We start from the raw sequence: 56,658 nt of genomic DNA on the forward strand, positions 1-56,658 counted from the left end.
TTTAAAATACTGGAATCCAAATCATTTAAAATTAGCTTAACTTTTTCACTGCATTAATAATTCGATTATGTATTTGTGTTATGTTTATGTATAGACAATAACTCCTTACGATGCATGAAGCTTGCTTGTTGTTGATTACATTGAGGTGAATTTACTTGAATACCAATAAAAGAGTATTAATTTTGACTGCAAATTACGGAAATGGACATGTGCAGGTAGCCAAAACACTATATGAACAATGTGTACGGCTCGGCTTTCAGCATGTAACAGTTTCTAATTTGTACCAAGAGTCAAATCCGATTGTTTCAGAGGTAACTCAATACCTTTATTTAAAAAGCTTCTCAATCGGGAAACAGTTTTATCGTTTGTTTTATTACGGAGTTGACAAAATCTATAATAAACGTAAATTCAATATTTACTTTAAAATGGGTAATAAAAGATTGGGCGAACTTGTCGATGAACATCAGCCCGATATTATTATTAATACATTTCCGATGATCGTCGTGCCTGAATACAGACGCCGAACTGGAAGAGTCATTCCTACCTTCAACGTTATGACTGATTTTTGTCTTCATAAAATTTGGGTTCACGAAAACGTGGATAAATATTATGTGGCGACAGATTACGTGAAGGAAAAACTGCTGGAGATCGGCACTCATCCAAGCAACGTAAAAATCACGGGAATTCCAATCAGGCCGCAATTTGAAGAATCCATGCCGGTTGGCCCGATATATAAAAAGTACAATCTTTCACCAAACAAAAAAGTGCTTCTGATCATGGCAGGTGCTCACGGTGTATTAAAGAACGTAAAAGAGCTGTGCGAAAACCTTGTCAAAGATGACCAAGTGCAAGTGGTTGTCGTGTGCGGGAAAAATACGGCTTTAAAAGAATCTTTGAGTGCGCTTGAGGCGGAAAATGGCGACAAATTAAAAGTTCTGGGCTATGTGGAGCGCATTGATGAGCTATTTCGGATCACAGATTGCATGATTACCAAGCCCGGCGGCATTACTTTGACAGAAGCCACAGCCATTGGAGTGCCTGTCATTCTGTACAAACCCGTGCCTGGCCAGGAAAAAGAAAATGCAAACTTCTTTGAAGACCGCGGAGCTGCCATCGTTGTGAACCGTCATGAAGAGATTCTCGAGTCAGTCACTTCCCTTCTTGCAGATGAAGATACCTTGCATCGCATGAAGAAAAACATTAAGGACCTTCATTTAGCAAACTCCTCTGAAGTGATTTTAGAGGATATCCTGAAGGAATCAGAAATGATGACTACCAAACAAAAAGCCAAAGTGCTATCGTAATGGCGTACTTGAGAGCATACGAAAATCGTGTGCTCTTTTTATTTATATTCAGCCATTAATAAAAGCGGTTACATTTTTTTATGAAACTTGCCCTTCTTTTGAAAAATAAGCCGTTTCGAAACTTGACGGGTGCTCCCAGATGGTGTATAGTTGAACCATCATTTAACAATGAATCAAAGTTAGATGATGACAAAATTTTTTTTAGCACATGGGTGCTACAGTACTAGGAGGAATTAAGCAATATGCAAAACGGTAAAGTAAAATGGTTCAACAACGAAAAAGGATTCGGCTTCATTGAAGTTGAAGGCGGAGACGATGTATTTGTTCACTTCACAGCTATCGAAGGAGATGGATACAAATCATTAGAAGAAGGACAAGAAGTTTCTTTTGAAATTGTCGAAGGTAATCGTGGACCTCAAGCTTCTAATGTTGTAAAACTCTAAACTCAATACATGATGATGAGATGACAAATAGAGGAGAGGCATTCGCCTCTCCTATTTGATTTTCATCTGGATTTCAATCGCCAAAATGTTTTGTTTACACCTCTGTTCAATCTCTTCAACATACTTTTCCATTGATGGTTTTCCTTTTTTCGCGATATCCGCCAGTTCTTCTAAATCACTGTATATTTCTATAAATGTTTTGTGAAGGATCAACTTCAAGTCTTTATCATCCATAGCTGCGTTCCCCTTCTCTATCAAGATACCTCAAATAGTAAAACGGTCCTATTTATTCTGGTTCAATAGTTATATCGGCTTATTTTTATTTTCTTTTCTATTTTGGTACATAAATTTCAAAAAAACTCTGCAAAATAATGGCGGAGGTGTTTTTTGTGACTTCAGAATTTCATAATGAGGATCAGACTGGCTTTACGGATAAGCGGCAGCTGGAACTAGCGGTGGAAACAGCGCAGAAAACAACAGGAGCCGCGACGAGAGGCCAAAGCAAAACATTAGTCGACTCTGCATACCAAGCCATTGAGGATGCTAGAGAACTGTCACAATCTGAAGAGCTGGCAGCTCTCGATGATCCTGAATTTGTAAAGCAGCAACAGCAGCTGCTAGATGACAGCGAGCATCAGCTGGATGAATTCAAAGAATAAAAACCGCAGCTTCTGCGGTTTTTATTTTTAGTGATTGGTTAAGACATCTCCGTATTGTTTCAGCTTTTCACCAACCGTACATTTATTGATACAAAATGAATGCGCATAAGTTTTGCCAAATTCTTTGCGAAACTGCTTCTTAATAAAACAGTCCTTGCAATATTCATCGTGCAGTTCTGTCAGTTCTTTAAAGATCATTTTCTTATCCAATATCGTCATCTCCGTTACGGTCTAATTTCGTGTGGCTTTCTACGAATTGATGGGATAGAATTTTTTTAGCGAGGCCGTCAGCTTCCTGATTGTCTTTTCGTTGTATTGTTTCGTAGGTTGGAGTAAGCTTCAGCGATTCAAGGAGTGCTTCTATTTTGTCCAGCCATTCATTATGAGATGGATCATAACAAGGCCAGCTGCCGTCAAGCTGATTCAGCACAACAAGCGAGTCCCCTTTGATTGTAATTGAATTTCTGCTTGCCCCAAGCTCTCTTACTTCTCTTATTGCTTCATAAAGCGCTGCGTATTCAGCTTCATTATTGGTTTTCAGCCGGAAGCTTTTATTTTTTCTCAAGCGATGCCGGGTTCCTCCCAGTGAATAATAGATGACGATCCCGAGACCGGCCAGTTCGCTCTCCTTATCGAAACTGCCGTCAAAATAAACAGTAATGTCATCAGGCTCTTGAGCAAGCTCCTCTGTCAGCTTTTCCAATTCCTTCAGCATCCAGCTGCCGCCTTTCTCGTCTTCGAACTCTAGCTCTTTCATGTATGGAAAACGTCCAAGTTCTCTGGCGAGCATACGTGCCTGCTGTGCTGTCAGCCAGTCTTCGCTAAAAAATGAGACGGATCCTGTTCCTTTTGCTTCTATTTTCAAATGCGGTCTGAGCTTCATTACAATCACCTTACCATTCATTAGTTGTCGGGCTTATGCTATAATCAAACCAATCTTACCCCGGAAAGGAAGCTTTTTCATCTTGTTTAATAATTCGTTTTGGATCTTTTTTGCGATCATTCATTTTATCATTGTTCTTTTATTTTATAAAGGATTTGGCAAAATGGGGCTGTTTGTTTGGATCGGTTTTGCGACAGTCTGCGCCAACCTCCAAGTCGTCAAAACAGTGGAACTGTTTGGCTTAACAGCGACACTCGGGAATGTGATGTATGGCACAATCTTTTTTGCGACAGATGTGCTGAATGAAAAATACGGACCAGCTGAAGCCAGAAAAGCGGTATGGCTCGGATTCTCAACGCTCCTGACGCTGACATTTGTCATGCAGGGCGTGCTGCTTTTCGAACCGGCTTCCAGCGACATATCACAAACAGCGCTAGAAACGATCTTCGGATTCCTTCCGCGAGTTGCGTTAGGAAGTCTGCTTGCCTTTATCTTCAGCCAAACGCTGGATGTTTATGTATATTCGGCAATTAGAAGGATATTTCCTTCTGATCGGCTTTTATGGCTCAGAAACGGCGGCAGTACAGCAGTCAGCCAGCTGTTTGATACATTCATATTCACTTCAGTCGCCTTTCTCGGCATTTATCCGGCAGGCGTGTGGCTTCATATTTTTATTTCTACATATTTGATTAAGTTTACGGTATCTTTGATTTCATTGCCTTATGCTTATGCAGCCAAAAAAATGATACCTAAAGATGAAAGGAGTTCATAATGCCTACAGAAATATACGTAGACGGCGCAAGCGCTGGTAATCCCGGGCCTTCCGGTATCGGCATTTTTATCAAACATGAGGGAATAGCAGAATCCTTCTCTATTCCAATCGGAGTGCATACAAATCAGGAAGCGGAATTTCTTGCATTAATTGAAGGGATGAAGCTATGTGCAACGCGCGGGTATCAATCGGTTTCCTTTCGAACCGATTCAGATATTGTGGAACGCGCCACTGAGCTTGAAATGGTTAAAAATAAAACGTTTCAACCGTTCGTAGAAGAAATCACCCGATTAAAAGCGGCATTCCCTCTTTTTTTCATCAAATGGATACCGGGCAAGCAAAACCAAAAAGCCGATCTTCTGGCAAAAGAAGCGATTCGGCTGAATGAAAAGAATTAAATCTTGATCATTGGTTCATCCTAATGGCGAGGTGAACTAACATGAAAAAGAAAGATAAAGGCCGGCTGACCGGCGGTGTTACTCCGCAAGGCGACCTGGAAGGCAATACACATAATGACCCTAAAACAGAGCTTGAGGAGAGAGCAAAAAAAAGCAATACAAAACGCTAGAGAGGATCTAAACGATCTCTCTAGCGTTCAGCTTTTCAAGCATACGCTCAATTCCTTTAATTTGGTGGCGGCGAAGCATGTCAGCCGCCTGCTCCATTTGCAAAGTAAATAAAGCGTCTTTCAGTGTGCAGGCCAGCGGCACTGAGCAATGGATTTCCGCAAGCTTCCTCGACATCTCCAAATCGCTTAAACCTTGCTGAATTTTTCCCTGCTGTCCTTTTGGAAGAAGAGAAAGATTTTCCAATAAACGGTCAATCGTTTCATATTCACGAATCAGTTTGTAGGCTGTTTTTTCTCCAATGCCTTTGACTCCGGGATAGTTATCACTGGAATCACCCATAAGCGCTTTAATATCAATCAAAGCCTTCGGCATTACGCCTGTTTCTTCATAAAAAGTCTCTTTTGTATAGACTTTATAATTTCCGATTCCTTTTTGAAGCAAAGCAACGCTTACTTTATCCGTTAACAGCTGAAGTAAATCTCTGTCCCCTGTTACGACCGTAATGTCCGCTTCATTCGCAAATAAATCGGCAAGAGTACCGATACAGTCATCCGCTTCATAGCCGGCAAAGCCAATATTCATGATTCCAAGCTCTGCGGCTGCTTCCTTTGCCAAATCAAACTGCGGAATCAGCTCCACAGGCGGCGCGCTGCGGTTGGCCTTATAATCTTGGAACAAGTCATTTCGGTACGTTTTGCTCCCCATGTCCCAGCAGCAGACGACGTGTGTCGGCTGGAATGTTTCCACAGCTGTAATCAAATGCTTTAAAAAGCCGTTGACGCCGTTCGTCGGCACCCCGCTGTCATTTATCATAAAGTTGCGATGTACGGCCGTGGCAAAAAAGGCCCGGAATAAAAGAGCCATGCCGTCAACCAGCAATAGTTTATTATTATTCATCAAATAACTCCCTTTTCTTTCATTCCTTCTATTTTATCATAAAGCAGCCCAAAAATAAAAAACAGTATCTCTTTAATTAGAGATACTGTTTGGATATTTATCAATCGTTGTGTCTTTTGTTGCTGGCGATCAGCTTTTCAGCTTCGCGTCCTGCGTAAGAGTCAAAATGGGTTTGAAATCCGTTTTTCTTTTTGGCATTGTTATTCGCCTGTGCATTTCTGTTTCCGAGCTTTGTTCTGCCCAACATGAATCCCCCCTTACGTCGGATGCATATAGTATATGCTTCCGGCAGGAGGTTCACTCGCGACAGGATCATCCAGCTTACATGCGGCTTACGTATTCTCTGACCATTTCTTTTGATACAAGCCGTCTTGTCGGGACGATGCCTTTTTTAGCGAGCTGATTCATTTGCTCGGTAATTTCATTAATTGCATCTGTAGTATAAGGCTCATCGTTTCTGCATTTAGCAACAGCTTCTTCAATCGCCAATTCACGCATATTTTCAAGACGCATAAATGCTTTGATATGCTCGTGCTGTTTTGATGAATGTGCTGAAATTGCTTTATGTACCTCTGACATTAATCGTTCATCTCGCTTTTTTCTATTTAGTCTATCATGACTTGAAATACAAGCCAACTGAATTTTACATTTTTATTGTATTGTCTGAATTTTTCCAGGAAATGCACGCCTGATACGCCATTTCAATCTCTTTCGCATGTTCCCCTTCCGCATATCCTCTTAAATATGTCTCTTTTTGATCCGTTATTTGCGCGATTGCTTTTTCACCCATATCTTCCTGTAAGCGTCTGAGGTGAGCAGTGTAATGAGATATCAGGCTTTCTTCTTCATTTTTTATCCATGCCTCTGTGATTTTCGTAAGTTTCATCCGTACAGCTTCGATAAAGGCCGCTTTTCCTTTCTGCTCAAAAAACTGCTTCGGTGATTTGATCTCTTTTAGTTCCTGCTCAAAAGCACGTTCTTCTATTTCCGGTTCAACTTCCTTCAACTGTATGCCGTTCGAATGCTGATCACCCGCATAAACGGAAAAATAACCGTCCTCGTTTAATGTTTTTTGAAAATGATCCAGCCATTCTTCATTGATATGCCGTTCGATGAAACCGCTCATGCGAACATCAAGCGTTTTGATTTCCTGAATATATTCAAATTGATATTCATGTATGGCTGTTGTCATCGCTTTACTGACGTTCTTTTTCCAATCCCCGTTTTGCAGCCCGGGATGAAATGCCGATTTTAATAAATCATTTGCAAAATATGATAATCGCTGTGCAATGTGATATAGCTGCTCTCTTGTATCTTTTTTTACTTTTTCAATGATGGTTTTTGAGTTCCGCCGTTTCTCGATATCGGCCGCTGCCTGCTCAAATGACAGCATAAGGCGCTGTTTCTGCGCTTCCTTCTCTTCTCGGGACTGATGCTGGGATTGGTGAAGCTGAAAAACGGTTTCGCATAGTTTGTCTGCCTCCGAACTGAGCTGCGCTGCTGACGCTTTTTTTACGTCCACTTCGATAAACCGGTCTAAGTGTTTTCTTACTTTTGAGAACTGATTGTAAAATGACTCCGGTTTTCCCACCAGTTCCTCCTTACTTGATACGGTAAAGAGCTGCGGCTCATAAACCCCTTCTTTTACAAGCTCTGCGCTGACATAATCGGTCACTGTTTCGAGCTCTGTTTTATCTTTTGCAAGGTCTGCAGCATTAATAATAAAAAACATTTTATCCATGCTGAGCGATTCTTTCACAAGTCCAAGCTTTCGCAAAAATGAACGGTCTCCTTTTGAAAAAGAGTGCTGATAATAAGTCATATAAAAAAATGCATCAGCATCTTTGATATATTGGAATGCCAGTTCTGTATGCCGTTTATTCATGCTGCTCGCGCCGGGTGTATCAACGATCGTAATCCCTTTTTCAGTTAGCGGGCATGTATAGTAGACCGTTACCTCTTTCACAGCACAGGCCGTTGTTTCCTCTGCTACATACGGCTTTAATTCAGAGATCGGAATCGTTAATTTCTTCTGTTCCTGTATATACTGCTGATACTTCTCGTATGCAAGCAGGAAATTGCTGATCAATTTCACGTGTTCTTCCTGCAGCCTGTTTTTTTTGACTGCCTTTTCCCACTTCTCTGTGAAGGAACGGCCTGCCGGTTCCTTTGGTATTCCGGTGAGCTGCAAAATTTCAGCCGTTATGTCATCCTCTGTCTTAAACACTACATCCGCTGTTTTGTTTAAGTTGCCATTGATTGGCTTTGTGATCTTGTTAATTGTCGCTGTGGTTGGCGTTGGTGAGGATGGCAGCACTCTTTCGCCGACAAGCGCATTGGCAAATGATGATTTCCCCGAGCTAAAGCCTCCAAAAAGAGCGAGTGTAAATTTCCGTTCCTCAAGCCTTTTCACCCTTTCACGAAACGCTGAAGTTTGCTTTAACAACATGCTGTATTCGCCTAAAAGGTCAGACAAAGTGTAAAAGCGTTTGATTTGGTCTTGAAGCGGCATTTCTTGTTCCATTTTGATTTCTGATTTCGGCATCGGCTGCGCCGTCAGCTGGCTTCGGCCTTGTTTCTGCTCTGGAGCCGCCACTCTTGTTTTCTTCGATTTAAACCATTCTGTGTCTATATGCATTGGGCATGCGGACTCTTCTTCCCAAATGGCCCACAGGCGATCGGTTTTCTCTCGGGCATTATTCTCTAAACACGCCTGTTCTTGAAGAAATACAAGTTTTTCTGATTCTTGGACGAGCCGGTCGTTAATTGTTTGCACATCTTTGGAAACACGCTCTTTCACCATAGCGGAGAGCACCTTTATGATGTCTGCGGCTTCTCTTTTCGCCTCTTTCCTGATGAGCTCTGCTAAGTCTTTTGTATATTGCAATACATATTCAGAGGAAAAGGCTGCACCATGCTTGACCGCGCGTTCAATGATGCTTATATCAAGCGGTGTGCGATAGGCCTGAATCAGCTTTTCACTTTCAGCGGTATAGACATCAAATACCTTGGCGAGTTTATGAAGCGTGTCTATCATATGCCAATCCGCTTCGGCCTCTGTTCGTTTTGCCACATCAGAGAAAAAAGCATTCCGCCTTTTATCTCTTTCCTGTGCAGTTTTCGCTTTAGAAAAGAAAAAGCCGGTTTTAAAAGAAGGCTCTTGTGATTCTAAAAATGCAGCCGCCAATTCACGCATTTCAAAAGGCGTCAGGTTTGCGTTTTTTAAAATACGATTGATTTCTTCCTGCATCCTCTTCTCTGCCTCAGTCGTTTGTTTTTCGGCCTCATTCAATTGATCACGCAGCGATTGGACCAGTCCAATTTGGATATTAAGCTGTTCAGCGAAACTCGGAGCGCCTGTTTCGTCTTTCTTCAGCATTTCCGTATGTTCCTTTAGCAGATTACGGACTTTTTGTTCCGTTAAAGCCTGCATATTGCTTTTTGATTGCTGTTCTATTCTTCTTAACTCTTCTCTCAGGGCCCCCATCTGATTGAACGGGTGATCCGGTTCTGTTACTGATGTAAAATAGAGCGCTTCCCTTGAAATCCCTTCATTGCAAAGCATCTCCTCTACCTGCGCTTGATAGTCTCCAAATTTCGTCTCCGTCTCATCATGGCGGTCAATTTGATTGACGATAAAATACACATTCTGAATGCTTTCTTTTATTGATCTGAGAAACTTTACATTTTCCTCAGAGTGCACGTGATTATAGTGAACGACGTAAAACAGCGCATCCGCTTGGTGAAGAATAGAAGCAGCCGATAGAAAATGAGCATCATCTGTTGAATCTATCCCTGGAGTATCAATATACGCAACCCCGGAATCGATCTCAGTATACCTGTCAAAAATTTCGACGCTTTCAATCTGTTCCCCGTCTTTACAATATTGCTGCACCTTGTCTTTCTGGTAAGCCCCTTCCAGCTCAGCACACGCTCCGTCTGTTGTATGAAGCCGAACTCGCTTTTCCCCGTTTCTGATCACAACAAGGTTAGCGCTTGTCGGAATCGGGCTTGTCGGCAAAATATTCTCCATTAACAGGCAGTTCAGCAGTGACGATTTTCCCGCTGAATAATGCCCGGTAAACGCGATATAAACCTCTTCATCAGCCGCTTTTTTCATGACCGCAGCCAGTTTAGCAGCCCTTTGTTCATCTTGATTCTCAATAAATTGCTTATAAATTTCCCCAGTTTTATGCAAAAGCTCTTTTCTGTTTTGATCTGTCATAAGTCTGAACCCCTTTGTGCCGTTTCAATTGTGAACCTTTTTCGAAAGATCTGAATTCATTCCCTTTACATTTTACACAAGAATAAACCAAATTTCTTTAGGAGAATAGAAAAAAGCCGCCATTACGGCAGCTTCTATAAAAGAAAATCTGCAACTTTTACAAGTTCCAGATTCATCAAACAGATTTATTAGAGATTCCTTTTAATACAAAACCAATTAATACACTATATGTACAAACCGCTCCAAGCAAAAACAGCATTGTCATTTGCTTCACCATCCTGATTGAGAATCTTTTTCAAATTCATTTTAACATGGTTGAGAATGATTTTCAATCGCTATTTTACGCTGTATTCCTGTAATGCTTTGTCTTCTGCGCGAATTCTGACGCTTAACAACACGGCATTGAAAATGGAAAACAGACACATGGTGACGTATGCTTGATAAAGCAGCGGAATCAGCAAAATTTCGAGTATAACAACGGCATAGTTTGGATGTTTCATCCATTTATATGGACCTTTTTTTACAAGCTCTACGCCTGGAACAACAAGGATTTTCGTATTCCAATATGCTCCTAAGGAACAAAGCGCCCAATACCTTACTATCTGTACGCTTAAAATCACTGCAGCGATACCGAGCCACCAGTTGGACGGCTGTTTATTCATCAGCAGCACCTCGGCAATTAAGGACAGGAAAAAAAGGATATGCATCGTAATGATATACGGATAGTGGCTCTCGCCAAATTCAATTGCTCCTTGCTTCTTTACCTTTTGTTCGTTTTGCCTGGCCACTGCCATTTCTGCTGCTCTTTGAACAATGAGAATGGCGATCAACAACCAAAACATGAGTCAAGCCCCCTTTTCCCAGCTGAATAACAGCAACTCTGATGAGAAACCCGGCCCTAATGCGCCAATCATTCCTCGTTCAGCTTCCTTTTTATGTCCGTTCTGCAGATGGTCTTTGATCACATACAAGATTGTGGCTGAAGACATATTTCCGTGCTTTTGCAAAATGCTTTGCGCAGATGAAAGCTTTTCTGACGATAGCCCGAGACTTTTGATGTATGCATCGATCACTTTTTTTCCGCCTGGATGCGCCAAAAAAACACTGATATCATGGAATGACAGCTTATGTTTGTCCAAAAAAATCTGTACATTTGTTTTGAGCCATTTTTCCACCAAGGTCGGAATGTCTCGTGAGAAAATGACTTTGAATCCTTGATCGGTAAAGTCCCAACCCATGACATCTTCTGATTGTTTCATCAAAACAGATTGGGCGTCCATTATCTTCGGCGCAAGTTGCAGCTTTGACATCCTGCGGTCCGCCTTCTCTCCGCATAATAAAGCTGCGGCAATGCCGTCACCAAAAAGCGAGGTGCCGATCAGATTGCTTTTTGTTTTATCTTCCGGCTGGAATGTCAGGCTGCACAGCTCGGCAGAAATGACAAGCACAAAAGCCTTAGGATACGCTTTGCAGTATTCGGCTGCACGCGCAAGTCCGCTGGCTCCTCCTGCACAGCCAAGCCCCCAAATCGGAATCCGCTTCGTATATGGAGAAAACGGAAGTTCATTCATAAGCCGCGCCTCGATACTCGGTGTGGAAAGGCCTGTACTGGAGACGAAAAAAACAGCTTCCACTTTCTCATAAGGAATGGCTTCTTGAAAAAATTCCGGATGAGAGAGGCACTCACGAACAGCCGCTCTGCTGTGTTTAAGTGTTTCTTCTATGTATATTTGATTTTTTTCTTCAAAGCTGTGCCCCTCTTTATACCATTCAATCGGCTTAACAAACTGTCTCGAATGGATTTGCCCGTTTTTAAAGGAGGATAACAGCCGGTCAATATCCTTAAAAGAATGCTGAAACATATAGCGGGCGAACTCGGCCGCTTTCTCTTGGTTTACATTATACGCAGGAAGACTTGTTCCAATGGATAAAATAAACGCCATGCGATCACCTCTTTGCATACATTGTGCCGCAACAATCTTTTTTATATGCAAAAAAACTCCGCCGCGGCGGAGTTAGACTGCTGTTTTTTGTTCAGCGAGGTCAGCTTCTTGTTCTGATTTTTTAGCTTTAGAAAAAACGTTATATACAATATTTAAGACGACTGCAGTAAAGCTGCCCGCCACAATGCCATTCGTTGTAAGCAGCGTTAAGGCACTCGGAAGCTGTTTGAAAATATCCGGCACAACGGTCACACCGAGCCCCAATCCCACTGAGCAGGCAACAATCAGCAGATTTTCCTGTTTCGCAAAATCAATGCGGCTGAGCATTTTAATTCCGTAAGCAATCACCATTCCAAACATCGCCACCATTGCACCGCCCAAAACAGCGGATGGAATAATGGTCGTGAAAGCAGCGATCTTTGGAAACAGCCCAAATGCCATTAGGATCACACTTGTGACCACAATGACGGTATTTTTTTTGATCCCTGTGAGCTGAACAAGCCCGACATTTTGAGAGAATGCCGTGTAAGGAAAAGCGTTAAAAATACCGCCCAGAAGCACAGCCAGTCCTTCAGCTCGATAGCCTTTAGACAGATCTTTCTCTGTCAAACGGCGGTTTGTCAGGTCACCTAAAGCAAAGTAAACACCAGTTGACTCCACAAGGCTGACAATTGCAACGATGGACATCGTAATGATAGGCGCTGCGTGAAAAGACGGCGCTCCGAAGTAAAATGGCTGAATCATTTGAACAACTGCCGCGTCCGAAACATTATCAAATTGAACTTTTCCCATAAAATATGCGATGAAGGTGCCAATCAAAATACCGATCAAAATCGAGACGGACTTGATAAAGCCTTTTGTAAAACGGTATAGAAGCACAATGATACTCAACACGGTAAAAGCAAGAGCAAGATTGGAGAGATCTCCGAAATCTGCACTTCCTTCTCCGCCGGCCATGTTATTCATGGCAACCGGCATCAGTGTAATACCGATAATCGTAACAACAGAGCCTGTCACGACCGGCGGAAAAAACGATACGAGCTTTCCAAAGAAAAATGAAATAAGAATGACAAGAATGCCTGAAGCGATAATGCTGCCGTAAACAGTTGAAACCCCATATTCAGATCCAATCGCTATCATCGGCGATACAGCTGTAAAGGTACAGCCAAGCACTACCGGAAGCCCGATCCCAAAAAATCGGTTGCTCCACACTTGCAGAAGTGTAGCCACACCGCACATAAAAATATCAATTGATACTAAATAAGTCAGCTGCTCGACGGTCAGTCCCATTGCTTTTCCGACAATCAGAGGAACAACAATGGCGCCGGCATACATGGCAAGAACATGCTGAATCCCTAAAGACAGCGTTTTGCCGAATCCATTTCTCATGAATGAACCTCCTGTACGAAGGACACTTTTCCTTCTTCTAAAGACTGAATTCTTGCCAAAGATTCCACTCGATAGCCCAGTTTCACAAGTTCATCTCTTCCCGGCTGAAATGACTTTTCAATAACAATGCCAATTCCCGCAATAGAAGCTCCCGCTTGCTTCACAATCGACACAAGCCCGTGCGCTGCCTGTCCATTTGCCAAAAAATCATCGATAATCAGCACATGATCCTGATCCGACAGATGGGTCCCAGACACTGCGATTTGGCTTTCTGTTTGCTTCGTAAAGGAATAAACAGACGCTGTCAGCAAGTTGTCGGTGAGTGTTAACGATTGATGCTTTCTCGCGAAGACAACTGGCACACCCAGCTTCAAGCCCGTCATTACAGCGGGAGCGATACCTGATGATTCGATTGTCACAATTTTGGTAATACCGTCTTTTGCAAACCTGGACGCAAATTCGTCACCAATTCTCTGCATAAGCAGCGGATCAATTTGGTGATTCAAAAAAGAATCCACTTTCAATACCTGATCAGATAATACGATGCCTTCTTCCTCTATTTTCCGTTTCAGTGCTTCCATCCTGTCTACCTCCGTTATGAGAATAAAAAAAGCATTGCCCGCTCAAATAAAGAGCAAGCAATGCTGATATCACAAAAAACCGTACACGTGCGGTTCCATTGCTCACCCATAGTCGGACATTTACGGTGCCCGGTAGAAACTTGCGTGCCATATCCACGCGATTATATGAGTGTTCCTATTATATTGTAATAAATTATATCAAGATTCTAATCTCTTGCATAGGCTGAAAATAAAAATTCCCGAACTTTAATTTTGTTTTTTTAGATATCATTCGTATTTCAAGGGGGTTCGATATAAAAGAGCCTGACGACGCGCCGCCAGGCTTTTGATTATGACAGATAGAGATTTGAATATTTGTTTGATAAATAATCAATTAAATAGCGAACATTCAGCTCTTCTCCTGTTGCATCTTTAATAATGTCTAACGGCTTTTTCCGTTTTCCGTGAATGTGCACCTTTTCCGTCAGCCATTGCTTTATCGGATGGAACTCTCCTCTTTCCAAGAGAGCGTCAAATTCAGGGAGATCCTCAAGCATTTTTTGTTTCAGCTGAGCCGCATACATGTAGCCGAGCGCATAGGATGGGAAGTAGCCGAAATCTCCACCTGCCCAATGGACGTCCTGTAAAATCCCCTCTGCGTCGGTCTGCGGTGTAATCCCTAAATAATCCTGGTATTTTTGATTCCAAAGCGACGGCAGATCTTCCACAGACACTTCATTGCTGAAAATCGCTTTTTCAATTTCATAACGGATGATGATATGAAGAGGATACGTCAATTCATCCGCTTCGACCCTGATAAATGAAGGTTTTGATTCATTGATTGCCCGGAGAAAATCATCCAGGGAGATGTCCTTGAACTGTTCAGGTGATGCTTCTTGAATCTTCTGATAGTACGGTGTCCAAAAATGTTTGTTGCGGCCGATAAAATTCTCGTAAAATAATGATTGCGATTCATGAATTCCCATTGATGCGCCGTCTGACAAGTTCGTGCCACTGAGTGCTTCATCAATATTTTGCTCGTATATCGCGTGCCCGCACTCATGAATGGTGCCAAAGATCGCCGTCCGGAAATCTTTTTCATCATATCTCGTCGTGACCCGAACGTCTCCTCGGTTCAGCGTAGTTGCAAACGGATGAACGGTTTCATCAAGTCTTCCGCCATCAAAATCGTAGCCAAGCTCCTGTAAAAAATACAGACTGAGCTCTTTTTGCTTTTCTTTCGGGAACGCTTTTGTAATAAAGCTTGTATCTGGTTTATTTCCGGAAGCTGTCACCTGTTTAACAAGAGGGATAATCGCTTCCTTCAGCTCAGTAAACAGCTGATCAAGCACCTTTACCGTGACGCCGGGCTCAAACAAATCAAGCAATGCATCATAAGGATGCTCTTGATATCCCCAATACGTAATAAAACGTTTATTGAATTCAATCAGCTGTTCTAAATAAGGAGAAAACAAGCTGAAATCAGATTTTCCTTTCGCTTCCTCCCACGCTGTTTCTGCCTTTGAACACAGAATCACGTATTCTTTGTATTCAGCCTCAGGGATTTTCTTATTCTCTTCATACTCTTTTTTCGCCAGTTCCACTGCTTTTTTCGTATCTTCCGACAAGTCATCAAATCGTTCATACAGGACATCGATAAGCTCCTTCATTCGATCTGATGTTTGGATATTGAATATATCTGTTGAAAGCTGGCCGATACTTTCGGCACGATCCTCTGAGCCGTTTTTCGGCGCGCCTGTTCTGGAGTCCCAGTGCATTAACGCAACTGCTTCGCTGTAATGTGAGATTCTTTTTAAAAGATCAAAAAATTCTTTTTCATATGTATGTATCTCCATATCCATTCCCTCCCTATTCTAGCCGTTCCATTACAGGCTAATGGAAGGGGGTATGAAAGTCAAATTGTTTGTATAAAAGGCTGCCGGTATGTTTTGCGGCAGCCTTTTTATTCAGTTGATTGTCATTTGATTTTTTGGCGGAGGTGTTCTCCGCTTTTTCTGCTTGATTTTTTTATCCACCCACACTGTTGCCAGCGGGGTTAAGAGCGAGGTAACAATAACACTTGTCGCGATGATTGCAGTTGCCGATTCAGCAACTGGCGCAAATGAGGCATTCGCTTCCGCTAATGCGTATGGCACAGCTACAGCAGCCCCCGCCGTAGAAGAAGCGGCCACACCCGCGACACCGTCTCCCCGCGCGACAAAACGATCAAGTAAAAACAAGGAACTGCCCGATAAAATGACGACAGAAACTCCGATAAAAATGCCGAGCAGCCCTGATTGGATCAGCATTCCAAAATTCAAGGTATTGCCGAGCGAAAAGGCGAAAAATGGAATGATCGCCGGCACAACCTTGCTGAATAAGTCTCTGAGATCGTGATCCAGATTTCCAAGTATACATCCAAGTAAAAACGGGATGACTGTCGCTGCCAGCGTTTCCCATGGGAATGCGGCAAGTCCCGTCACACCAAACGTCACCATGGTCATAAAAGGACCAGATTCTGTACTGATAAAGGCGAAAGCGCCCGCATCCTCTTTTCTTCCCATGTGATTCATGAGCGCCAAATACAGTCCGCCGTTCGTTTCATTCATTACCGCGACAATTGCTAAAACAGAAAGGCCTGCAAAAAAGCCGGATTGTATGCCATCGTCTGGTATAAATTGCGCTGCGATCACGCCGAGTAGCGCCGCAAATCCGATCTTTCCCAATAATAACGTGATTCCTTTTCTTGCGATATAGCCTGAAGAACGAAAATCAATCGTTGCTCCTACGCAAAAGATAAAAACACCCAGTATCGGCAGCGTTCCGGTAATCAAAGCACCCGTAAACCCTCCAAAGAACTCCGCTGTTCCAGGCGCAAACGTGTTGAGCGCCGCTCCAAGAAATAGCGGAATAATCATCATTCCGCCAGGTACCCGTTCAATTGTCGCCTTGATTTTCATATTGTGGATTCTCCCATCCTCCGGTTATGAAAAAACAATTCCGCTTACACTTGGAAAACAGCCTGCAAATCCTCTTTTGAACAGCTGCCCAGCTGGCTGCCGACTCCAACGGCGCCAGCTCCGGCTCTAAGCCAATCCGGCACTTCAGACGGATGTATCCCGCCTGTCGGAATAAAGGTCACCTGCGGGAAAGGACCCGCTAAATTTTTCATAAACGGGATGCCAAACACACCGCTTGGGAACAGCTTTAATGTCGTAAAACCGAATGTCAGCGCTTCCATAATTTCGCTCGGAGTCAAGACGCCGGGGATATAATGTGTCTTTACAAAAGATAGATGTTCAGCAAGATCAGCTGAAAAACCCGGACTGACAATAAACTGCGCGCCAGCCTCAGCAGCTTCCCCAGCTTGCTGCGCGGTGATGACAGTGCCCGCGCCAATTAAAATATCTTCCCTATTACGGAAGGATTCGATAATATCTGATGCCCCGGGGGTCGTATACGTCACTTCAACTGCACGAATCCCTTTATCTAACAAACTCTCAATCTGCTGACAGGCCTCCTGCGTATCCTTTGAACGAATGACTGCAATCAGCTTTGCTTCTTTCAGACGGTTTTCAACGACTTTGGACTCCATATTAATAATCCCCTTTCTTTTGGTGAACCGTTCTTTGAGCAGATAAAAAAGAAGCTAATTTCTCCCTGGTCGGCAAACCGTCCATATCCCCCGGTGCCTGCACTTGCAAAGCGCCAATCGCATTTCCCCTTTGCACCGCATCCTTGTACGACAAACCGTCTAGGATACCGCTGATTACACCGACTGCAAATCCGTCTCCGGCGCCGACCGTATCAACCACCCGGTCGACCCGGCAGCCTTCTAGAAATCCTTCACTTGTCCCCGTTTTAAAGTAAGCGCCTTCTTTTCCGAGTTTAATAGCGACAAAGCTGGCACCTTTTTTCAAATAATAGTCGGCAATGCCTTCAGGTGTTTTTTCTCCGGTCAATAGCTCTCCCTCTGCGATACCCGGGAAAAACCAGTCTGCAAGCCCAGCTAGATCGTTGATTGTGTGTACCATTGTTGCTTGATCAGGCCAAAGCGAAGGCCTTACATTAGGGTCGAATGAAATGGTTTTCCCTGCGTTTCTCATGTCGTTCATGACATGGTACGTGAAGTCTTTCATCTCGGCTGATAAGGCAGGCGGAATACCTGTCACATGCAAATGGCCTGCGCATTGAAAATAATCTCTCGGATATTCAGCAGAAGTTAATGTGCTTGCAGCTGAGTTTTTCCTATAGTAGGTAACTTGCGGGTCGCCTTCTTTCACTTTTGACTTAAGCAGCAGCCCGGTGGGATTTTCGTCCTGCGAGCGGATCACGCGGGACACATCCACTCCCTCTTTTTTAAGCTCTTGTAAAATAAACGTTCCGAGCTGATCATTGCCGACCTTGCTCATCCATCCCATTCGGAATCCGAGTCTGGCAAGGCCGCAGGCGACATTGCTTTCTGCTCCGGCAAGCCCTTTAGAAAAAGTGGATACTTCATGAAGACCTCCATACTCATTTGCGTAAAACATGGCCATTGATTCCCCGAATGTCACCGCATCAAGCTTCATCTCTTCCCAACCTCCTCTTAGTTGAGGGCACCTAGGATTAAAGTGACTTTCTCATGATGACTTTTGCCTCTAATTCAATGGTTTGAGGCGCTCCTTTGTCACCTTCAATCCTTTTTAATACACGTTCCATCGCCGTCCTGCCCATATCATGTGACGGCTGGGCGATCGTTGTAATGCCTGGACCGATCAGTTTGTACCACTCCGTATCATCGAATCCTGCAATCCCTATATCTTGAGGGATGCGCAGGCCAAGCTCTTCCATACAGCTGATGATTTTCAGCATAATCAAGCCATTCAAAGCCAGAATCGCTTTTTTTTGCTCCGACATTTCCTTGTGAAAAGAACGAAGCGCCGCCTTAAGCTGCTCCTTGTCTTTTACGTCAATTTCATGCAATCTGACAAGCCCGTTCACATTTTGAACCGAAGCCATTTCCTGATACACAGCTGCTCTTTCTGCACGAGGGCTGATAGAGGAAATCGGTTCGGTAAACAGCGCGACATCAGTATACCCTTTGCTGTACACCTTCTGAAGAATCTCTTTTGTGATCCATCTGTTGTCAGTCGTTACGGTATCCAGTTTCAGATCCGGCAGTTTCCGGTCAATTAAGATTGTTGGAATTTGCTGTTCAGCAAAAGCGCGGAGTACATCCTTGTTTTCCCCTGTTGCGTTTAAAATCAAGCCCTCAACCGAATGGGCTTCTAGCTTTAAGAGCATTTCCCGCTCTTTTTCAGGACTGTTATCTGTGTTGCACACCATAATGCTGTATCCATATTGATCACAAACCTCTTCGACTCCCCTAAAAGCAGCGACCGAAAAAGGATTTGTAATGTCAGCTACAACAAATCCGATTAACTTGCTTTTTTTTATTTTCAAACCTTGTGCCATTTTACTCGGCCGATAATTCAATTCTGCGATTGCCTTTTTAATGTTTTTCACTTTTTCAGGAGAAATCGCGTCAATTTTTCCGTTAATATAGCGGGAAACTGTCGATTTCGAAACTCCTGCACATTCAGCTACATCTTTGATGGTTGTATGGCCTGTTGTTTTCTTTTTCATTCAAGTGCTCCTGTATCTCATATATTTGAAACCGATTTCAAAACCGTTACAACAAAAGAATACCATAATTTTAAAATTTGGGAAGAGTTTTTTTAATAATGTGTCAATTCATTATTTTTTCGTTGACTCTTTTCACTATTTATCCTAAAATTTTCTTTGAAACCGTTACCAAAATATTTTCATTCAAGTGATGCTGAAATCCTAACCAAGGAGGAAATATAATGGAAAATCGTTATTCTGTACATCCTGAACAAGTAAAACGCTTTACAACAGAGGAGCTTCGCAGTCATTTCTTAATGGATTCTTTATTTACAGAAAACAAACTTACGATGTATTACTCACATGAAGACCGGGTTGTCATCGGCGGAGCGGCTCCAGGGCAAAGTGAACTGAAGCTTGATGCAGGTGATTTTCTAAAAACAGACTTCTTTTTGGAACGGCGTGAAATCGGGATTATTAATGTCGGCCAGCCTGGCGCTGTCAGGGTTGGCGATGATGAATATGTGCTTCAAACAAAGGATTTTCTCTATATTGGAATGGGCAATCAGGATGTATCGTTTTCAAGCCTGAACGGGGAAAAAGCGAAGTTTTACTTCGTCTCCGCTTGCGCCCACAAAAGCTATCCGACACAAAAAGCCGCCCTACCTGAACTGACACCGGACCGCCTTGGTGATGATGCAGCGTCTAATGTCAGAAGTCTGTACAAAGTCATTCATCAGGATGGCATTAAAAGCTGTCAGCTGATGATGGGAATAACGATGTTAGATCAAAACAACAACTGGAATACCATGCCAGCACACGTTCATGACCGTCGGATGGAGGCTTATCTTTATCTGGATCTTGAAAAGGACTCAAAGGTATTTCATTTCATGGGCCAGCCGGATGAAACACGCCATCTTGTTGTTGGAAATGAGCAGGCTGTCCTTTCTCCCGCCTGGTCTATTCATTCTGGCGCAGGAACATCAAACTATAGCTTTGTGTGGGCGATGGCTGGAGAAAATTACACATTTACGGACATGGATCTCGTTCCGATGGATGGGCTGAAATAAGATGGGTTATCTACATGACGCCTTTTCATTAGAAGGAAAAACAGCGCTGGTGACAGGCCCGGGAACAGGGATCGGTCAAGGAATAGCCAAAGCCCTAGCCGGGGCTGGCGCTGATATTATCGGCACATCACATACAAGCAGTCTGTCTGAAACACAGCAGCTTGTGGAACAGGAAGGCCGGATATTTACATCTTTTACATTGGACATGAGCAAGCCGGAAGCGATAAAGGATTCTGCAGCTGAGCTGTTTGAAAACAGGCAGATCGACATCCTTGTCAATAATGCCGGCATTATTCATCGGGAAAAAGCGGAAGATTTTTCAGAAGAGAACTGGCAGCACGTACTGAATGTCAATCTAAACAGCCTGTTTATTCTGACACAGCTTGCTGGCAGGCATATGCTGAAAAGAGGTCATGGAAAGATTATTAATATTGCCTCTCTCCTGTCTTTTCAAGGCGGCATCCTCGTTCCGGCTTACACCGCGAGCAAACACGCTGTTGCCGGTTTGACAAAATCATTTGCAAATGAGTGGGCAGCGTCAGGCATTCAGGTCAACGCAATCGCCCCAGGCTATATTTCTACTGCGAATACAAAGCCTATTCGGGATGACGAAAAGCGAAATGAGGACATTTTAAAGAGAATTCCTGCCGGCCGCTGGGGCCAAGCGGATGATATCGGGGGGACTGCAGTCTTTTTGGCATCACGTGCTTCAGATTATGTAAATGGACATATTTTAGCAGTTGATGGCGGCTGGCTATCCCGCTGACAAATAAAAAAAGCTGACGAACGATCGTCAGCTTTTTTCCATTACATCATGTGCGGTTCAACAGGCAAGACCTTTTTGACCTCATCAATGATGCGTTCATTTTCTCCGCCAGCGTAAATGTGAATCGAGCCGCTGTCTTGATTCGAGCGAATCAGGCGCCCGATGCCCTGCCGTACACGTAACAACATATATGGCAGATCAACTTCTTCGAACGGATCTTTTTTCGCTCCGTTGCGCTTCGCTGTAAATACAGGATCGTGTGGCGGGAACGGCAATGACCAAATGGTAACATTCTTCAATGCGTCACCGGGAATGTCGAGTCCTTCCCATAAGTGAACTGAACAAAGTACTGTTTCCTCTTCCTCTTGGAATTTCTCTACTAAGCTGCTGATTTCCTCATCACCTTCGAAGAAAATTGGATACGGCAGCTCCCATGCCGCCGACAGCTCTTTAAACTCGTTTAATTCTTCAAAAGAAGGGAAAAGCACCAGCGTTCTTCCTTTGTAACGTTTGATTGTTTCAATCGTTTCAGCCGTTTTTTGTTCAGCGGCCATATCTGTTTTTGCGTATAGATTAATACTCATTTGCTCGTCATAATCATAAGGGGAATCAACAGTTAATGACAAATAATCATGAATCCCAAGACTGTCGGCAATATAATCAAACGAACCGCCTTCTGACAGCGTAGCAGAAGAGAAGATATAAGGAATTTTCTTAGAAAACACTTTTTCGCCAAGTACTTCTGCTACCGTTCTCGGCATCACGACAAAGGTTGATTCTGCTTCCTTTTTCTCCAGCCAGCTGATCGCATCCTTTTGATATAGAGATAATGAATACGCCATTTGTTCAACATATTCTTCCACTACTGACAGTTCGTATTGATCAATCGTATACATTTCAGACTCAAATACAAGTGCCTCACCGATTTTATCAAGTAAACGGCAAAGCTCGTCCGCCGCCTTTTTGACACGCTGGTCATTTTTTATTTCTAAACGGTGTGAACCGGCTACTTCCTTTGATTCTTCAGAAAGAACATAGAAAAATTCGTCGTTTGCGAGAAGCGCATCTTCAATCAATTCTGCAAACTCTTCTCTGATGTCATTTTGCAGCAATCGTTCTAAAAACAATTCAAGAGTAGACTGCTTCACTCTATAGGTTAGCGCTTTTTGCGCAGCAAACTCTAACAAATGCCCCTCATCAAATACAACTGCACTATGATCAGGCAAGAGCGGCAGCTGGCCCTCTCGTTTGCGTGATTCTTCCGTCCACACATGCTCCATATAAAAATCATGGGAACAAATGATTAAGTCCGTTGACTTGCGGTAGTAATCTCTGGAAAGTGTCAGACCGCATCTGTGTCTCATATCACAAGTCAGACAGTCCTGAAACGAGTCGTAGCTTACGTCAGACCACTCTTCATTCGATAGATTTGCGTACTGCTTACGGTCGCCATACGGATAAAAGCGCTGCATTGCCTGTGACTCGTGGACAAATGACGGTAACGACTCATAAAGATCCAGCCATTTATCATCATCAGAACGCTGCATTGTTTTTTCAAGCTTCTTCAAGCATAAATATTGCTCATGCGATTTTGACAGCCTTGTATCAATTTTCAGATCAAGATGCTCAGCCAGCTTAGAAATATCGCCCTCTTTTTTCACCAGCTGTTCAATTAATGTTTCATCTGCACAAGCGATGATGGCGGGTTTGCCGACATATCTTGCATAGCTGATTGCAAAAAGAAGATAAACCAGCGTTTTCCCCGTTCCCACTCCAGCTTCGGCGAACATGACTTTTTTCTCTTTAAACGCCCGCTCCAGCTGAAAAGCCATAAATACTTGCTCATCCCGAAGATCAAACCCTTTTTCGGGAAGGATATCGTAAAACACGTCACCAATCCAATTGTTCAATTCTTCATAAAAATTCTTTGTTTTCGTTAAAGAAAAAGGCAAACGTGATGTTGTCACCTAGTTCCAACCCCCAACTATTCGACATTCAGACCACCAATAATATCATTTTCCGCTGATGAATACAATAAAAAAACTTGGCAATGCCAAGTTTTTTGCAGTTTACTTACGATTGATCACATGCGACGATAAAAAAGGATGGTCTGTTGAATAAATATGTTCTACCGCTTTTTCTAAATCAGTTTGCGCATGCGAAATCACAGACGGAGACGAATCAGTCCCGAGCTCCTTCAGCTCGTTTGCTGTTGCGTCAAGCGCCCTTTGAATAAGATTAAAATGTTCGCTGTTCAGCATGAGATCACCTCTGATGGAAATAATCATCATTGTATGCGAACTTTTCATTTTATATACATGCTTTACCGCATGTTATCACCGAAACATGCACAAACTACACTTGATATTCCGTCTCCGGATTATCCGTCTTATCAACAATATTCTATCAGGGAGTGATGTTGACATGAGTTATAGAAACCGATTAGATCAGCATTCTGAACTGTTTCATCACAATTGGACGCGGCCTAAACGTTCTAAGTCTCAAGTAAACGGTCACACTGAAATGTCCCAAACCAACATTATATTGAGAAGCAACGCGAAAGCTCACCGTTGGTAACGATAGAATAGGGCTGAAAGATGAAAGAAGACGCATGCAGAGCGTCTTCTTTTTATGCGTTTTCTGTTTTCTTTCGCTGCGGTCTTACTTTTGACCAGTATTGATAATAATCCGTTTTAATAAACCCGTTAAAGAGTTTTCGTTTCTTCGTTGCTTTTCTGCCATATGCTTCCTCAAAGTTTTCATTTGATGTCAGCATATACACAGACCAAGTATCAAGCGGCTCGAACGCCTGCCCCATTTCTTTGTACATCTGCTCAACGGCTTTTTTCTCGCCGAGACGCTCTCCATATGGCGGGTTGCCGACAATTACGCCAAATTCCAGATTTGTGGTAAAGTCTTTGACCTGCATCTGCTTGAACTGGATTAAATCTCCCAATCCTGCTTCCTCTGCATTTTCTTTTGCGATTTGAACCATGCGGTGGTCTATGTCGCTAGCGAAAATTGTAAGCGGCTGATCATAATTTGCCTTTTCTTCGACTTCAAGCCGCGCTTTGTTCCACAGATCTTTACCGATCCATTCCCAATCCTCTGATACAAAATCGCGGTTGAATCCCGGGGCGATGTTTTGGCCGATTAGCGCCGCTTCTATCGCGATTGTTCCGGAGCCGCAGAAAGGATCAACAAACGGGCGGTCAGGCGTCCAATTGGTTAATTGCACCAAAGCGGCAGCAAGTGTTTCTTTAATCGGCGCACCGCCCTGATCGACACGGTATCCTCGTTTGTGAAGGCCCGTCCCTGATGAGTCCAGTGTAATCAAAGCCTGATCTTTCAATAAAGATATTTCCACTTTATACTCAGCACCTGTTTCTTCAATCCAATCATTGGCTTTGCCGGACTGCAGCTTGAGCTTTTCGACAATTGCTTTTTTGACGATCCGCTGACAGTCGGGAACGCTTGCAAGTGTTGATTTTACCGATTTTCCGATGACAGGGAATTTCCCGTTTTCAGGTATAAACGAGCGCCAGTTAATCGCTTTCGTTTTTTCAAACAGTTCATCAAATGTTTTCGCTTTAAAAGAAGCAACCTGAACCTTTATGCGGTCGGCTGTTCTAAGCCAAAGGTTCGCACGGCAGATGGCAAGTGCATCACCTTCAAAAATAACTTTCCCGTTATCAACCTTGCATTCGTATCCTAAATCTCGTACTTCCTTTGCGACAACAGCTTCAATGCCCATCGGCGCCGTTGCAATTAGTGTATACTTCTTCATCGTATCACCCTGTCTTTTAAAACTTTTCTCTTTTCAAGATAAAAGCTCTCCTTATACGGGAGAGCTTGTTTTCATCATTTTAAATGTAAGTGGTCTAACGTTCTGTAAGCCATGTTTTGTTCCGTCGTACTGCAAACGGCTCATCACCTCGTACTCAGGCGGCAATCATCTATCTACAGAAAGCATTCTGTCCTTCTCTCCGTTGAATTCCGTTAAGAAGGTTCCCCTACCAAAATTTGGGTTTCTCGCTCGAGGGGTTTACCGCGTTCCACTCTCACCATTTCTAGTGAGACTTCGTCACTGTGGCACTTTCAAGGATACTCAGCCATATCCGAAGACGTAGGCTTTTTTCCTGCCGTCAGCCTCTAAAGACTGCCCTAGCTTATGACTTCGCTAGGCACGAACACTACGGGCATCTCAGCACCGTGCGAGCATGGACTTTCCTCTACAGATTCAAGATCTGCAGCGATTACCCGAACGTTAAGAACATGAATTATTATATAACAACTGATTACAATTTACAAGCGCCATTTTTTTCAAGCGTGATCAATCATAAAGCTTGCTGCCAAAAACGTGTTTTTCTAAGTTAGACAGCCGTTTTAAAATATCAAAGTTTGTTGTGTTAGATTGCACAGGCTGTTTTTTGCTGGCTTCTTCAAGCTGTTTTTTCAGCTGCAGATTTTCCTGCTGCAGTTCTTCAATTTCTTGATGGAAGGTTTCATAATCCTTAATAATCATATCTAAAAATTTGTCAACGTCTTCTTGCTTGTAGCCTCTAACGCCTGTTTTAAATTCTTTTTCCAAAATTTCTTTCGCAGAAAGCTTTACTTTATCAGCAAGCATCTTTTTCACCTCGTATCGTGAATCATCACATATATTTTTTCAGAAATCTGTACGGTTGTCAAATTTCTCTTATTGCTATGAGTAGCTGTCTTCCTCTACTGTCACTCTCAAGTCATCCATTGTAATAAAGTAGATGGGATAGCCATTCTGTTCGCGCCTTTTTTCCGCTGTCCCAAGCATATACTTAGGGGAGCCTTCCTTTTCCGGGTCATATAAAAGCAGAAGCCCGTCGGACTTATCAATGAAGAACTGATTTTTTTGTTTGAATTGAAGCGGGCTTTCATAAGGACGGTGAGTCAGGCTTGCTTCATAGTCTGCCTGAGCCAGAACTGCTTCATACTGTTCCTTATTCGGTTCTTTCCAGTTCTTTTCCTGCTCGTAAAATGGTGTGATGACAGCTACCTTTAAGTCAGGGTATTCTTCCTGCAAATCATATGCGGCTTCTGCCGCCCACAGCTCTGCTCCAAGCTGGCCCGAAATTAAAATCCATTCTAATCCTTCATCCAAAAAAGCAATCAGCCGGTTCTTAATGGCTTTTTTTATGTAATACAGCGCCTTGTCATCCTGCTTAAATATCCCGAGTTCAAACGGTTTATAGCCCGTTATTGCCAATACTTTCATCATTTCACCTGCTTTAAAAAATGGGGCTCCCGTGGGCCCCATTTGTTGTGCTGCATTGTTTACACCATCAAGCTGCACGTTTTCCATACTAGTAGTCGCAGCAAGGTTTTCCTGCTTGAAAATGCTGATGCGTAGCCGGGTCAACATTTGAGAAAGTGTGTGGAAAGTAGTGAACGTGCTGAAAATGCTGGTGGTTTACGTTTGTTGTATGCTGTGGGTGAATGTGCGGCACGATAGTCTTCGAAAACGTATGGTGTTCACAGCAATGAGTAGGATGGACAATTGGCGCCATCATATGCGGTCTGCAGTGATGCATGATAAAATCCCCTTTCCATAAACTTTATTACAATACTAAGTTATGAAAAATAAGGGGTACATGTTCTGATGCAAAGACCTATTTTAAAAGTGTGCAATTAAGCTGTCTTTAAAGTTTGAAAACACAAAAGCAATCAAAAATACCACAACAAAGAACAAGTAAAAAACACCCTTATACATACCAACTCTCCCTTTAAAAATAACTAACGTCATTTTACAGGATTCGCCGCTATTCTACAACAAAATCAATGTGAATTCAGCAAAAAAAATTCATGGCGAAACAAGTCGTCTTTTGCGCTTTCCCGGGGAATATTCAAGAGGAATATTTCCTCTTTAGCCGGGCAATTCTCACATGCAGTTTTTCAGTTTCTTTCTCTGATAAGCATGCCGCATCGCTAAGCAATTGCTCTGCTATTTGCAATGCTTTTCCGAATTCTTTTTTCTTATGCTCAAAATATTTCGCGAGCTCTATTACAGCAGCGTATCTGCACTTCTGGTTTTGCGAGCGGGACAGCTTTTCCCAAAGCGGCACTGCTTCTTCCAAGCGGTTTTGTTTTTTGTACAGGAGCGATAAATCCAGCTGTGCACTGTCCTGGTCCTCAAACGATTTTTCTATAAGCCTTTCCAACTGCTTGATCGCTTGGTCCGTTTCTTTATGAGCCATAAACCATTTCGCCATAGCATAGGCTTCACTGTGTTCTTTTGGCGCATGTGATTCTGAAAGGATTTTTTTAGACATATGGATGTACAATGAAATGAGCGATAACACATCCATTTCATTATGATGCAGGACACCTTTTAAAAGATCCGGCTCTTGCGCCTTTATAAAATGAAAGTAAAGCATTGGCGCCAAGTAGCCCGGTGTGTCTTCTAGTCTGCGGATTCCGAGCTCCTCTTTTTCAACCGTGCCAAGAGATACGCGGTCCATTTTGTGTTTCCACAGGCGTCTAGCTCCATGCAAAAGATCAAAGTGGCCAAATTCCGGAAGCTTCGGAAGTCTGTCACGGATCAAGGTGTGTCTTGTTTTCACCTGCGGCCAATCAAAGGCTTTGCCGTTGTAGGTCACAAGTGATGTAATGTCAACCTCGCTTAAAAAGCTTTGGTACAAGGCGACTTCGTTCCCCGGTTTGGGCAAAAGATGCTGTTTGACTGTCACTCGGTCTTCATATACTCTCGCATGCCCAAGCAAAAAAATGGTATTCCCAGCTCCACCCCCAAGACCGGTTGTTTCTGTATCAAAGAAAAAGAGGTTGTTTTTGTTATACCCTTTTGCTGACAATGTATGCGACAGGCCGCTTTGATTCCACAGTGTGATCACTTCCTCAAGCTCAGAAAAGCTGTATAACCCATGGCGGTGAGAAAGCGGATATTCCACTTCTCTGATAAGGCAGTATTCATCTTCGAAGATGAAAGGCTTCATACCAAAAGCCTCCCACTCTTCTAAAAACGGGATGTCATCAAAGTGGTTTTCTTGTTTGCCTGCTTCTATTTTTTGTTCTCCTTCATCGAGCACCATGTGCTTTTTCATCCGCTCGAGTTTCCCTTTTAATGACATATCCGGCCTCCCTCCTTACGACATTTGATCCAACAGCTGCAAAATTCTTTTCTTTGCTTTTATCCCTTCTATTTCCGTACCTATACAAGACGGACAGCCGTCATGACAAGGACAATGTGTAATCAGTTGTTTCGCCGCTTCATTAATGTCTGAAAAACGTTTAAAGACTTCCTCCGCCAAACCGATACCGCCCGGATAATGATCATATAAAAATATGGTTGGCAATCCGGTATGGGCTGCTTTAATTTGAGAAACAACATGAACATCATTTCGATCACACATGATATACACAGGGACAATATGCTGCAGCACATTCGAGATGCCAAGAAGCAGCTGTTCCAGTGTCTTTTCCCCGATGTCTTCATCCGCTGTTTTGATTTTGAGCCAAGCTGCACTTGTATGCAGTTCTTCTTCCGGCAAATGAATGGGTCCAGACCCAATATTTTCAAAAGTGGTCATTTTTATTTTTTTAAAAATGGTCGGCAGGGCATTGACAGTGACGTCTCCGTAGTGCAATGACGTACGGCTTTTTTCTTTCGTTTTATCGATTTCTAATACCTTCAGCTGAACTGCCAGGTTTGCATCCGTATAATATTCGACATCGACTTTTCTGACATATGCTTTTTTATGGTCCCAATCGAGCTTCTCAACTTGATACTGAACGCCTTCATGCAAATAAATTGCTTCATCATGTAAAAGCGTCATCGCGCTAAAACGGTCCATTTCACCGATAATCCTTACATTTGCAATATCCGACTGATCAACTATAACGACATTTTCCTGGGAGGCGGAACGCAAACTGATGTTTGAAGCAGGAAACGACTCACTTGCCCAATGGTACCGTTCGCCGTTGCGGTGAAGAACAGCCTCTTCCTGAAGATACTCAAGAATATCACTGACTTCCATGGCTCCAAATTCTTCATCAGCTCTAAAAGGAAGCTCATAAGCCGCACACTTTAAGTGGTCTACTAAAATAATCAAATTCTCCGGATTGATTCTTGCAGATTCCGGCGAACGATTAAAGAAATATTCAGGATGCCGCACAATATATTGGTCAATCGGTGTTGAATTGGCTACCATGATAATCAAAGATTCACCGTGTCTTCTGCCAGCTCGTCCCGCCTGCTGCCAAGCACTTGCAACACTTCCGGGATACCCCGTCATTACACACACTTGCAGCTGGCCGATATCAACACCAAGCTCTAAGGCATTCGTACTGACCACTCCTAAAATGTCGCCTTCTCTCAGTCCTCTTTCGATTTCTCTTCGCTCTTTCGGCAGATAGCCTCCCCGATAGCCTCTGATTGATTTTGTTCCAATCTCTTTTTTCACAAGCTCCTGAATATGGCTTAAAATAATTTCCACCCGAACTCTGCTTCTGGCAAAAACAATGGTCTGCACTTTGTTTTTAAGGAACTCTTTCGCCAGTTCATTCACTTCTGCGGTTGCGCTCCTTCTAATATTCAGCGGTTTGTTCACAATTGGCGGATTGTAAAACACAAAATGCTTGCGTCCGCTCGGTGCGCCGTTGTCATCGACCAGCCACATCGGTTTGCCTGTCAGCTGCTCTCCCAATTCCTTTGGGTTGGCAATTGTTGCGGAAGTACAAATAAAAACCGGATCACTTCCATAAAACCGGCAGATCCGCTTCAGCCGCCGGATCACATTTGCCACATGGCTGCCGAACACACCTCGATACGTATGAAGCTCATCGATGACGATATACTTAAGGTTTTCAAACAAACTGACCCATTTCGTATGATGCGGTAGAATGGCAGAATGCAGCATATCGGGGTTTGTAATGACAATATGACCTGCTTTTCTCACCTTTTGTCTGATTGCCGGAGACGTATCCCCGTCATATGTAAAGCTTTTAATATCAATGCCCATTTCATCAATAATTTCATTTAGCTCGCTCTTTTGGTCTTGTGCCAGCGCTTTAGTCGGAAATAAATATAACGCCCGGTTTGTTTCATCTTGGGCGATGGACTGCAGGACTGGGAGGTTGTAGCATAACGTTTTTCCTGATGCTGTTGGCGTTACGGTAACGATGCTTTCTCCTTTTTGCACATATTGAAAAGCGGAATATTGGTGAGTATATAGTTCATCAATGCCCCTTTTCGAAAGGGCCGCTTTGATTCTCTCGTCTATACTTTCGGGCATAGGCCTTGTTTTTGCTTCCCGAGGCTCAATTTCATGCCAATTCACAACGTTTTCATTTCCTTTTAAATCAGAAATGAGTTCAGTCAGTGATTTCTTTTTCATTCTTTACACCTCTTTGTCAAGTACAGTTTACCGAATATTTGTTTGCATGGCTAGGTGCAAATTTTATACAGTTGAATAAAAAAAGCAAGGCATACGCCCTGCTTATTTCGCTTTTATTGTAAGGAGCTTTGATTCGCCTTTACGAGCAGCCTTTTCGCCTGCCGGCACAATTGACCCTACAGCCTCACCATTCATTATAACGATTGGGATGACTGTGCTGCTCGCTTTTTCTTTTATTAATTCCAAATCACATGTAATCAGCGGGTCACCGACCTTCACTTTATCCCCTTCTTTAATGTGGGCAGTAAATCCTTCTCCGTTCATATTGACTGTCTCCAGCCCGACATGAATTAACAGCTCAATTCCCGAGCGAGTCCGAATGCCAACGGCGTGTTTGGTGTGGAAAATCTGAATGACTTCACCTTCAGCGGGAGAAACGATTTCACCGCTAGAAGGTTCCACCGCTATTCCTTCTCCCATCATTTTCTGTGAAAAAACAGGGTCCGGTACATCTGACAGGTCCATTACTGTACCGTCTGCCGGAGAATAAATAACCTCTTCTGTCACCTTTTCCTGAGTTTTGCCCATTCCGAATAATTTTTTCAGCAATGTATTTTCTCCCTTCTCATTCACTTCAACCGTTATCCCTTCATTCACCACTATTTAACCACACTTTCAATTTTGCTTCAATTTATAACAACATCTGGCATAGACGCATAATCTGGTTAAAAAAGGCGGTGGCGAAATTGGAATTCCATGATGACAAAAAGAACGAACTGCAAAAGAAAGAAGAAATCATAACGGAGGCAATCGACACTCTTTTCCAATCCTCAGCGTTCGGCAACCTTATAAACGGATTTCAGAACCTGATCAACTCGAGTTTAAAGGATGTGCAGACGACCATACATGTCAGAGAAAAAGATACTGGGCTGTATATCGATATTACCATTCCGGCGACGTTTCGAGATGGCGAGATCGTCGTTGATGTTAAATCGAGGTATCTCCATGTAACACTCCAAGAAAAACAGAAACACCAAAATGAGGCTACCTTTACAAGCATGACAAGAACGGTTCAGCTGCCTTATGAAGTTCGCCAAGAAGATATGGAAACGTCTTGGAACGAGCAGACAATGACACTTTTCTTTCCAAAAAATAAGCATGAATGAACGATTCATTCATGCTTCTATCATTTAAAAAAGCTGGTAAATCCCTTTATTAAAGATCCGACCTGATTCATTGCACTCATTACTTGACCTGTCGTATCCATCATTTTATTAAAATCAAATTGCCCATTGGCTTTTTTGAACTGCGACATAATGCTTTGAAATTGCGAAGGCTGCTGTTGATTAGGCCTTGGGATAGGATAAGGGTTAGAAAATACAGGCGGCTGCATAGGCATAGGCTGGATCGGAGCATAGGGCTGATAATAATCCTGCTGTCCATAATGCTGCTGAGGCAGTTGTTGCTCTAAATAACCGGGTGCAGCCTGCTGATAATATCCTTGCATTTGCTGAGGATAATAATAGCCCATTTGCCGAGGATAGCTTCGAGAGCTCCTGTTCATTGCGATTCCCCCCTAAACACAACATATTTCTCTTCTATATATGTATGAATGACTTCTATTGTTTGTGTCACAAGTGATGATTAGCATTTGTCAAATTGTGTCGAAAGTTTAAATTTTTTAAAAACAGAAAAAAGTCGAATCATTATGGTACCATATTTTCAATACAGATGAGAGGGGATGCACCATAATGAACGTATCATACTTAAGCAAACGTTTTGCAGAAATGAAGAAATATGAAACAGACTGTATGAATAAACTGATGGACTTTGCCAAGTTCCTCTATATTCAAGGACATCTCAGCATAACTGAGTTTCGTAACAGTATGAAGGTTCTCGAAGCAAATGGAGCAGAAAGCCCGGCATATGAGATGAATTAACGTCCGGCCCCCTATAAAAACGAAAAGAAGACAGCCTTTTACCGGCTGTCTTCTCTTGCAATTTCATCCTTTACTGCGTGCAATGTATAAAGGACTGACTCAGTGATGTCCTTGAATCGTTTTTTATGAATATGATGAACATATGATTGAAGGACCAATTCCAGGAAATTATCTTTTACGGTCTCAATTTGCTCTTTATGCACATATTTTGGCCGGTGGGCTTTTATCAATTCAAGAGCACCCTCTGCCCAGCGGGCCGCCAGTTCATCATTCTCTTCAACTGCAGGCTTTATCGTCTCAAAAAAATCATAAGAATGATTACTGTTTTTTCCTTCCTGATACCGATCAGCGCCTTTTTCAGCAACTTCAATCATTTGCTCGGTCATTTCCAGCAATGTTTGTGATAGCAATACCTTTCACCTCAATGCTTATCGTACCAAATTTCACTCACAAATTCAGCCGATGCGGTATACCTTCTCAAACGCATACCTGTGTTCAGGCGATTGATACAGCTCATTTATACAAATATGAAGATCTATGATTTCTTCTTCAAGCACACTTAGGCGATCGTTTTCCGTTTCCCGCATCTCAGCCTCTAATGCATTTACAGAATGATTCAGGCTTTGCTCAGCTCGCGTTAATTCATCTTCTATATCAGAAAGCATACGGAGAATATCTGTCTTGCATACATAACCGGACATTCGTGTACCTCCCTTTCCTTGTCTCTCCCGGTTAAAATTCTTTGCTCTCAAGGCTCTTTCCTTCCTCATGACAAAACTAGAAGCAAATCGCCAAACAAACAGGTATTCCACGAAAAGCTGAAGTTTTCGACAAAAACACCCGCAAAAATTGTATGATCCTCCTCCTTAATGCAAACGATACTTGTGAGGAGGTGCCGTATGAAAACAAGACCGAAAAAAGCCGGCCAGCAAAAAAAGACTGAATCAAAGGCAATCGATTCTTTAGATAAAAAATTAGGCGGCCCGAACCGCCCTTCTACGTAAGAAGCAAGGAATTTCCTTGCTTCTTTATTTTTTTAGCCACTGCTCCACCGCAAAAAGCGCATGAAGCTGGCGCTTTTTATGTAAATACCAGTCTGTCAATTCAATCTGCTTCGGCAATTCCTCGCGCCTAAAGAACGTTTTCTTTATCTTTCCATGAAACCAATCTGTTTTCGTTCCGTCTAATGAGTGGATTAACTCAGGGTAGCATGTCCTTAGCATAGGAGATGTTCTTTTTGTAATCCCGATCATCTTTTCCATATCAAAACGGGAACCTGTGTGCGGCACTGTGTGCAAAAAGTGATAAAAAGAGGAGAACAATTCTGGCTTGAACAGCAATTGAGACAGCTGCTTTCCCAGCCTTATCCTTTCCTCCGCCTTTGAAAAGCGTTTCACTGAAATGCCGTAAAGAAACCCATTTGAGGAAGGAAAAATAACGGTGTTAAAATGAAACCAGTCACTTAAATAAAAAGGAATCGTGTCAAAAACATTCTTTTTAAACGAAGGATTTTGTATAATAGGTGTTTGGATAGTGTTTTGTTCATTTATAATGAGGGCATACATTAGCCGCTCCGTATTTCGCTCATGCCAAAAACGGGTCCATTCTTCCGACATAAATTGTGAGACGCCAAACACATGCAGAAGATGAAACAGCGGTTTCCCGACTCTTTTTGACCAGTGGTATAGTAGAAGCTGCGGATAGGCATCCGAAAAAATAAGCCAGTTCGCTCTTTCATAGGCTAAAAAGAACCATTTTTGCTGTCTCTCACGGAGTCCAAGCTGAAACAGACTGCCTTTTAAGTCAGTCATTGACCAGCCGGCATTACGAGAAACGAAAGAAGCCAAAAGCGACCATTTGATTTCCGGATGACGGTCGTAAAATGCTTTATAAGCATTTGTTCTTGAAATGTTATCCGCGTTTTTCATTTTTGTCTGCCGCTCAATCCGGCTCAGAAGCTTTCTGATGGTCTGTTGTTCTTGCACGTTCATTCACTTCCGTCATGATTAGTTTAATAAGGAGGATGAGAAAGTGATTCGGTATCCTAACGGAAAAACATTTCAGCCGAAACATTCGGTTTCATCCCAAAACAGTCAGAAAAGGGCCCCGTCTTACAGTAATCGCGGAATGACCCTCGAAGATGACTTAAACGAAACGAATAAGTATTATTTGACAAACCAAATTGCCGTTATACACAAAAAGCCGACACCTGTTCAAATTGTAAATGTCCATTATCCAAAAAGAAGTGCCGCAGTGATTAAAGAAGCTTACTTTAAACAATCATCGACAACAGACTACAATGGGATTTACAAAGGACGGTATATTGATTTTGAGGCGAAAGAAACGAAAAACAAGACCTCTTTCCCCCTGCAGAATTTTCATGACCATCAAATCGAGCATATGAAGCAGGTAAAGGCTCAAGACGGTATTTGTTTTGTTATTATATCCGCTTTCGACCAGGTTTATTTTTTGGAAGCCGATAAGCTGTTTTATTTCTGGGACAGAAAAGAAAAAAACGGCAGAAAATCAATTCGAAAAGATGAGTTGGAAGAAACAGCTTATCCGATTTCTCTTGGATACGCACCCAGAATTGATTATATTAGTATTATTGAACAGCTTTATTTTTCGCCATCATCTGGTGCGAAAGGTTGATTAACGAAAGGTTGAGATGTTATGTCAGATCAATTTAACAGCCGTGAAGCTCGACGAAAAGCGAACAGCAAGTCGAGTCCTTCACCGAAAAAAGGCAAGAAACGAAAAAAGGGCGGATTGTTTAAAAAGACCCTTTTCACTTTACTCATTCTGTTTGTTTTAGGCGTAGTCGGCGGTGCTGTTACATTTGCCGTCATGGTTTCTGATGCGCCGTCCCTTGATGAAAGCAAATTGAAGACGCCTTATTCATCAACGATTTACGATAAAAATGGAAAAGAGATCGCCGAAGTCGGCGCCGAAAAACGGACCTACGTCTCGATAGATGAAATTCCCGATGTTGTAAAAGAAGCCTTTATCGCGACAGAAGACGCTCGTTTTTATGAGCACCACGGGATTGACCCTGTCCGTATCGGCGGTGCTTTAGTTGCCAACTTTAAAGATGGCTTCGGGGCTGAAGGCGGAAGTACGATCACCCAGCAGGTCGTCAAAAACTCCCTTCTTTCACATCAGAAGACGTTGAAACGGAAGGTGCAGGAAGTATGGCTTTCGATTCAGCTGGAGCGCAATTACTCTAAAGATGAAATTTTAGAAATGTATTTAAACCGGATTTATTTTTCTCCTAGAGCATACGGAATCGGAAAAGCGGCGGAAGAATTTTTCGGCGTTACAGATTTAAGCAAATTGACTGTCGAACAGGCTGCCACACTGGCAGGCATGCCGCAGAGCCCAACAGCGTATAACCCGGTTAAAAATCCGGATAAAGCGGAAAAAAGACGGAACATCGTCCTCAGTCTGATGAAAAAACAAGGATTTATTTCTGATTCTCAATACAACAAAGCGAAAAAAGTGGCAGTGAAAGACGAAGGCGTCGTGTCACAGAAAGAATATGAAAAAGCAAGTACAAACAAATACAGCGCATTTGTTGAAGAGGTTATGAAGGAAATTGATGAAAAATCTGATGTCGATCCATCTGCTGACGGATTAAAGATCTATACGACATTAGATACAAAAGCACAAGATAAACTAGATGAATTAATGGACGGAGACACCGTCGGGTTTACTGAAGGCATGCAGGGCGGCGTTACCCTTCTCGATACGAAAACCGGAGAAGTGCGGGCGATTGGCGCCGGAAGAGATTCTACGGTTGGTGGCTATAATTACGCGACCCAAGCCCAGCGACAGCCTGGATCTACCATTAAACCTATTCTCGACTACGGTCCAGTGATTGAAAATAAAAAATGGTCAACTTACGAGCAAATTGATGACTCAGCTTACACTTATTCAGATGGAACACCTATTCGAGACTTTGACCGTTCCTATAAAGGGGTCATGTCTATGCGTGAAGCCCTCGCCCAATCACGTAACATCCCGGCTCTAAAAGCATTCCAAGCAGTCGGAAAAGATGCAGCAGTTGATTTTGCTAATGGACTGGGGCTCGGATTAAATAAAGAAAAAGTGTATGAATCATATTCTATCGGAGGATTCGGAGAAGGTAATCCCGGTGTCTCTACTCTAACTATGGCTGGAGCATACAGTGCATTCGGAAATAACGGAACATATAACGAACCGCATTTTGTGAAATCAATAGAATTTAATGACGGCACGAAGCTTGACTTAACACCGAAATCAAAATCAGCAATGAGCGATTATACAGCCTTCATGATTACAGATATGCTGAAAACAGCTGTTAAGACAGGTACTGGACAGCTCGCCCAAGTTCCGGGAGTGGAAGTTGCAGGTAAAACAGGTACAACAAACTTTGATGAAGCGGATATGCAAAAATACAATATCGCACAAGGCGGTGTACCAGATTCATGGTTTGTAGGATATACACCTCAATATACCGCTGCTGTTTGGACAGGTGTAGATTCTCAAAATAAGATAGGAAAAAAATCTTTAAATAAAACAGAGCAACAGATTGCCAAGCGCATCTTCGCCCAGCTCATTGCCGATGTCGATGACGGAAGCGGATCATTTGAGAAGCCTGACAGCGTAGTGGAAGCCACCGTAGAAAAAGGTTCTAATCCGGCAAAACTGGCAGGGCCAAATACGCCAAGCGATAAGAAGCTCACAGAGTACTTTGTTAAAGGCACAGCTCCTTCTACTGTTTCTAAAACATATGAGAAAGAAGAAAAAGAGGAAACAGCTAAACTGTCTGGTTTAAACGTGAAATACGATAAAGACAATCAATCTTTAACGTTAAGCTGGAATTATGACGGAGATGCGACCTTTGCTGTTAAGCAATCTGTTGACGGCGGCAGCTACTCGGAAATTCAAAACAGCTCTGCAAAAGAGGCAGTCATTTCGGGTGTGCAGCCAGGATCTGTGTACAAATTCGAGGTAACAGCCGTCAGTGATGATGGCAAAAGTACAGCTTCCACATCTTATGAGGTGCCAAAAGCTGAAGACGATGAAGATAAAAAAGACCAGCAACAAACGGATGATGAAAAACAAGATGATGAGAAGACTCAGGATGATACACAAACTGATGATTCTCAAAAAGATGACGGTAAGACGGATCAAGATCAGACAGATGATTCAACAAATGATCAAGACAAAAATCAAGACAACACGAACACCAATCCGTCTGACAACAGTAACCAAGACCAATCTAACAATAGTAATAACAATAACAGTAATAACCAGGATACGTCGGATGGTGATTCGAACTCAGATACGAATGACTCAACAGGTACTGACACGAATAAAAATAAAACAGACACATCTAATAAAACACAAACAAACTCATCATCAATTGAAAAAACAAATTAACCAAAAAAGCCGTCACCTTTGGGGTGATGGCTTTTTTGGTACACAATAAAAAACCTCCCGTTTTAACAGGAGGTTTTATCGATTCATCGCATGATATTTATAAAAATGCTTTTTCATTTCGGTAATCAGCTCATCAAGCTGAATAAAGCAATGGTATTGGGTCGGCTTAAGAAGAATAAATTCCACTCGTTCAGCCCAATTAATCGGCTTTGCGGGATATGATTTCTCCCTCAGTTCTTGCCAATCGAGCGATTTCACCGGCTCACCTGCTGTCCAATGTAACGAAGCCAGCAAACACACAATGCCCTTTAACATTTCGTTTTGGTCACATCTCGATTTTCGTGTTTGAAAGACTGGGAGAAGTGATGCTTTGATGTCATCCCACACTTCAAATAAAAGCGGAACGTATTTCCCGCTGTCCTCCCATGGCAAATCGCCTTGTAATTCCGTGCAGAAATCAAAATACACGGGATTGGTCTGCAAGGTTTTCTTCATATCCGAGGAACTCTTCTGGCCAAGACTGCGCAAGTATTGCTCATAGGAAGCCAACACTTCTTTTGCTTGCGTCATCGTTTCACCAGTCCTTTTTTATCCCTCTTCTGCCCTTCTCTGCACAAAGAAAGCAGCGGACACTCCGCACAGCGCGGAGATTGGGCTTTACAGTGATATCTGCCGAAGAAAATAAGCCGGTGATGCGTAACGGACCAGTCTTCTTTGGGAACCTTGCGCATCAGCGTCTTTTCAACTTCCAGAACCGAGTCCTTCCACCGGCAAATGCCCAATCGTTTGCTGACTCTCTCCACATGGGTATCTACGGCAATGGCCGGCACGCCAAACGCAACGGATACCACTACGTTTGCGGTCTTTCTCCCGACCCCTGGCAGTTTGACAAGCTCATCGCGGTCTCTCGGCACTTCTCCGCCGTAATCTTCAATAATCATTTTACTCAGCTTTTGAATATTTTTCGCTTTATTACGATATAAACCGATTGATTTAATATCCTGCTGAAGCTCTTCCAGCGGAACAGCCAAATAGTCTTCCGGCCGTTTATATTTTTGGAATAATGTTTTGGTCACTCTGTTTACAAGTGCATCTGTACATTGCGCAGATAAAGCTACAGCCACCACTAATTCAAAAGGATTGGAATGAACCAGTTCACACTCCGCATGAGGAAACATGTCACCTATCTTGTCTAAACAGAATTCAATTTGTTTTAGATTTAACACGATTGTCACCTTTTCACTTTATTGTTCAAGCCAATTGTAAAAAGGAACCTGCCTTTTATACTCTTTTTGCGGTTCATTCTGCTTTGCTTGTACACGCCGGAATTTTTGGCTGTGTATTTTTGCTTGCTCCACAGTTTTAAGCCCGTTTTTCTTCCATTCAAACAAAATCCGGTCAATGTAGCGGAAACTGAGTTTTCCTGATAGTACAGCCTCTTTTAACGCGTGTTTGATCAGTTGTGCGTCATGCTGATCCTGGTCCTGCCAGATCGCCAGCGTTTCACACTCCAAAGGCGATAACGGCCTTGCGAACTCTTCCTCAAAAATGGTATAAAGGCTTTTTTGTTCCCCTTCTGCTTTTCTTTCCTGTGTTTGATTCTGTGCAAGCTGAATATACTCGTACAGCTTGCCCCATAAAGGCTGAAGAGAATATTTCTCAAATTTGATGCCGTTTTGATCCTCGCATTCTTCAATAAACAGAAAGCCTTTTTGAATAAACATCCGCAATCTGTTTGTGCATTCTTCAACAGAAATTGACATACCTTCCTGCAGCTGATTCGGTGTAGGAAAATATGATCCTTTTTCTAAATGCATTTTAATTTTTAACAGCAGAATAAGTTCTGTTTCATTAAGCCCAAGCTGTTTATAATGCGTAAGCAGAAGATTGGGGATGGTTGATGTTCCCTGCTCCTGCATATCAATAAATTGCTGTTTTTTCATCGTCACACCTCTTACTGTAAAGGATTGTGATTGCCCCTTTACTGTAAAAAGTCTCCCTTGCAGGAGACTCTTTTTTGTTTCATTTGAATGTATTACGGATACAGACGGTTTAACAGTCTTGGGAACGGAATCGTTTCACGAACGTGAGGCGCTCCGCTGATCCAAGCTACTGTCCGCTCTAATCCAAGGCCGAAGCCGGAATGAGGAACTGATCCATATTTTCTAAGTTCAGCATACCATTTATATGCGTCAGAATCCAGTCCATGTTCTTTAAGACGCGATTCCAAAAGTTCCATATCGTGAATCCGTTCAGACCCGCCGATGATTTCTCCATAGCCTTCCGGCGCAATCAAGTCAGCGCAAAGCACAACGTCCTCACGGTCAGAAGCCGGCTGCATATAGAACGGTTTTAAGGACGTCGGATAGCGAGTGATGAATACCGGTTTGTCATAATGTTCAGCAATCGCTGTTTCATGAGGCGCTCCGAAATCATCTCCCCACTCGATATCGTCAAAGCCTTTTTCTTTCAGAAATTCAATCGCTTCATCATACGTAATTCTTGGGAACGGAGCTTTGATTTGCTCAAGTTTTGACGTGTCTCTTCCCAATGTGTTTAGTTCAATTTTGCAATTTTTAAGAACTGATTGCACGATGAAAGAAACGTAATTTTCCTGTACTTGAAGGTTTTCTTCAAATTCTACAAACGCCATTTCCGGTTCGATCATCCAGAATTCGATTAAGTGACGCTTTGTTTTAGACTTTTCCGCTCTGAATGTCGGTCCGAAAGAGAATACTTTTCCTAAAGCCATTGCCGCAGCTTCCATGTAGAGCTGGCCGCTTTGAGACAGATATGCATCTTCATCAAAGTACTTTGTGGCAAAGAGTTCTGTTGTTCCTTCAGGTGCGCTTCCAGTCAAAATCGGCGGATCCACTTTTACGAAGCCTTCGTTATTAAAGAATTCGTAAGTCGCGCGAATGATTTCATTACGGATTTTCATGATCGCATGCTGGCGCTTTGAACGCAGCCATAAATGTCTGTGATCCATCAAAAATTCCGTTCCGTGTTCTTTTGGTGTAATTGGATAATCGGTCGCTTCGTGAATGACTTCAATATCTGTCACAGCAAGTTCATATCCAAGCGGAGAACGCTCGTCCTCTTTGACAATCCCTTTTATATAGAGCGACGTTTCCTGCGTCACTGATTTAGCTGTTTGGAAAATGCTTTCTTCCACTTCCGCTTTTACTACGACACCCTGAATAAAACCGGTACCGTCCCGAAGCTGTAAAAACGCAATTTTCCCGCTTGAACGCTTATTAGCGACCCAAGCTCCGATCGTTACTTCCTCACCTACGTGCTTGTACACTTGGTTGATTGTTGTTTTCAACATATTTCCCTCCAAAACAAGAAAGACATTCGGAAGCTCATTGCCCCGCGAACTCTTTTATCATCACTTTATTATACCCGCTCTTAACTAACCGGGTCAATGCAGATAAAAAGCGGCTTTTCTGTCAGCCGCTTTTTGATCTGTTAGCTATGTTTTTCTACAAAACGCTTGATTCTTTCAATGGCTTTTTCAAGAAGATCTAACGATGTTGCATAAGAAAGACGGACATTCTCAGGAGAGCCAAATCCGGATCCTGGAACAATCGCAACTTTTTCCTCCTCGAGAAGTACTTTAACAAATTCATCTACATCTTTGAAACCGCAAGATTGAGCTGCCTCTATTGCATTCGGGAACAAGTAAAAAGCACCTTCCGGCTTCACACAGCTGAACCCTGGGATTTCTATGAGCTTTGCATAGATCGTGTTTAATCTATGTTCAAATGCTTCTCTCATTTCTTCCAATGGCTCAGAAGGCCCGTTATAAGCAGCAATCGCTCCGTACTGTGCGATTGATGTCGGGTTTGACGTACTGTGGCTTGCAAGGTTCGTCATCGCTTTAATAATGTCTTCAGAGCCTGCCGCATAACCGATTCTCCAGCCTGTCATGCTGTGGGACTTCGATACGCCGTTTATAATGACCGTTTGTTCTTTCAGTCTGTCTGACAGCTGTGCAATGGAAACATGTTTCTTTCCGCCGTATGTAAGTTTTTCATAAATTTCATCTGACACAATCAAGATATCATGTTCAAGGCACACTTCACCGAGTGCAGATAGTTCTTCTTCCGTATACATGACACCAGTCGGGTTGCTTGGAGAGTTAATAACGATTGCTTTTGTTTTTTCCGTAATTGCATTTTTCAGCTGCTCAGGCGAAATTTTGAAGTGATTTTCCTCAAGCCCTTCTACATAAACAGGCTTTCCGCCAGCGAGTTTCACCTGCTCCGGATAGCTTACCCAGTAAGGCGTTGGAATAATAACTTCATCTTCTTCATCCAAAATCACTTGGAAAAGGGTATACAGAGCATGTTTGGCACCAGTGCAGACAATAATTTGAGACGGTTTGTATTCAATATTCTGGTCGCGTTTAAATTTCTCTGCAATGCTGTTTTTCAGTTCAGCCAAACCACCGGAAGGCGTGTATTTCGTATGGCCCTCGTTCATCGAACGCACAGCGGCATCAATAATATGCTGCGGTGTATTGAAGTCAGGTTCTCCTGCTCCTAAGCCGATGACATCATGGCCTGCGGCTTTCAGTTCTTTCGCTTTCGCTGTGATTGCCAGTGTGGTTGATGGTGTTAATGCGGATACTCTTTTTGCCAGTTTCAACTTGAACTCCCCCTAATTCGTCTTAAGGCGTGATATTTTTGAGAATCTTTCCAGTTGTAAAGTCCACATAACTTAAACTGTATTGCCCTTCTTTGTCTAAGTACGTCACTTCCCAAAGCAGGACGTTTCCTTCTCTTGCCAGATGAACCTCTTTTTGCTTTGAAACCAGCCCTTCATCCTTTATGATTTTCGCCGCTTTGTCTTCAGAGATTCCCTCTTTCGCTTCTTTTGAGAGAATTTTTGCTTTTTTATCAGCAGGAACCCAGACATATAATGCAGTGCCTTTTTTATCCGTTCCCTTTACAACATAATATTTTTCTTTTCCGACAAATGTTTCGACTTGATCAACATTGGCGAGATCGGTTTCTTTTTTAGCTTCAGCAGCTGCTGCTTCGTGCCCCTCTTCCTTTTGTGCCATGGCTGATTTATAAATGCTTGCCGAGACAAGAAGTACTGCTAAAAAAATAATACCAAAAATGACGGTAAATATTAATGCTTTTTTTCTCATCTTCTCACCTACGTACGATAAATGGTAAAAACGGCTTGGTTTTTGTTTTCTTCATCCAGCGCAAGGCCGAACATCAGATTGTCTCTTTTCAGTGTACGATTCAATGTGTCCACAATTTTATACAGATCATCAGAATGCTCTACATTAATTGTTGAAAGAATTTCGATTTTACTTTCCATTTTTTCATCCTCCAGTTTGAACAAATATTGTTAGTCATACTCCATTTCAGGACACGCCATACTAGTATCACAGAGCGGGAAATCCGCTTTTAAATAAAACACCATCCTACTCCCACACCGCAAAAGCCGCTTTATGCGGCTTTTATTCTTTTTCCCCTGCAACATAAGCTTCAAGCTCGCTGTCAGTCATTTCGGATACTGAGGTTGTCGGCAAGGCATCAAGAAACAGCCGGCCGTAACCAGCGGTTTTAATCCGTCTGTCCAATATCATAATCGTTCCCTTGTCTCCCGCAGAACGCAGCAAGCGTCCGATTCCTTGCCTGAAGGTCAGCACAGCTTCCGGTAATGACACTGTTTGAAACGGATTCTTTCCTTTTTTGCGGGCAAGCTCACATTTTGCAGCATGAAGCGGGTGATCAGGGGACCGGAATGGGAGCCTCACGATCATTACTGTCGTCAGCTCATCACCAGGGAAATCAACGCCTTCCCAAAAATGATTTGTTCCGAGCAGGATCGCCTGATTGGATGTTTTAAAAGTCTTCATGAGTTTGCCGGGACTTCCGCCTGTAATCCCTTGTGCCAAGAGCTGAATGCCGGAAGCACTCATGTTATGCTTAAGCTCCTGGTGAACCTTTTTCAGCATATCATGGGATGTAAACAGCACAAGGATTTTAGGCTGTTTTTCCTTTGCCATCAGTTCGATATAACGGGCTGTATCCTGTATAAATTCAGGTTGCCCTGTATCCTGAATTGATTTCATTTCCTTTGGAATCATCACCTGCATACGCTCATCGTAAGAAAAGGGTGACTCAATTCTCATTGTCCGCGGGAAAAAGTCACTCAGTCCCAGTCGTTCAATCATAAATTGAAAAGAACCTTCGACTGTAAGAGTTGCAGATGTCAGCACCACACTATTTTTGCGCGCGAAAAACTGATCAGCCAGAAGTTCACCAGGTTCAAGAGGCTGTGCGTAAATGGCCACTGCATTTTTCGCACCCTTTGCATCTATTTCAATCCAAACCGCTTCATCGTCATCAGACCCAAAGAAGAGCTTCTGCAACGTCTGACAGTAATGCTGCAAGCCTTTCATGCTTCTTTGGTATTCATCGGCTAAAAAGACGGTTTTGCTCTTCATACCCTTCAAATGTTTTTCCATCAGGGATGACTGCGCCTCAAAAAGCTGCTGCAAATGTGTCAGCATGGAACAAAGCCTCTCCGCACCATCCGTTAAGATCGACCAGCTTTTATCCTGGCTTTCTTTGTTCACCTTAAACACTAGACGGTTTAAGTCTTCTTTAGGTTTTCTTCGTTTGACAAAAGAATGTACAGAGCTAAAGAAAGCATCACTTTCTGCTTGAACGTGCTGAAGCCACTCTTCCAATTCGAAAAATGAATCAACCGGCAGGCTGTTTCGCTGGAATAGCTGTCTCATCTTTTTTAGAAGTCCCTGCTCCTTCAGAGTGCCGATTCTGCTCAATTTCGTATGCAATTCTATGTACGTAGCTCTTTTCCCTAAATGTTCGCTTGCCGCACGTTCAAAATGGTGTGCTTCATCAATAATAAATGTGCCGCTTTCGGGAAGCCTTTTTTTCTGGCTGGCTTCATCGGTCAGCAAAAGGGAATGATTGGTGATCACCAAATCGGAGCGCATAGCAATCTGTTTGGCTCGCTCGTAAAACCCGATCACATGCTCACTGCGACTTCTTTTATAGGAGTCATCGTCATAAGCCAATCTGTCCCACAGCAATTTTCCGCCTGAAGGCAAATTCAGTTCCGCTACATCTCCTGTATTTGTCTCTGTCAGCCAAACGAGAAGCTGTGCCTTTGTCAGTACAGCATCATAATTATCATCTTCTTCATGAAGCACCTGCTCAAATTTATACAGGCATAAATAATGCGATTGCCCTTTTAAAATCGCCGCTGTTACCGGAAATGGAAACAGATCTTGGACAATCGGCAAATCCTTTGTGAGAATCTGCTGCTGTAAAAGCGTCGAATACGTGCTGATTATGACCGGCTTTTTTGATTTCTTGGCAAAAAGCGCAGCCGGAATAAGATAGCCAATCGTTTTTCCGATGCCTGGAGGAGCTTCAATCAGCGCATGCTCACGATTGGCAAATGCATCAGCCACCTCTCTCATCATCATCATTTGGCCGTCTCTTTTTTCATACCCAGGCATTAACTCTGACAGCGCTTTTTCATTTCCCGCTTCCCAGCTTTCGATCTCAAATGAGAAGTTCTCGTCCTCATTTATACGAGCATCGATAGCTTCAGGTTCTCTGACAGAAAACGAAGAAAAGCGCGTATAGCCCGGTATCTCGGTATGTCTGTTTTCATTAATGAACATATCCAACAAATGCGTCAGATCACTGATGAAATGCTGCGAAAGCCTTCTTAACTGCTTTAATGTCGGATAAGGAAGCTGCCGCAGCTTTTCAAGGATTTCCAAAAAAATAAGCCCTGTCACTTCAGCATCGCTGTCAGCCCGGTGCGGCTGATCATGCCGCAGCTGAAGCTCCTCGCTTAATTCCGTCAGCTTATACCCTTCAAATCCCGGAAAAACAATGCGTGAGAGCTCGACAGTATCAAGCACTTCACAATCTGGGAGCTGAAAGCCCGCCTTATGTAGCTCATACTTGACAAATCCAAGGTCAAAATGGATATTGTGAGCGACAAAATAAGCGCCGTCAAGCAATTGGAATACTTCTTCAGCAACTGCTTCAAATGGCTGTTCATTTTCTACCATTTGATTAGAGATTCCAGTAAGCTGCTCAATAAAAGCAGGGATTGATTTATTTGGATTAATGTATTTTGAAAACCGCTCAGTAATTTGTCCATTTTCGATTACAACCGCTGCGATTTGTATGATTTTATCGCCTTTCTTCGGCGAATTCCCTGTTGTCTCTACATCTATAACAACGAACCGTTGCTTATTCATTAAAATGGACACCTCAATTCTTGCATACGACAAAAGTGTAACACGTTTTGTACGGAAATGGAGCGGCAAAACCGTTTTACTCTCAAAATCTTAAAAGAAAACCCCCGATAAAGGGGGCTTTTCTTCTACAAAATTGTACGGGCTGGTTCGTTTCCCAGCATTTGTTCAATTTTGTTTTGATCATTCAGAACAGCCACTTTCGGCTCGTGGCTTGCCGCTTCTTGATCAGACATCATTTTGTAGGAAATAATAATGACCTTATCTCCTTCCTGCACAAGGCGTGCGGCTGCACCGTTTAAGCATATGACACCGCTTCCCCGTTTACCAGGAATAATATACGTTTCAAGACGTGCTCCATTATTATTATTCACAATTTGTACTTTTTCATTAGGAAGCATTCCCACAGCATCAATGAGATCTTCATCAATTGTAATGCTTCCCACATAGTTCAGGTTTGCTTCCGTAACAGTTGCCCTGTGAAGCTTGCCGCTCATCATTGTTCGATACATATTATATTCTCTCCATTTCTCGAATATCAATAATGATATTATCTATTAAACGCGCTTTTGAAAAAGCAACTGCAACAGCGAGAATCATCTTTCCAGCAATTTCATTCACAGGCTCGAGTTCCGGATAGGAATAAAGCTCTACATAGTCTATGGTTCCGCTAGTCGTTTCAATGATTTCTTTTGCAGCTTTTATCACCGCTTCAGGATCTCTTTCACCGGCTTGGATCAGTTCCGCACTTGTTTGAAGGGCCCGATACAGCTTAGGCGCTTCTTTTCTTTCCTCAGCTGTTAAGTATACATTGCGAGAGCTTTTGGCTAAGCCGTCTTCCTCTCTGACCGTATCGACAGGAACCAATTTAATATCCATGAAGAAGTCACTGATTAACCCATCAACAACAGCTACCTGCTGCGCATCTTTTAAACCGAAATAGGCACGAGTCGGCTTGACTAGATTGAAAAGCTTCGTCAGTACGATCGCGACCCCGTCAAAATGTCCTTCTCTTGAGCGCCCGCATAACACGTCTGTGCGTCTTTCTACATGAATCGTGACATTCTTTTCACCGGGATACATATCATGAGCATCTGGCGTAAATAAAATATCGACTCCGGCGTTTTCTGCAAGAGCTGCATCCCGCTCAATATCGCGCGGATATGCTTCAAAATCTTCATTAGGGCCGAATTGTGCAGGATTCACAAAAATACTCATAATAACGGCGTCGTTTTCTTGTCTTGCTTTGTCTGCTAAGGTTAAATGCCCCTCATGCAGAAACCCCATCGTCGGAACAAATCCGATTGACTTGCCCTCTGAATGGTATTGTTTTATGGCTTCTTTCAGCTGTGAAATATCAGTAATCTGTCTCATCTTATTTTCCCCCGTACAAGCCGTCAAGCACTGTCTGGTTCATTTGAAAGGAATGCTTTTGTTCAGGGAAAGCACGATGTCTTACATCCTGAACATATCCGCTGATTGCTGTTTCGATGGTTTCATCAATGCGCATATATTGCTTTACAAATTTAGGTGTTCTCTCAACACCGTGGCCGATAATATCATGATAAACGAGAACTTGTCCGTCCGCTTTCACACCAGCCCCGATTCCAATGACCGGTATGCTTAGCGTCTCGGCAATTTTGGCTGTGAGTTCTGCCGGCACACATTCCAGCACAAGCATCATAGCTCCTGCTTCTTCGCATTTTATACTGTCTTCTATTAATTTTTTTGCGCTTTGTTCGTCTTTGCCCTGTACTTTATAGCCGCCCAGTACGCCGACTGACTGCGGTGTCAAACCTAAGTGACTGACTACTGGAATGCCTCCAAGCGTCAATGCGCGAATGGATTCAAACACGCCTTCTCCGCCCTCAAGCTTCAGTGCGTCAGCTCCGCTTTCCTGAACGATAGCCGCTGCATTTTTCAGCGTATCTTCCTTAGACAGGTGATAAGACATAAACGGCATATCTGTCACAATAAAGGTATTCGGCGCACCCCTTTTAACGGCTTTTGTATGATGGATCATGTCCGCAACTGTCACACCGACAGTTGAATCAAGGCCGAGGACGACCATTCCAAGTGAATCACCGACTAAAATCATGTCAACTCCCGCTTGTTCAGCAAGTTTAGCTGCCGGATAATCATAAGCGGTCAGCATGACAATCGGTTCTTCAGACTCCTTCATTTTTAGAAAATCCAGTTTTGTTTTCATGTTTTCTCCTCCTCATGTTTAGAGGAGATGATCTGCCGTTTTCTTCTGCAAGCCAAAAAACCTTCCGTTACAACGAGAAGGATTCTTCACTTTCTAAAGTTCGGCGAGTTTCATCCCTCTGTCCCAGTCCTTTTTTGGATCAAGGCAGACTGCTGCAATGTCTATCTATTTTAATAATAGGTGCAGTTCGCAGGCGATACTGCCCAATGGAAGTATACCAAAATCAACGGGCTTGTACCAACACATTAGCCCAATTCGATATCGGCAGAATAGATTTTTTTAATGCCTTCGTTCGTTTCTAAAAGCAGAACGCCTTCATCATCTATACCTAACGCCTTACCGTAAAAGGTTCCGTTTAACGTTCTGGCTCTCATATTAGTGCCAATACCGAGCGCATAGCTTTCCCATAAAAGCTTAATCGGCGTAAATCCGTGCGTCATATAATCCCGGTACCGTTTCTCAAAGCATAGTAAAATATGCTGAATGACGCCGGCCCGATCAATTTTTTCCCCAGCAGCTTGGCTGAGGCTTGTCGCGATGTCCTTCAATTCATCTGGAAAATCATTAGGCTGCTGGTTAACGTTAATGCCGATCCCAATGATCACTGAACGTACGCGGTCTTCTTCAGCCTGCATTTCCGTTAGGATACCGACTGTTTTTTTTCCGTTAATCAAAATATCATTTGGCCATTTAATATCCGTTTGGATGCCTGCTGCCTCTTCTATTCCCTGCACAACAGCTACTGCAGCAAGCAGAGTCAGCTGCGGTGTTTTTTGGAGCGGAATGTCAGGCCGCAAAATCAGGCTCATCCAAACGCCGTTTCCTTCTTGAGAATGCCAAACCCTAGACATTCGGCCCCTTCCGGCTGTTTGTTTGTCAGCCACCACGAGGGTGCCTTCCGGTGCGTTATTATTCGCGAGCTCATGAGCCGTTTTTTGCGTGCTTGAAAGAACGTCATAGTAAATAAGATGCTGGCCCATCACTTCCGTTTTTAATCCAAAACGAATTTCGCTTTCACTGAGTTTTCCAGGCTTTTTGATGAGCCGATATCCTTTTCTTCTAACGGCTTCTACTTCATAACCCTCTTTCCGAAGCTCTTCAATATGCTTCCACACAGCAGTTCTTGAACAGCCGAGAGCATCACTGATTTTTTGGCCGGAAATAAATTCATTGCCGGCCTGAGAAAATAATTCAATAAGGTCTTTTCTTAATGTTGACCGCATGTCTTCAGCCACTCCTCTATGTGTTTCTTTTGATTGGAGAGCTTCCCTGTCACAACAGCCTGCTCGATCCGCTGTAATTCTTCCGACACCCATTTTCCAGCCGGTCGGTTTCGAAGCGCAAGCAAGTCCTTACCCGTGATATCAAGATCCTTAAGGCTTTTGATCGGCAGGTTTTGATAAGCGTACTGAATGTCCTTCAGTTTCTTTTCATCCAGTTTTTCGTTTTGCCGAAGCTGCGATATTTTGGCCGCAGAGAGCAGTGCTTTTTCCCCAGCTCTGTACATTGTCATTACGTCAAGGCTCTGGCCAAACGTATCAGCAATGTGAATGGCTTCCTTGATCGCTTTTCCCGGGAGCTTCCAGGCTTTCAGGAAAAGGGGCGCGTCTTTCAAGACTATGCCAAGGTTAATTAAAAGAGCAGCCCAAAGCTCCTCACGGGATGTTAAAGAGAAGAATGGAAACTCACTCGTTGAAATCAGGTTTTCTCGTTTATGATAAAAACCAGGAAGCTCTTCATACAATCTCGTTTGAATGAGCGTTTGAAGCGCCTGGCGAGAAGCTCTTCCCTGCAGCAATTTCTCGAACTCTATAGTTTTTCGTTCGACTGAAACATGGGAGAGGAGTGATTTTTCTTTCGCAATGGCTTCTTCTGTTTCCGGTGAAAGCGTAAAGCCAAGCTGGCTCATAAAACGTACGGCTCTCAGCATACGAAGCGCATCCTCTTGAAATCTATCCTCAGGCTTTCCAACGGTTCGAATCACTTTCTGATCAATATCTTTCTTGCCGCCAAAATAATCAAGCACCTTCCCGTCCGCTGTCATGGCCATCGCATTGATCGTTAAATCTCTTCGTTTTAGATCCTCTTCTAATGATGAGATAAATTGCACTTCTGACGGTCTTCTGAAATCAACATAATCAGATTCAGTCCGGAATGTCGTGACTTCATAGGTTTCATCCTCCCAGAGCACAATAATGGTCCCGTGCTCTTTGCCTACATCAACAGTTCGCTGAAACAGCCGTTCTACTTGATCAGGTGCCGCATCTGTTGCGATATCGACATCTCCGATCGTTCGTTTCATATAGCTGTCACGAACTGCGCCCCCGACAAAATAAGCCTGATGGCCCGCTTCGATTAAGATGCGGAGCACGGGAAGTGCTTTGATAAAAACTTTTTCCATGTGATCACTCCGGTTCTGCTAAATCTGCATAAATCTGTTCATACTGGCTGACAATTTTTTGGGAAGAAAATTCATTTTCAAGCATCTCTATTGCCGCCTTTGTAAAACGATTGCTTAGCTGTTCATCTTCTAAAATGCTCATCGCGCGGGCTGTTGCGGCCGCAACATCACCGACATCCACCAAAAATCCGCTCACATTGTTTTTAATAACCTCAGGGATACCGCCAATGTTTGTTCCGATACAAGGCACTCCGCAAGCCATCGCTTCAAGCAGGACAAGACCGAAGCTTTCTTTTTCAGATAGCAGCAGCTTCAAATCGCTAATAGAATAAAGCTCTTCAACACGGTCTTGATTTCCAAGCATTAAGACTTGGTCTTCCAAGCCATATTTTCTGATAAGCTCGCAGGCTGTCGATTTCTCCGGACCGTCTCCGACTAAAAGCAGCTTCGCTTTCGTTTTGCCAGCGATATTGCGGAACACACGGATGACATCCTGCACGCGTTTAACCTTTCTAAAGTTGGACACATGGATGACGACTTTTTCATCTGGTAAAATTCCATGTTTCTCTTTAATCACCGCTGTGTTTTTCTTCAGATACACGCGCTCGTCTATAAAGTTATAAATCGTTTCAATTTTTTTCTCCGGTTTAATTAAATCGTACGTTTCAGCCGCAAGCGCTGAGGAGACTGCAGTCACCCTGTCTGATGACTCAATAGCAAAACGGATCAGATCTTTTAGAGACGGATCATAACCTAACACCGTGATATCCGTGCCATGCAAAGTTGTAACAATGCCGATATTGCGTTTCAGCATTTGTTTTGCAAGATAGGCGCATACGGCATGCGGAAGAGCATAGTGAGCATGGATAATGTCTAAATTCTCCCGTTCCGCCACCTCTGCGATTTTGCTTGCCAATGTCAAATCATACGGAGGATACTTAAAAACAGCATATTGATTAACCTCAACTTCATGAAAATGAATATTGGGATGATATGTATTCAGTCTAAACGGAATGCTTGATGTGATGAAATGGATTTCATGTCCCTTTTCAGCAAGCTGCTTCCCCAGTTCTGTCGCAATGATACCCGAGCCTCCAACGCTCGGATAGCATGTGATTCCTATTTTTAGTTTTCTCATTGTTCGCCCCCAAGCACATCATGATCAAGCATCAGCATCCGTTTGGAAAAGAAACCTTCGGCATACTCCACGCCCGCTTCTTTACCGTAAAGCTTTTCTCTCGCTTCAACGATCTCGATATAACCATTCGTCAGAGGAGTAGAAACTGAATCCTTTGACGGGATAAACTGGCTTTTGTAGGCGTTGAGGCTTTGTTCCTTTGCCTCTATTGTATCCGAGATATCAATGACAAAATCCGGCTGATGAAAACCATTTATCATATAATAGTAAACCTTGCTGACTTTATGCGCCGGAAGGCTTTTTTCATCTTTATATTTATGGATTCCGGCGGAAAAGATCGCTTCTTCCACCAGTGCAGCCGCATTGCCGTGATCCGGATGGCGATCCTTTTTATACGGCATAAAAACCGCTTTTGGGCGGCAGGTTCTGATGACAGTGACAATCGACCGGATTGCCTGATCACTCATTATTAGGCCGCGGTCTGGAAGCGTCAGCTGAATTCTTTTATCTGCGCCTAATATGCGGGCTGCTTCAGCTGCTTCTTCTTTACGTAAACTGACCGTACCGTTAGAAGAGAGTTCCGCTTCTGTCAAGTCGCATATCATTACTTTTTTTCCCTGTTTGACAAACTTCGCTATTGTGCCGCCCATTCCGATCTCGACATCATCACTGTGGGCGCCAAAAGCAAGAACGTCAGCATTATACATTCGGCTCTTCTCCTCGAAGAAGGTCACGGAATTCGAAAACACCTTCATCAAGTGTGCGGACGAGAATTTCCGCAGTACCCATATTTGTGGCGAGCGGAATGGAATACACATCACATAACCGGATTAATGCCGAGACATCCGGTTCATGCGGCTGCGCGGTCAGCGGGTCGCGCAAAAAAATGACAAGATCGAGTGCATTGGCAGCGATCAATGCACCGATTTGCTGGTCTCCCCCTAAAGGGCCGGATTGAAAACGTTCAATTTGAAGACCTGTCGCCTCTTGAATTTTCAACCCTGTGGTTCCGGTTGCGTATAAATCATGATTCTTTAAAATATCCCGATAGGCAGTCGTAAATTGAACCATGTCCTGTTTTTTCTTGTCATGCGCGATCAAAGCAATTTTCATTGTTTATCCCCCCGTCTAATCAATGATATTTTCTAAACCGTACACAAGCTGATCAATCTTCATGACTTGTTCGACTGACAGTTTAACGCCTGACATGAAAGAAGCACGGTTATAAGAATCATGGCGTATCTGAAGCGTTTGGCCATCCATGCCGAACATGACCTCCTGATGCGCGATCAGTCCCGGAAGACGGACGCTGTGCAAGCGAATGCCGTTTTGCTCCGCTCCTCTTGCTCCTGGGAGAATTTCTTTTTCATCCGGATGTCCTTGCTGCTTTTCTTTACGGACTTCTGAAATCATTTCCGCTGTTTTAAGCGCAGTTCCGCTTGGTGCGTCAAGCTTCTGGTCATGATGAAGCTCAATAATCTCAACATCCTCAAAATAGTTGGCAGCCATTTTTGAAAATTTCATCATCAGTATCGCACCGAGCGCAAAATTTGGCGCGATGATGGCTCCGATCCCTTTTTCTTCTGTTAAAGACGTGAGCTCTTTTAAATCAGCTTCTGAGAAACCGGTTGTTCCGACAACTGGACGGACTCCGTGCTCTAATGCAATTTTTGTATGTACTTTTCCGATTTCGGGCGTTGTTAAATCAATCAAGACATCCGGTTGTGTTTCTGTAAAGCAGGCATGGATATCTGTGTAAATTAAAGCATCTGACTCAACAGGCATCACATCAGATAATTTTTGCTGATCGTATGTATGGTCTATGGCCCCGACAAGGTCAAAATGAGGTGTTCGTTCTGCCAATTTAACAGCTTCCTGCCCCATTCTTCCACGCGGTCCCGCAATGACTACTTTAATTGTTTCGTTTGACATCTTGATCTCCTCTACTTTCCTTCTTCTTTTCTGGTCCAGCGATCTTTATCTCTTGTATTAAATTTATGCATGACTCGGTCGTGAGCTTCCTCTAAAGAGATATCAAGAGAGTTGGCTAAACAAACCAATACAAATAGCACATCGCCCATTTCCTCTTCCATGCTTTTATCATCTTCAGTCGCTTTTTTTGGTTTTTCTCCATAACGGTGATTCACTTCTCTGGCAAGCTCGCCCAGTTCTTCAGTCAGCCTCGCCATCATGGCCAGCGGGCTAAAATATCCTTCTTTAAATTGGCCGATGTAACGGTCTACTTCAGCCTGTATGTCTTTCATTGTTTTATCACTCACTGAACGAAACCTCCTATCATCCTCTTACATGTTAGCTAATTCAGATACGTTTGACAAATGTTTAAGCACGTTTGCTGTTTTCTTTTTCATCCACTATAATATAAACGCTATCTAATGGAAGGAAAAGGGGTTTTGTGTGATGCTTGGAGAAATTAGATTAAAAAACATATTTTTTATTTTAATCGGAGCGGCAATTTTTTCATTTGGCTTGGTTCATTTCAATATGCAGAACAATCTGGCTGAGGGCGGTTTTACAGGTATTACACTTTTGCTTTATGCCCTTTTCCACATCAGCCCCTCTATCTCGAACCTGGTGTTGAACATTCCGATTTTTTTTATTGGCTGGCGTTTGCTCGGCAGGACAATGTTTGTTTATACCCTTGTCGGCACTGTAGCCTTGTCTTTGTTCCTCAGCATCTTTCAGCGATATGAAATACATATGCCCCTTCAGCACGACTTAGCGCTCGCCGCTTTATTTGCCGGCGTATTCATCGGAGCCGGACTGGGTATTATTTTTAAGTTCGGCGGTACGACAGGCGGTGTTGATATCATCGCACGTTTAGTGAATAAGTATTTTGGGATCCCGATGGGCAGAACGATGTTTGCTTTCGATGCCTGCGTCATCATTTTGTCTTTGCTTACTTATCTCTCCTATAAAGAAGCGATGTATACGCTGGTAGCTGTATTTGTAGCGGCAAGATTAATCGATTTTATTCAGGAAGGCGGATACGCTGCTAAAGGCGCTACGATCATCTCCTCGAAAAACGACCTGATTCAGAAAAAGATTCTTGAAGAAATGGAACGTGGCGTCACTATTTTGAAAGGACAAGGTTCCTACACAAAAGAGGATATAGATGTACTTTATTGTGTGGTGCCGAAAAACGAATTGGTGATGCTAAAAAGCGTGATTAACTCCATTGATCCCCATGCCTTTGTAGCGGTAAGCGATGTTCACGATGTGCTCGGAGAAGGATTTACGCTTGATGAAAATAAAAATCCGCTTCCGCGCTGACATGTAATAGAAAAAAGGCGGCTGACCGCCGCCCCTCATCCTTATTTAGGGTAGTCCCTTTTTTTCAGCTTGTTTTTTTCCGCCTTGTACTTTCTGTAACCGACATAGGTAAGAGCAGTAATGATGATACTGCCGGTTGTAATCATCACCCAGAGTAAAGACGGATCGGCATCATCCTCCTCCACCCTGTCAAACACATTTTTCAGGTCTTGCTGAAGAAGGGAAAGCCGTTCAAGCTTCGTGCTCTCTGTCATTTGCTGAAACTCCTCTTGCTCAATAACATCTATATGTTTTCCGACTGTTTCAAGCTGATCCTCTGATACATCGATTGTAAGACTGGGGTAAATCAAGTCATATAAACTGATAAATTCATTCCATTTTTCATGAAAGCTTGTGCTTCCATTCTTTTGGACATCTCGCTTCAGCTCAGTAAAAGCTTCCATAATTGGTTTTTCCAGTGAACCCCAAAGCGGGTCAGACCGATTGTCAACCGCATCCATCAGCATTCTGAACTGCGCGGCTGCTCTGAGTTTTTGTGTGTCTGATGTATCAGCTTGCTTTAAACTCCGAACCATATCATTATAGCCCAATGTGATTTGACGGATTTGGGCTCCCGTTAGCATGGGGTCTTGCTGTTTTTTCTCAGCGGATTTTAATGTTTTTTCAAAATACTCCAAGACTTGAAGCGCCTCTTCATATTTCGCCTGTCGGGTCATTTGAAAGACTGTATCGGATAAATCATTCAATTCCTCGAGGCTTCCCCGCTCTGCAGCCTTGGCATTTCCATTATAAAAAATAAGTGCAATCAACAAACAGATCGTCAGCTTTCGTTTCATGCAGGTCCCTCCCACTCTCTCTCCTTACAGAATATGAAGAAAGGGACAAGGATAGACCAACATTGTCTTTACATCAGCTCAAGCTTCGTTTGCTTTTTCGAGACCACAAGAAAGTAAGCAAGCCCGATTGAAAAGATGCTTAGCCAAAATGTTCCGTATCCTATTTCAGTCATATAATCAGAAAGCATAGAGTATTGCGGCATCATATCAAACAAGTAGTCAATGACATCGTTATGCAGTGTCCAGACTGCAGCAATTGCAAGATGCCAAAATGAAAAACGAAAATACGGACTGTATAATACGCCTTGAACTGCCATTGCAAAATGCGAAGCAATTAGCATGTAGCCCTCCCACGGCAAGTCACCAGTTACTGCAAGCACAAGAAAATTCATAGCCACCGCCCATAGGCCATACTTTACGAGGGTAACTAGCGCAAGCGCCTCAAAGAGCGGAGCATTCCGTTTCATGAGAAAGGCAAGCAGCACAAACAGAAAGAAAAACGTTGCTGTCGGACTGTCCGGAACAAAAATCAGGAAACGGGCCGGTGTCTCCAAAAGCTGCGGCAAGTACCAATAGTAGCCGTAAACCGTTCCCAGAAAATTAATGGCTAAGACAAGAATAAGTATCGGCCGCTGCCCTAATACATATTGAAACCATTTCACATCGAATCA

Annotated in this window: 67 protein-coding genes, 1 other RNA gene and 1 riboswitch; of the genes, 16 read left to right on the forward strand and 52 right to left on the reverse strand. The window is 43.1% G+C overall.

All coding sequences use genetic code 11. The features are described from left to right. Positions 1-155 precede the first annotated feature (155 nt). The 3 genes from NX903_RS10185 (at position 156) to cspD (ending at position 1,747) form a co-directional block, all read left to right on the forward strand. Positions 156-1,304, forward strand: a complete 1,149-nt coding sequence (locus tag NX903_RS10185; protein ID WP_033884727.1) for a diglucosyl diacylglycerol synthase — start codon at positions 156-158, stop codon at positions 1,302-1,304. An 80-nt stretch (positions 1,305-1,384) separates the two neighbouring features. After that, positions 1,385-1,531, forward strand: coding sequence for a hypothetical protein (locus NX903_RS10190; RefSeq protein ID WP_123373170.1), 147 nt, complete (start codon positions 1,385-1,387; stop codon positions 1,529-1,531). Positions 1,532-1,546: 15 nt separating this feature from the next. Further along, positions 1,547-1,747 (forward strand): cold-shock protein CspD, encoded by a 201-nt coding sequence (gene cspD, locus NX903_RS10195; protein ID WP_003230776.1) that lies wholly within the window; start codon positions 1,547-1,549, stop codon positions 1,745-1,747. A gap of 51 nt (positions 1,748-1,798) precedes the next feature. On the opposite strand, the gene degR is transcribed toward cspD, so the two are convergent. Continuing rightward, complete coding sequence (gene degR, locus NX903_RS10200; protein WP_003230774.1) at positions 1,799-1,981, reverse strand: transcriptional regulator DegR; 183 nt, start codon at positions 1,979-1,981, stop codon at positions 1,799-1,801. A 155-nt stretch (positions 1,982-2,136) separates the two neighbouring features. Here degR and NX903_RS10205 point away from each other — a divergent pair, with 155 nt between their 5' ends. After that, positions 2,137-2,406 carry a DUF2564 family protein gene (locus tag NX903_RS10205; protein ID WP_004398863.1) on the forward strand — a complete coding sequence of 90 codons (270 nt, stop codon included), beginning with the start codon at positions 2,137-2,139 and terminating at the stop codon, positions 2,404-2,406. Positions 2,407-2,433: 27 nt separating this feature from the next. On the opposite strand, the gene NX903_RS10210 is transcribed toward NX903_RS10205, so the two are convergent. Both NX903_RS10210 and NX903_RS10215 read right to left on the reverse strand, forming a co-directional pair. Continuing rightward, positions 2,434-2,616 (reverse strand): zinc-finger domain-containing protein, encoded by a 183-nt coding sequence (locus NX903_RS10210; RefSeq protein WP_004399003.1) that lies wholly within the window; start codon positions 2,614-2,616, stop codon positions 2,434-2,436. Further along, positions 2,609-3,289 carry a ribonuclease H family protein gene (locus tag NX903_RS10215; RefSeq protein WP_086343998.1) on the reverse strand — a complete coding sequence of 227 codons (681 nt, stop codon included), beginning with the start codon at positions 3,287-3,289 and terminating at the stop codon, positions 2,609-2,611. The genes NX903_RS10210 and NX903_RS10215 overlap by 8 nt, the downstream gene beginning before the upstream one ends. A gap of 82 nt (positions 3,290-3,371) precedes the next feature. Here NX903_RS10215 and NX903_RS10220 point away from each other — a divergent pair, with 82 nt between their 5' ends. From NX903_RS10220 to sspL, 3 genes are read left to right on the forward strand one after another with little or no spacing between them, the layout of a single operon-like run. After that, positions 3,372-4,061, forward strand: coding sequence for a queuosine precursor transporter (locus NX903_RS10220; RefSeq protein WP_086343999.1), 690 nt, complete (start codon positions 3,372-3,374; stop codon positions 4,059-4,061). Beyond that, positions 4,061-4,459 carry a reverse transcriptase-like protein gene (locus NX903_RS10225; protein WP_014480083.1) on the forward strand — a complete coding sequence of 133 codons (399 nt, stop codon included), beginning with the start codon at positions 4,061-4,063 and terminating at the stop codon, positions 4,457-4,459. Before NX903_RS10220 ends, NX903_RS10225 begins: the two co-directional genes overlap by 1 nt. 41 nt (positions 4,460-4,500) lie before the next feature. Continuing rightward, on the forward strand, positions 4,501-4,629 hold the full coding sequence (gene sspL / locus NX903_RS10230) for a small, acid-soluble spore protein L (RefSeq protein ID WP_003218255.1): 129 nt from the start codon (positions 4,501-4,503) through the stop codon (positions 4,627-4,629). Positions 4,630-4,636: 7 nt separating this feature from the next. Here sspL and exnP read toward each other — a convergent pair whose 3' ends face one another. From exnP to kdgR, 14 genes are all read right to left on the reverse strand, one after another. After that, positions 4,637-5,527, reverse strand: coding sequence for a 5'-3' exonuclease ExnP (gene exnP / locus NX903_RS10235; RefSeq protein WP_003230763.1), 891 nt, complete (start codon positions 5,525-5,527; stop codon positions 4,637-4,639). A 100-nt stretch (positions 5,528-5,627) separates the two neighbouring features. Next, entirely contained in the window at positions 5,628-5,774 is a 147-nt protein-coding gene (locus NX903_RS10240; protein WP_003230761.1) for a hypothetical protein, read from the reverse strand. Positions 5,775-5,848: 74 nt separating this feature from the next. Beyond that, positions 5,849-6,106 (reverse strand): YpbS family protein, encoded by a 258-nt coding sequence (locus tag NX903_RS10245; protein WP_003230757.1) that lies wholly within the window; start codon positions 6,104-6,106, stop codon positions 5,849-5,851. Positions 6,107-6,170: 64 nt separating this feature from the next. Next, positions 6,171-9,752 (reverse strand): dynamin GTPase, encoded by a 3,582-nt coding sequence (gene dynA, locus NX903_RS10250; protein ID WP_086344000.1) that lies wholly within the window; start codon positions 9,750-9,752, stop codon positions 6,171-6,173. Positions 9,753-9,927: 175 nt separating this feature from the next. Beyond that, positions 9,928-10,017, reverse strand: a complete 90-nt coding sequence (gene fbpC / locus NX903_RS10255; RefSeq protein WP_100069434.1) for a Fur-regulated basic protein FbpC — start codon at positions 10,015-10,017, stop codon at positions 9,928-9,930. 70 nt (positions 10,018-10,087) lie between these two features. Beyond that, complete coding sequence (gene bpsB, locus NX903_RS10260) at positions 10,088-10,594, reverse strand: alkylpyrone methyltransferase (protein WP_024572341.1); 507 nt, start codon at positions 10,592-10,594, stop codon at positions 10,088-10,090. A 3-nt stretch (positions 10,595-10,597) separates the two neighbouring features. Beyond that, positions 10,598-11,695 carry a type III polyketide synthase BpsA gene (gene bpsA, locus NX903_RS10265; RefSeq protein ID WP_250621144.1) on the reverse strand — a complete coding sequence of 366 codons (1,098 nt, stop codon included), beginning with the start codon at positions 11,693-11,695 and terminating at the stop codon, positions 10,598-10,600. Positions 11,696-11,767: 72 nt separating this feature from the next. Beyond that, complete coding sequence (gene pbuX, locus NX903_RS10270; protein WP_086344001.1) at positions 11,768-13,084, reverse strand: xanthine permease PbuX; 1,317 nt, start codon at positions 13,082-13,084, stop codon at positions 11,768-11,770. Further along, positions 13,081-13,665 carry a xanthine phosphoribosyltransferase gene (gene xpt, locus NX903_RS10275; RefSeq protein WP_024572344.1) on the reverse strand — a complete coding sequence of 195 codons (585 nt, stop codon included), beginning with the start codon at positions 13,663-13,665 and terminating at the stop codon, positions 13,081-13,083. The genes pbuX and xpt overlap by 4 nt, the downstream gene beginning before the upstream one ends. Positions 13,666-13,754: 89 nt before the next feature. Beyond that, positions 13,755-13,854: riboswitch (purine riboswitch) on the reverse strand. Between the two features lie 140 nt (positions 13,855-13,994). Beyond that, a complete protein-coding gene (gene ypwA, locus NX903_RS10280) occupies positions 13,995-15,500 on the reverse strand; it encodes a carboxypeptidase (RefSeq protein ID WP_086344002.1) in 1,506 nt (501 codons plus the stop codon). Positions 15,501-15,611: 111 nt separating this feature from the next. Then, a complete protein-coding gene (kdgT, locus tag NX903_RS10285; RefSeq protein ID WP_029945980.1) occupies positions 15,612-16,604 on the reverse strand; it encodes a 2-keto-3-deoxygluconate transporter in 993 nt (330 codons plus the stop codon). Between the two features lie 44 nt (positions 16,605-16,648). Then, entirely contained in the window at positions 16,649-17,239 is a 591-nt protein-coding gene (eda, locus tag NX903_RS10290; RefSeq protein ID WP_014480094.1) for a bifunctional 4-hydroxy-2-oxoglutarate aldolase/2-dehydro-3-deoxy-phosphogluconate aldolase, read from the reverse strand. A 1-nt stretch (position 17,240) separates the two neighbouring features. Continuing rightward, positions 17,241-18,215, reverse strand: coding sequence for a 2-dehydro-3-deoxygluconokinase (gene kdgK / locus NX903_RS10295; RefSeq protein ID WP_015251846.1), 975 nt, complete (start codon positions 18,213-18,215; stop codon positions 17,241-17,243). Between the two features lie 37 nt (positions 18,216-18,252). Next, complete coding sequence (gene kdgR / locus NX903_RS10300; protein WP_086344003.1) at positions 18,253-19,272, reverse strand: pectin utilization transcriptional regulator KdgR; 1,020 nt, start codon at positions 19,270-19,272, stop codon at positions 18,253-18,255. 221 nt (positions 19,273-19,493) lie between these two features. Here kdgR and kduI point away from each other — a divergent pair, with 221 nt between their 5' ends. Together kduI and kduD are read left to right on the forward strand one after the other, a co-directional pair. After that, positions 19,494-20,321 carry a 5-dehydro-4-deoxy-D-glucuronate isomerase gene (kduI, locus tag NX903_RS10305; protein ID WP_086344004.1) on the forward strand — a complete coding sequence of 276 codons (828 nt, stop codon included), beginning with the start codon at positions 19,494-19,496 and terminating at the stop codon, positions 20,319-20,321. A gap of 1 nt (position 20,322) precedes the next feature. Beyond that, on the forward strand, positions 20,323-21,087 hold the full coding sequence (gene kduD / locus NX903_RS10310; RefSeq protein ID WP_077671375.1) for a 2-dehydro-3-deoxy-D-gluconate 5-dehydrogenase KduD: 765 nt from the start codon (positions 20,323-20,325) through the stop codon (positions 21,085-21,087). 41 nt (positions 21,088-21,128) lie between these two features. On the opposite strand, the gene NX903_RS10315 is transcribed toward kduD, so the two are convergent. Then, a complete protein-coding gene (locus tag NX903_RS10315; protein ID WP_014477152.1) occupies positions 21,129-23,054 on the reverse strand; it encodes an ATP-dependent DNA helicase in 1,926 nt (641 codons plus the stop codon). Between the two features lie 102 nt (positions 23,055-23,156). Beyond that, entirely contained in the window at positions 23,157-23,348 is a 192-nt protein-coding gene (locus NX903_RS10320; protein ID WP_003246090.1) for a hypothetical protein, read from the reverse strand. Positions 23,349-23,511: 163 nt separating this feature from the next. Here NX903_RS10320 and NX903_RS10325 point away from each other — a divergent pair, with 163 nt between their 5' ends. Continuing rightward, on the forward strand, positions 23,512-23,664 hold the full coding sequence (locus NX903_RS10325; protein ID WP_010327933.1) for a YpzG family protein: 153 nt from the start codon (positions 23,512-23,514) through the stop codon (positions 23,662-23,664). Positions 23,665-23,716: 52 nt separating this feature from the next. On the opposite strand, the gene NX903_RS10330 is transcribed toward NX903_RS10325, so the two are convergent. The 9 genes from NX903_RS10330 to NX903_RS10370 form a co-directional block, all read right to left on the reverse strand. Beyond that, positions 23,717-24,874: a THUMP domain-containing class I SAM-dependent RNA methyltransferase gene (locus NX903_RS10330; protein WP_009967571.1), complete on the reverse strand. Its 1,158-nt coding sequence runs from the start codon at positions 24,872-24,874 to the stop codon at positions 23,717-23,719. 100 nt (positions 24,875-24,974) lie between these two features. After that, positions 24,975-25,355, reverse strand: an RNA gene (rnpB, locus tag NX903_RS10335) — RNase P RNA component class B. A 65-nt stretch (positions 25,356-25,420) separates the two neighbouring features. Then, entirely contained in the window at positions 25,421-25,717 is a 297-nt protein-coding gene (gpsB, locus tag NX903_RS10340; RefSeq protein ID WP_003225629.1) for a cell division regulator GpsB, read from the reverse strand. Between the two features lie 75 nt (positions 25,718-25,792). Further along, positions 25,793-26,338: a DUF1273 domain-containing protein gene (locus NX903_RS10345; protein WP_024571852.1), complete on the reverse strand. Its 546-nt coding sequence runs from the start codon at positions 26,336-26,338 to the stop codon at positions 25,793-25,795. Positions 26,339-26,426: 88 nt separating this feature from the next. Continuing rightward, the gene (cotD, locus tag NX903_RS10350) at positions 26,427-26,654 is read right to left on the reverse strand and encodes a spore coat protein CotD (protein WP_010886551.1); all 228 of its coding nucleotides are present in this window, start codon (positions 26,652-26,654) and stop codon (positions 26,427-26,429) included. 83 nt (positions 26,655-26,737) lie between these two features. Continuing rightward, on the reverse strand, positions 26,738-26,866 hold the full coding sequence (locus tag NX903_RS10355; protein ID WP_003230707.1) for a hypothetical protein: 129 nt from the start codon (positions 26,864-26,866) through the stop codon (positions 26,738-26,740). Between the two features lie 100 nt (positions 26,867-26,966). Beyond that, positions 26,967-28,208 carry a metal-dependent exonucleaseMrfB gene (mrfB, locus tag NX903_RS10360; protein WP_086344005.1) on the reverse strand — a complete coding sequence of 414 codons (1,242 nt, stop codon included), beginning with the start codon at positions 28,206-28,208 and terminating at the stop codon, positions 26,967-26,969. Between the two features lie 15 nt (positions 28,209-28,223). After that, positions 28,224-30,473 (reverse strand): ATP-dependent helicase MrfA, encoded by a 2,250-nt coding sequence (gene mrfA / locus NX903_RS10365; RefSeq protein WP_086344006.1) that lies wholly within the window; start codon positions 30,471-30,473, stop codon positions 28,224-28,226. Positions 30,474-30,575: 102 nt separating this feature from the next. Further along, entirely contained in the window at positions 30,576-31,082 is a 507-nt protein-coding gene (locus tag NX903_RS10370) for a PTS sugar transporter subunit IIA (RefSeq protein WP_015483368.1), read from the reverse strand. A 137-nt stretch (positions 31,083-31,219) separates the two neighbouring features. Between NX903_RS10370 and NX903_RS10375 the strand changes: the two genes are divergently transcribed. Beyond that, entirely contained in the window at positions 31,220-31,639 is a 420-nt protein-coding gene (locus NX903_RS10375; RefSeq protein ID WP_014477158.1) for an Hsp20/alpha crystallin family protein, read from the forward strand. 20 nt (positions 31,640-31,659) lie between these two features. Here the strand turns inward: NX903_RS10375 and NX903_RS10380 are convergent, their stop codons facing one another. After that, on the reverse strand, positions 31,660-32,037 hold the full coding sequence (locus tag NX903_RS10380) for a YppG family protein (RefSeq protein WP_014477159.1): 378 nt from the start codon (positions 32,035-32,037) through the stop codon (positions 31,660-31,662). A gap of 187 nt (positions 32,038-32,224) precedes the next feature. On the opposite strand from NX903_RS10380, the gene NX903_RS10385 reads away from it, so the two are divergent. Beyond that, a complete protein-coding gene (locus NX903_RS10385; RefSeq protein ID WP_003230690.1) occupies positions 32,225-32,413 on the forward strand; it encodes a YppF family protein in 189 nt (62 codons plus the stop codon). 38 nt (positions 32,414-32,451) lie between these two features. On the opposite strand, the gene NX903_RS10390 is transcribed toward NX903_RS10385, so the two are convergent. After that, positions 32,452-32,823: a YppE family protein gene (locus tag NX903_RS10390; protein WP_015714151.1), complete on the reverse strand. Its 372-nt coding sequence runs from the start codon at positions 32,821-32,823 to the stop codon at positions 32,452-32,454. Between the two features lie 45 nt (positions 32,824-32,868). Beyond that, positions 32,869-33,114, reverse strand: coding sequence for a YppD family protein (locus NX903_RS10395; RefSeq protein WP_004398488.1), 246 nt, complete (start codon positions 33,112-33,114; stop codon positions 32,869-32,871). 198 nt (positions 33,115-33,312) lie between these two features. Between NX903_RS10395 and sspM the strand changes: the two genes are divergently transcribed. After that, on the forward strand, positions 33,313-33,417 hold the full coding sequence (sspM, locus tag NX903_RS10400) for an acid-soluble spore protein SspM (protein WP_003225606.1): 105 nt from the start codon (positions 33,313-33,315) through the stop codon (positions 33,415-33,417). Positions 33,418-33,441: 24 nt separating this feature from the next. Here the strand turns inward: sspM and NX903_RS10405 are convergent, their stop codons facing one another. Next, positions 33,442-34,404, reverse strand: coding sequence for a DUF2515 domain-containing protein (locus NX903_RS10405; RefSeq protein WP_086344007.1), 963 nt, complete (start codon positions 34,402-34,404; stop codon positions 33,442-33,444). 40 nt (positions 34,405-34,444) lie between these two features. Between NX903_RS10405 and recU the strand changes: the two genes are divergently transcribed. Further along, a complete protein-coding gene (recU, locus tag NX903_RS10410; protein WP_004399067.1) occupies positions 34,445-35,065 on the forward strand; it encodes a Holliday junction resolvase RecU in 621 nt (206 codons plus the stop codon). Positions 35,066-35,086: 21 nt separating this feature from the next. Next, the gene (locus NX903_RS10415) at positions 35,087-37,837 is read left to right on the forward strand and encodes a transglycosylase domain-containing protein (RefSeq protein ID WP_144486675.1); all 2,751 of its coding nucleotides are present in this window, start codon (positions 35,087-35,089) and stop codon (positions 37,835-37,837) included. 75 nt (positions 37,838-37,912) lie between these two features. Here NX903_RS10415 and NX903_RS10420 read toward each other — a convergent pair whose 3' ends face one another. The 18 genes from NX903_RS10420 to NX903_RS10505 form a co-directional block, all read right to left on the reverse strand. Then, a complete protein-coding gene (locus tag NX903_RS10420) occupies positions 37,913-38,407 on the reverse strand; it encodes a YpoC family protein (RefSeq protein WP_009967579.1) in 495 nt (164 codons plus the stop codon). Further along, positions 38,404-39,063, reverse strand: coding sequence for an endonuclease III (gene nth, locus NX903_RS10425; protein WP_009967580.1), 660 nt, complete (start codon positions 39,061-39,063; stop codon positions 38,404-38,406). The genes NX903_RS10420 and nth overlap by 4 nt, the downstream gene beginning before the upstream one ends. Positions 39,064-39,081: 18 nt before the next feature. Continuing rightward, positions 39,082-39,780, reverse strand: coding sequence for a DNA replication protein DnaD (gene dnaD / locus NX903_RS10430; protein ID WP_004398499.1), 699 nt, complete (start codon positions 39,778-39,780; stop codon positions 39,082-39,084). A 92-nt stretch (positions 39,781-39,872) separates the two neighbouring features. Then, a complete protein-coding gene (gene asnS / locus NX903_RS10435; RefSeq protein WP_004398777.1) occupies positions 39,873-41,165 on the reverse strand; it encodes an asparagine--tRNA ligase in 1,293 nt (430 codons plus the stop codon). A gap of 143 nt (positions 41,166-41,308) precedes the next feature. After that, positions 41,309-42,490, reverse strand: coding sequence for an aspartate transaminase AspB (gene aspB, locus NX903_RS10440; protein ID WP_042976358.1), 1,182 nt, complete (start codon positions 42,488-42,490; stop codon positions 41,309-41,311). A gap of 22 nt (positions 42,491-42,512) precedes the next feature. Beyond that, positions 42,513-42,998: a cell wall elongation/penicillin-binding protein regulator TseB gene (gene tseB, locus NX903_RS10445; protein ID WP_014477164.1), complete on the reverse strand. Its 486-nt coding sequence runs from the start codon at positions 42,996-42,998 to the stop codon at positions 42,513-42,515. A gap of 8 nt (positions 42,999-43,006) precedes the next feature. Further along, entirely contained in the window at positions 43,007-43,177 is a 171-nt protein-coding gene (locus NX903_RS10450) for a YpmA family protein (protein WP_003225588.1), read from the reverse strand. A 142-nt stretch (positions 43,178-43,319) separates the two neighbouring features. Then, positions 43,320-46,115 (reverse strand): ATP-dependent DNA helicase DinG, encoded by a 2,796-nt coding sequence (gene dinG / locus NX903_RS10455; protein WP_086344008.1) that lies wholly within the window; start codon positions 46,113-46,115, stop codon positions 43,320-43,322. A gap of 125 nt (positions 46,116-46,240) precedes the next feature. Next, positions 46,241-46,624: an aspartate 1-decarboxylase gene (gene panD, locus NX903_RS10460; RefSeq protein ID WP_003225586.1), complete on the reverse strand. Its 384-nt coding sequence runs from the start codon at positions 46,622-46,624 to the stop codon at positions 46,241-46,243. 1 nt (position 46,625) lies between these two features. Next, the gene (gene panC, locus NX903_RS10465; protein ID WP_086344009.1) at positions 46,626-47,486 is read right to left on the reverse strand and encodes a pantoate--beta-alanine ligase; all 861 of its coding nucleotides are present in this window, start codon (positions 47,484-47,486) and stop codon (positions 46,626-46,628) included. 1 nt (position 47,487) lies between these two features. Then, entirely contained in the window at positions 47,488-48,321 is an 834-nt protein-coding gene (panB, locus tag NX903_RS10470) for a 3-methyl-2-oxobutanoate hydroxymethyltransferase (protein ID WP_086344010.1), read from the reverse strand. Between the two features lie 245 nt (positions 48,322-48,566). Next, the gene (locus NX903_RS10475; RefSeq protein WP_086344011.1) at positions 48,567-49,544 is read right to left on the reverse strand and encodes a biotin--[acetyl-CoA-carboxylase] ligase; all 978 of its coding nucleotides are present in this window, start codon (positions 49,542-49,544) and stop codon (positions 48,567-48,569) included. Beyond that, positions 49,529-50,722 carry a CCA tRNA nucleotidyltransferase gene (locus NX903_RS10480; protein ID WP_086344012.1) on the reverse strand — a complete coding sequence of 398 codons (1,194 nt, stop codon included), beginning with the start codon at positions 50,720-50,722 and terminating at the stop codon, positions 49,529-49,531. Before NX903_RS10480 ends, NX903_RS10475 begins: the two co-directional genes overlap by 16 nt. Positions 50,723-50,726: 4 nt before the next feature. Continuing rightward, positions 50,727-51,860, reverse strand: coding sequence for an N-acetyl-alpha-D-glucosaminyl L-malate synthase BshA (gene bshA / locus NX903_RS10485; protein ID WP_042976368.1), 1,134 nt, complete (start codon positions 51,858-51,860; stop codon positions 50,727-50,729). Then, positions 51,857-52,567 carry a bacillithiol biosynthesis deacetylase BshB1 gene (bshB1, locus tag NX903_RS10490; protein ID WP_024573474.1) on the reverse strand — a complete coding sequence of 237 codons (711 nt, stop codon included), beginning with the start codon at positions 52,565-52,567 and terminating at the stop codon, positions 51,857-51,859. The genes bshA and bshB1 overlap by 4 nt, the downstream gene beginning before the upstream one ends. After that, positions 52,560-52,973, reverse strand: a complete 414-nt coding sequence (mgsA, locus tag NX903_RS10495) for a methylglyoxal synthase (RefSeq protein ID WP_014477171.1) — start codon at positions 52,971-52,973, stop codon at positions 52,560-52,562. Before mgsA ends, bshB1 begins: the two co-directional genes overlap by 8 nt. 15 nt (positions 52,974-52,988) lie before the next feature. After that, positions 52,989-53,792: a 4-hydroxy-tetrahydrodipicolinate reductase gene (dapB, locus tag NX903_RS10500; protein ID WP_024573475.1), complete on the reverse strand. Its 804-nt coding sequence runs from the start codon at positions 53,790-53,792 to the stop codon at positions 52,989-52,991. An 11-nt stretch (positions 53,793-53,803) separates the two neighbouring features. Beyond that, the gene (locus NX903_RS10505; RefSeq protein WP_004398044.1) at positions 53,804-54,139 is read right to left on the reverse strand and encodes a nucleotide pyrophosphohydrolase; all 336 of its coding nucleotides are present in this window, start codon (positions 54,137-54,139) and stop codon (positions 53,804-53,806) included. A gap of 139 nt (positions 54,140-54,278) precedes the next feature. Between NX903_RS10505 and NX903_RS10510 the strand changes: the two genes are divergently transcribed. Next, complete coding sequence (locus NX903_RS10510; protein WP_003230635.1) at positions 54,279-55,151, forward strand: YitT family protein; 873 nt, start codon at positions 54,279-54,281, stop codon at positions 55,149-55,151. 41 nt (positions 55,152-55,192) lie between these two features. Here the strand turns inward: NX903_RS10510 and ypjB are convergent, their stop codons facing one another. Continuing rightward, positions 55,193-55,987: a sporulation protein YpjB gene (gene ypjB / locus NX903_RS10515; protein WP_086344013.1), complete on the reverse strand. Its 795-nt coding sequence runs from the start codon at positions 55,985-55,987 to the stop codon at positions 55,193-55,195. Positions 55,988-56,055: 68 nt separating this feature from the next. Beyond that, a complete protein-coding gene (locus NX903_RS10520; RefSeq protein WP_172401334.1) occupies positions 56,056-56,649 on the reverse strand; it encodes a DUF1405 domain-containing protein in 594 nt (197 codons plus the stop codon). Positions 56,650-56,658 lie beyond the last annotated feature (9 nt).

Origin of the sequence: Bacillus sp. FSL R5-0576, assembly GCF_038004765.1 — a bacterium.
Taxonomy (GTDB): Bacteria; Bacillota; Bacilli; order Bacillales; family Bacillaceae; genus Bacillus; species Bacillus subtilis.

Coding starts and splice junctions, on each gene's coding strand:
- mgsA (WP_014477171.1), bottom strand. CDS start 52,973: ATGAAAATTGCTTTGATCGCGCATGACAAGAAAAAACAGGACATGGTT.
- NX903_RS10420 (WP_009967579.1), bottom strand. CDS start 38,407: ATGACGCAAGCAAAAGAAGTGTTGGCTTCCTATGAGCAATACTTGCGC.
- dnaD (WP_004398499.1), bottom strand. CDS start 39,780: ATGAAAAAACAGCAATTTATTGATATGCAGGAGCAGGGAACATCAACC.
- eda (WP_014480094.1), bottom strand. CDS start 17,239: ATGGAGTCCAAAGTCGTTGAAAACCGTCTGAAAGAAGCAAAGCTGATT.
- NX903_RS10510 (WP_003230635.1), top strand. CDS start 54,279: ATGCTTGGAGAAATTAGATTAAAAAACATATTTTTTATTTTAATCGGA.
- pbuX (WP_086344001.1), bottom strand. CDS start 13,084: ATGAGAAATGGATTCGGCAAAACGCTGTCTTTAGGGATTCAGCATGTT.
- sspM (WP_003225606.1), top strand. CDS start 33,313: ATGAAAACAAGACCGAAAAAAGCCGGCCAGCAAAAAAAGACTGAATCA.
- ypwA (WP_086344002.1), bottom strand. CDS start 15,500: ATGGAGATACATACATATGAAAAAGAATTTTTTGATCTTTTAAAAAGA.
- tseB (WP_014477164.1), bottom strand. CDS start 42,998: ATGAGAAAAAAAGCATTAATATTTACCGTCATTTTTGGTATTATTTTT.
- kduI (WP_086344004.1), top strand. CDS start 19,494: ATGGAAAATCGTTATTCTGTACATCCTGAACAAGTAAAACGCTTTACA.
- NX903_RS10475 (WP_086344011.1), bottom strand. CDS start 49,544: ATGCGGTCAACATTAAGAAAAGACCTTATTGAATTATTTTCTCAGGCC.
- NX903_RS10380 (WP_014477159.1), bottom strand. CDS start 32,037: ATGAACAGGAGCTCTCGAAGCTATCCTCGGCAAATGGGCTATTATTAT.
- NX903_RS10330 (WP_009967571.1), bottom strand. CDS start 24,874: ATGAAGAAGTATACACTAATTGCAACGGCGCCGATGGGCATTGAAGCT.
- bshA (WP_042976368.1), bottom strand. CDS start 51,860: ATGAGAAAACTAAAAATAGGAATCACATGCTATCCGAGCGTTGGAGGC.
- NX903_RS10385 (WP_003230690.1), top strand. CDS start 32,225: ATGAACGTATCATACTTAAGCAAACGTTTTGCAGAAATGAAGAAATAT.
- mrfB (WP_086344005.1), bottom strand. CDS start 28,208: ATGTCATTAAAAGGGAAACTCGAGCGGATGAAAAAGCACATGGTGCTC.
- panD (WP_003225586.1), bottom strand. CDS start 46,624: ATGTATCGAACAATGATGAGCGGCAAGCTTCACAGGGCAACTGTTACG.
- NX903_RS10215 (WP_086343998.1), bottom strand. CDS start 3,289: ATGAAGCTCAGACCGCATTTGAAAATAGAAGCAAAAGGAACAGGATCC.
- dinG (WP_086344008.1), bottom strand. CDS start 46,115: ATGAATAAGCAACGGTTCGTTGTTATAGATGTAGAGACAACAGGGAAT.
- panB (WP_086344010.1), bottom strand. CDS start 48,321: ATGAAAACAAAACTGGATTTTCTAAAAATGAAGGAGTCTGAAGAACCG.
- panC (WP_086344009.1), bottom strand. CDS start 47,486: ATGAGACAGATTACTGATATTTCACAGCTGAAAGAAGCCATAAAACAA.
- sspL (WP_003218255.1), top strand. CDS start 4,501: ATGAAAAAGAAAGATAAAGGCCGGCTGACCGGCGGTGTTACTCCGCAA.
- NX903_RS10355 (WP_003230707.1), bottom strand. CDS start 26,866: ATGACGTTAGTTATTTTTAAAGGGAGAGTTGGTATGTATAAGGGTGTT.
- kduD (WP_077671375.1), top strand. CDS start 20,323: ATGGGTTATCTACATGACGCCTTTTCATTAGAAGGAAAAACAGCGCTG.
- gpsB (WP_003225629.1), bottom strand. CDS start 25,717: ATGCTTGCTGATAAAGTAAAGCTTTCTGCGAAAGAAATTTTGGAAAAA.
- NX903_RS10405 (WP_086344007.1), bottom strand. CDS start 34,404: ATGAACGTGCAAGAACAACAGACCATCAGAAAGCTTCTGAGCCGGATT.
- kdgK (WP_015251846.1), bottom strand. CDS start 18,215: ATGAAGCTTGATGCGGTGACATTCGGGGAATCAATGGCCATGTTTTAC.
- exnP (WP_003230763.1), bottom strand. CDS start 5,527: ATGAATAATAATAAACTATTGCTGGTTGACGGCATGGCTCTTTTATTC.
- NX903_RS10245 (WP_003230757.1), bottom strand. CDS start 6,106: ATGTCAGAGGTACATAAAGCAATTTCAGCACATTCATCAAAACAGCAC.
- bshB1 (WP_024573474.1), bottom strand. CDS start 52,567: ATGTATAATGCTGACGTTCTTGCTTTTGGCGCCCACAGTGATGATGTC.
- fbpC (WP_100069434.1), bottom strand. CDS start 10,017: ATGACAATGCTGTTTTTGCTTGGAGCGGTTTGTACATATAGTGTATTA.
- dapB (WP_024573475.1), bottom strand. CDS start 53,792: ATGTCAAACGAAACAATTAAAGTAGTCATTGCGGGACCGCGTGGAAGA.
- NX903_RS10225 (WP_014480083.1), top strand. CDS start 4,061: ATGCCTACAGAAATATACGTAGACGGCGCAAGCGCTGGTAATCCCGGG.
- NX903_RS10325 (WP_010327933.1), top strand. CDS start 23,512: ATGAGTTATAGAAACCGATTAGATCAGCATTCTGAACTGTTTCATCAC.
- kdgT (WP_029945980.1), bottom strand. CDS start 16,604: ATGAAAATCAAGGCGACAATTGAACGGGTACCTGGCGGAATGATGATT.
- xpt (WP_024572344.1), bottom strand. CDS start 13,665: ATGGAAGCACTGAAACGGAAAATAGAGGAAGAAGGCATCGTATTATCT.
- NX903_RS10415 (WP_144486675.1), top strand. CDS start 35,087: ATGTCAGATCAATTTAACAGCCGTGAAGCTCGACGAAAAGCGAACAGC.
- NX903_RS10450 (WP_003225588.1), bottom strand. CDS start 43,177: ATGGAAAGTAAAATCGAAATTCTTTCAACAATTAATGTAGAGCATTCT.
- NX903_RS10320 (WP_003246090.1), bottom strand. CDS start 23,348: ATGCTGAACAGCGAACATTTTAATCTTATTCAAAGGGCGCTTGACGCA.
- ypjB (WP_086344013.1), bottom strand. CDS start 55,987: ATGAAACGAAAGCTGACGATCTGTTTGTTGATTGCACTTATTTTTTAT.
- cotD (WP_010886551.1), bottom strand. CDS start 26,654: ATGCATCACTGCAGACCGCATATGATGGCGCCAATTGTCCATCCTACT.
- mrfA (WP_086344006.1), bottom strand. CDS start 30,473: ATGAAAAAGAAATCACTGACTGAACTCATTTCTGATTTAAAAGGAAAT.
- kdgR (WP_086344003.1), bottom strand. CDS start 19,272: ATGAAAAAGAAAACAACAGGCCATACAACCATCAAAGATGTAGCTGAA.
- NX903_RS10240 (WP_003230761.1), bottom strand. CDS start 5,774: ATGTTGGGCAGAACAAAGCTCGGAAACAGAAATGCACAGGCGAATAAC.
- dynA (WP_086344000.1), bottom strand. CDS start 9,752: ATGACAGATCAAAACAGAAAAGAGCTTTTGCATAAAACTGGGGAAATT.
- degR (WP_003230774.1), bottom strand. CDS start 1,981: ATGGATGATAAAGACTTGAAGTTGATCCTTCACAAAACATTTATAGAA.
- NX903_RS10345 (WP_024571852.1), bottom strand. CDS start 26,338: ATGAAAGTATTGGCAATAACGGGCTATAAACCGTTTGAACTCGGGATA.
- cspD (WP_003230776.1), top strand. CDS start 1,547: ATGCAAAACGGTAAAGTAAAATGGTTCAACAACGAAAAAGGATTCGGC.
- bpsA (WP_250621144.1), bottom strand. CDS start 11,695: ATGGCGTTTATTTTATCCATTGGAACAAGTCTTCCTGCGTATAATGTA.
- bpsB (WP_024572341.1), bottom strand. CDS start 10,594: ATGTTTTGGTTGTTGATCGCCATTCTCATTGTTCAAAGAGCAGCAGAA.
- NX903_RS10395 (WP_004398488.1), bottom strand. CDS start 33,114: ATGTCCGGTTATGTATGCAAGACAGATATTCTCCGTATGCTTTCTGAT.
- NX903_RS10190 (WP_123373170.1), top strand. CDS start 1,385: ATGAAACTTGCCCTTCTTTTGAAAAATAAGCCGTTTCGAAACTTGACG.
- NX903_RS10480 (WP_086344012.1), bottom strand. CDS start 50,722: ATGGAAAAAGTTTTTATCAAAGCACTTCCCGTGCTCCGCATCTTAATC.